The sequence below is a fragment of the Streptomyces sp. NBC_00019 genome (assembly GCF_045041015.1).
Lineage (GTDB): Bacteria > Actinomycetota > Actinomycetes > Streptomycetales > Streptomycetaceae > Streptomyces.
This window is the reverse complement of record NZ_CP108302.1, coordinates 1-56,998: the sequence shown is the minus strand read 5'-3', so window position 1 is coordinate 56,998 and position 56,998 is coordinate 1. Positions and strand designations below refer to the sequence as shown.

Sequence of the window (56,998 nt, the reverse complement as noted above, 5' to 3'; positions counted from 1 at the left end):
GCCGACGTCTGATCCGCCCCCCATTTCCCTTGTCTCCACCTGGGTGCCCCGCACCCATCGACCTACCGAACGTTCGGCCAGGAGCCCCCGTGTCCACTGACCCACACCCCGACTTCTTCGCACGCCATACGGATCTGCTGCACCAGGCGGTGGAGCGTGCCGCCGCCCGCGACTACTGGTCGCCATACCCGGAAACGCCCAGCACCTCCGCGTACGGAGCCGGGGCACCCGAGGTGGGCGAGGCGGCCTTCCGTGGCCTCCTCGGCCGGCCCTTCCCCCTCGAAGGGCACCCCACGACCGGCACCGTCCCCGCCGCCGAGATCTCCCCCTACGGCTTCCCCCTCGGCATCAGCTACCCCTGCCTGGTGCCCGAGGCCGCCGTCGCAACGGCCAGGTCCGCCGCCGTGGCGTGGCGCGCCGCGAGCCCGGACACCCGCGCCGGCGTCGCGGCGGAGATCCTGGCCCGGCTGAACGCGGCGAGCTTCGAGATCGCGCACGCCGTGCAGCACACCACCGGCCAGCCCTTCGGCATGGCCTTTCAGGCAGGCGGTCCGCACGCCCAGGACCGCGGCCTCGAAGCGGTCGCGTACGCCTGGCAGGAGCAGCGGCGCCATCCGGCCACCGCCCGCTGGAGCAAGCCGCAGCGCAGAGGCGGCCCACTCGTCATGGACAAGACCTTCACCCCCGTCGGACGCGGGGTGGCAGTGCTGATCGCCTGCAACACCTTCCCCACCTGGAACGGCTATCCAGGGCTCTTCGCAAGCCTGGTCACCGGCAACCCCGTGATCGTCAAACCGCACCGGCGGGCCGTACTGCCGCTGGCGATCACCGTGCGCGTCGCCCGCGAGGTCCTGGCGGAGGCCGGCTTCGACCCGGACGTGGTGCTGCTCGCCGCCGAGCGTCCCGAGGAGCGAACCGCGCCCGTCCTGGCCACCCACCCCGACGTGCGCATCGTGGACTTCACCGGCTCCAGCGAGTTCGGCGACTGGCTGGAGGCCAACGCCCGCCAAGCCGTCGTACACACGGAGAAGTCCGGGCTCAACACCGTCGTCGTCGACTCCACGGACGACTACGCGGGGCTCCTGCGCAACCTGGCGTTCTCGCTCTCCCTCTACAGCGGCCAGATGTGCACCACCCCGCAGAACATCCTCGTACCCCGCGACGGCATCCCCACCGACCAAGGGCCGCGCACTGCCGACGAGTTCACCGCCGACCTGGGCGCCGCCCTGGACAAGCTGCTCGGCGACCCCGGCCGCGCCGCGGCCACCCTCGGCACGATCGTGAACACCGGGGTACTGGGGCGCCTGGCGGAGGCCGCGGACCTGGACCGTACCGCCCACACCTCCCGCGAACTGGCCCACCCCGACCACCCGGACGCGGTCGTCCGCACCCCGCTGGTGGCCCGGCTCGACGCCGAGACGGACGAGAAGACGTACACCAGTGAGTGGTTCGGGCCGGTCTCCTTCGTCATCGGCACCGACTCCACCGCACACAGCCTGAGGCTGCTGCACGACACCGTGCGGCGGCACGGCGCCCTGACCGCCTCCGTGTACACGACTGACGACACCGTGCTGGAGGTGGCGCAGGCCACGGCCCTGGAAGCGGGCGTCCACCTGTCCGAGAACCTGACCGGCGGTGTCTTCGTCAACCAGTCCGCCGCCTTCAGCGACTTCCACGGCACCGCGGCCAACCCCGCCGCCAATGCCGCCCTCACCGACCCGGCCTTCGTCACCGGCCGCTTCTCAGTCGTCCAGTCCCGCCGCCACGCGCCCGCAGAGGAGCACGTCCATGCCTGATGAGGTCTATCTGATCGACGGAGCCCGCACCCCGCTGGGCCGCCACCGCGGTGCTTTGGCCTCCGTACGCCCCGACGACCTGGCCGCTCTCGTAGTCGGTGAGGCGGTACGGCGCTCGGGGGTCCCGGCCGAGGCCGTCGACGAGGTGATCCTCGGTGCCGCCAACCAGGCCGGCGAGGACAACCGCAACGTGGCCCGGATGGCGGCGCTGCTGGCCGGGCTGCCGCACTCCGTGCCCGGATACACCGTGAACCGGCTGTGCGCGTCCGGGCTGACGGCCGTGGCGTCCGCCGCCCAGACGATACGGGCGGGCGAGGCCGATCTCGTCGTGGCGGGCGGAGTGGAGTCGATGACACGCGCTCCCTGGGTGATGTCCAAGCCCGGCACTCCCTGGGCCCGACCGGGCGAGGTGCACGACACCCCCCTCGGCTGGCGCTTCACCAACCCGCGCTTCCCCGCCGAGACCACCCTGTCGATGGGCGAGACCGCCGAGGAACTCGCCGCCCTGGACGGCATCACACGCCCGGAGGCGGACGCCTACGCGCTCCGCAGCCACCGCCGGGCCGTGGCCGCCCAGCAGGCCGGCCGGCTCGACCGGGAGATCGTCCCGGTGCCGGTGAAGGACGGCGAGGTGACCCAGGACGAGGGACCCCGGCCCTCCACCTCGTTGGACAGGCTGAGCGGGCTGCGCACCTCCTTCCGCCGGGACGGGATCGTCACCGCGGGCAACTCCTCGCCACTGTCCGACGGGGCGGCCGCTCTGATGGTGGCGAGCGGGGCGGCGGTCGAACGGTACGGGCTGACCCCCCGCGCCCGTGTCGTCACCACCGCCTCGGCCGGGGTCGAGCCCCGCCTCATGGGGCTCGGCCCGGTACCGGCCACCGCCAAAGCACTGGACCGGGCGGGCTGGAGCGCCGACGACCTGGACGCGGTCGAGCTGAACGAGGCGTTCGCCTCCCAGGTGCTGGCGGTGGTCCGGAGGCTGAAGGTCGACGAGGACCGCGTCAACGCCGACGGCGGTGCCATCGCCCTCGGCCACCCACTGGGCTGCTCCGGCGCCCGCATCGTGCTCACCCTGCTCGGCCGGATGGAACGCGAGGACGGCCACCGGGGCCTGGCGACCATGTGCGTGGGCGTCGGGATGGGCGTGTCGATGCTGGTGGAGCGCGTATGAGCACGCCCACCAGCACCCCGTACGACACCCTGCTGGTCGAGACCCGGGCGGACCGCGTCGTCGTCACCCCGCACCGCCCCGAGACCCGCAACGCCATCAGCGGCAGCATGATCGCCGAACTTCACCGGGTCTGCGAGGACTTGGAGCGCGATCCCAGGCTGTTGTTGCTCACCGGGCACGACGGAGTCTTCGCCGGCGGCGCCGACATCGCCGAACTTCTCGGGCGCGGTCGGGACGAGGCCCTCCAGGGCATCAACAGCCGCCTGTTCGATCGGGTGCGCAGGCTGCCCATGCCCACCGTGGCCGCCGTGGACGGCTGGGCGCTCGGCGGCGGCGCCGAGCTGGCGTACGCATGCGACATCCGGATCGCCGGACCGGACGCCGTCTTCGGCAACCCCGAACCGGGCCTGGGCATCCTTGCCGCCGCCGGGGCCTGCTGGCGGCTGGGGGAGCTGCTCGGCGAGTCGGTGGCCAAGCAGGTCCTGCTCGCCGGACGGAAGCTCGACGCGCCTGCCGCGCTCGCCTGCGGGCTGGTCATGGACGTCGTACCGGCCGACCGGTTGACCGCCGAAGCGCACGCCCTGCTCGACCGCATGACCCGATCCTCCGCACTCGCCCTGCGCCTGACCAAGCTCGTCACGGACGCTCCCGGTGCCCATCCGGTGGCCGACGACCTCGCCCAGGCCGTGCTGTTCGAGGGCCGCGACAAGGAGGAACGCATGACGCGCTTCCTGGCGAAGAACGAGAAGAACGAGAAGAACGGAGGCCGGGCATGACCTCGGCATCAGCACCACCCGCCGTCGTGGGGGTGATCGGCGGCGGCCGGATGGGCGCCGGTATCGCCCAGTCCTTCGCGGCCGCCGGGTCGTCCGTGGTCGTCGTGGAGCACGACGGCGCGGCCGCGGCCGTCGCCCTGGACCGGATCACCACGGGGCTGCGGCGGGCCGCCGAGCGCGGGGGGCTCGGCGGACCCGTGGCCGATGACGTACCGGACCGGATCACCATCGTGACCTCGATCGCCGGACTGCCCCACGACGCCGATCTGGTCGTCGAGGCGGCACCGGAGGACGCCGCGCTCAAGGCCCGCCTGCTCGCCGCCGCCGAACAGGCCGTGGGGGAGCGGTGCGTGCTCGCCACCAACACCAGCTCCCTACCGGTCACCGAACTCGCAGCGGCCCTGAAAAGGCCCGGACGCTTCCTGGGCATGCACTTCTTCAACCCCGTGCCCGTCTCCGCGCTGATCGAACTGATCCTCGCTCCCGACACCACCGGGCAGACCCTCACAGCGGCGGCCGGCTGGACGCACGCCCTCGGCAAACAGGAGGTCGTGGTCCAGGACTCCCCGGGATTCGCCAGCAGCCGCCTCGGCCTCACCCTCGGTCTGGAGGCGATCCGCATGGTCGAGGAAGGGGTCGCCGACCCGGAGGCCATCGACACCGCCATGCGCCTGGGCTACCGGCACCCGATGGGGCCGCTGCGCCTCACCGACGTCGTGGGTCTCGACGTACGGCTGGCCATCGCCGAACACCTGCACGCGACGCTCGGGGAGCGGTTCGCGCCGCCCGGGCTGCTGCGGGCGAAGGTCGCCCGAGGCGAGCTGGGCCGCAAGGCCGGTCAGGGGTTCTACTCGTGGCACTGACCGACGGGACGGCCACCGAAACCCAGGCGGGCGGATACTCCGCCCCGTACGGGGTGGCGTACGACGTCACCGACGCCGTGGCCGTCATCGAACTGCGCGGACCCGCGAGCGGCAACACCCTCGACGCGCACATGCGCAGCGCACTCCTCATGGCGGCACGGCGCCTGACCACGGACACCGCACGCGGCGTGCGAGCGGCCCTGATCACCGCCCGCGGCAAGCACTTCTGCGTCGGCCAGGACCTCAGGGAACACGCCCGGCTGCTGCGGACCGAACCCGCCGCGGCCTTCGCGAACATTCCCAACGAGTACAACCCGCTGGTCAAGGAGTTGCACGCGCTGCCGGTCCCGCTCGTCGTGGCCGTCGAGGGAGCCTGCGTAGGGGCCGGACTCGGCATCGCCCTCTGCGCCGACGTGCGGGTTGCCGGTGAAAGTGCTCGCTTCGGGACCGCCTTCACCGGCATCGGGCTGGCCTCCGACTCCGGGGTCGCCCGCGCCCTCGCCCGCCAGCTGGGCCCCTCGCGGACCGCAGGACTCATGCTGCTCAGCGACCAGTTCTCCGCACGGGACGCCTCGCACTGGGGCCTGGTCCACCGTGTCGTACCGGACGGCTCGGCCACAGCCCAAGGGCTGGCCCTCGCCCGCTCCCTGGCCGACGGACCCACCGCCGCCCACCGGGAGACCAAGGCACTGCTGCGGGCCGCTGCAACCACGCCCCTGCCGGCGGCGCTGGAGCGCGAGGCCGTGATCCAGCGGCGGCTCGGCGCCACCGACGACCACCACGAGGCCGTCGCGGCCTTCCTCGAACGCCGCAGCCCCGCCTTCCGAGGCCACTGACCCACCCACACACCGAATACGAAAGGACACGGACACCATGAACACACCCGCCGCCACCGGCGCACCCCCGCAGCCCCGGAGCCTCGAGTCGGCCTTCGAGGACACCATTGCCCGCGACCAGCGCGTCGAGCCCCGGGACTGGATGCCGGACGGCTACCGCAAGACGCTCATCCGGCAGATCGCCCAGCACGCGCACTCGGAGATCATCGGTATGCAGCCGGAGGGCGAGTGGATCACGCGTGCGCCGTCGCTGCGCCGCAAGGCGATCCTCTTCGCGAAGGTGCAGGACGAGGCCGGGCATGGCCTGTATCTGTACTCGGCCGCCGAGACGCTCGGCGCCGACCGCGCGGACCTCACCGAGCGGCTCATCGAGGGGCGCCAGAAGTACTCGTCGATCTTCAACTACCCGACCCGCACCTTCGCCGACGTCGGGGTGATCGGCTGGTTCGTCGACGGCGCCGCGATCTGCAACCAGGTGCCCCTGTGCCGGAGTTCGTACGGGCCGTACGGACGCGCCATGGTCCGCGTCTGCAAGGAGGAGTCCTTCCACCAGCGGCAGGGATACGAACTGCTGCTGACGATGATGCGCGGTACGGAGGAACAGCGAGCCATGGTCCAGGACGCCGTCGACCGCTGGTGGTGGCCATCGCTGATGATGTTCGGTCCTCCCGACGACAACTCGCCCAACTCGGCCCGGTCCATGGCCTGGAGGATCAAGCGGCACACCAACGACGAACTGCGGCAGCGGTTCGTCGACATGACGGTCCCGCAGGCCGAGAAGCTCGGCGTGACCCTGCCCGACCCCGAGTTGCGCTGGAACGAGGAGCGAGGGCACCACGAATTCGGCACCCCCGACTGGGACGAGTTGAAGCGGGTGATCTCCGGTGACGGACCGTGCAACGCCGAACGGATCGCGCGACGCCGGGCCGCGCACGAGGAGGGCGCCTGGGTGCGCGAGGCGGCCACCGCCCACGCGGCCAAGCAGGCAGCCAACGCGAGTGAAGGGGCGGCGGCATGAGCGGGACGACCAGGCGCGACTGGCCCCTGTACGAGGTGTTCGTCCGCGGCAAGCGCGGCCTCAACCACGTCCACGTCGGCTCCCTGCGCGCGGCCGACGACCGGATGGCCCTCACCCATGCCCGGGACCTGTACACCCGGCGCAACGAGGGCGTCAGTATCTGGGCCGTGCGCTCGGACACCATCGCCGCCTCCACCCCCAGCGAGAAGGACCCCTTCTTCGCGCCCAGCGCCGACAAGGTCTACCGCCACCCCACCTTCTACGACATCCCCGACGACGTCCCCCACATCTAGGACCCAGGAGCAGGCTTTGACTTCCTCCCCCGCCTAGAGGCGGGGGATTCCAGCGGTCGCCCGCTGGGGTTCCTGCTTCACCGACGACCGCCCCGTCCGGGAGGACTCCCGTTGAGGTCTTACACCGTCTCCACAGGCAGACGCCGCCAGCCCGGCGGCCAGGATGTTGCGTGCCGCGTTCACGTCGCGGTCATGCACCGCGCCGCAGACGCACGTCCATTCGCGGACGTTCAGCGGCAGTTTCCCGCGGACCGTCCCGCAGTTCCCGCACAGCTTGCTGCTGGGGAAGAAGCGGTCGATCACGACGAGCTCGCGCCCGTACCAGGCGCACTTGTACTCCAGCATGGAGCGCAGGTCCGTCCAGGCCGCGTCCGAGACGGCGCGCGCGAGCGTGCCGTTCTGCAGCAGGTTGCGGACGGTGAGGTCCTCGATCACGACCGTTTGGTTCTCACGGACGAGACGAGTCGACAGCTTGTGGAGGAAGTCCCGGCGCCGGTCGGCCATCCGCGCATGCACGCGGGCGACACGGCACCGGGCCTTCTCCCGGTTCGCCGAACCCTTCGCCTTCCGCGACAGCTCCCGCTGCGCCTTCGCCAGGCGGGCACGGTCACGCCGCTCGTGCCGGGGGTTGGCGATCTTCTCGCCGGTGGACAGGGTCACCAGGGAGGTGATCCCGGCGTCCAGGCCCACCGCGTTCGTGGTGGCCGGGGCCGGGGCGATGGTGTCCTGGCACAGCAGGGACACGAACCAGCGGCCCGCGCTGTCACGAGACACTGTCACTGTCGTGGGCTGTGCTCCGTCGGGCAGCGGACGCGACCAGCAAACGTCCAGGGGCTGCGTCATCTTCGCCAGCGTCAGCTTCCCCTCGCGCCACTTGAAGGCGCTGCGGGTGTACTCGGCCGACGCACCCGACTTCTTCCGGCTCTTGTACCGGGGGTACTTCGCGCGCTGGGCGAAGAAGCTCCCGAACGCCGTCTGCAAATGGCGCAGCGCCTGCTGCAGCGGAACCGAGGACACCTCGGCCAAAAAAGCCAGTTCCCCGGTCTTCTTCCACTGCGTCAACGCGGCGGACGACTGCACGTAGGAGACACGACGCTGCTCGCCGTACCAGGCCCGTGTTCGCTCCTCCAGCGCCTTGTTGTAGACGAGGCGGACACAGCCGAACGTGCGGGACAGCTCAGCCGCCTGCTCGTTCGTGGGGTAGAAGCGGTACTTGAATGCCCGCTTGACCTGCCGCGTCACGTCTCACACTTTATCAACTTCCGTGTGGGCAGCGGGTGTCGTCCGGGGGACGGTGGACCCCGGTCCGCCCAGGCGGCGAACCGGCTTTCCCTGCCCTGCTCCGCAGGAGCTTCGTTTCCTCCCCGGCCTGAAGGCCGGGGTATCCACGAAGGAGAACACCGATGAGCGAGGACGACCTGTTCGTCGACCACGACAACGCGCGGTGGGCGTTCGGCACCGGCTTCACCGACCCACTGCACGGCGCGGACCAGGCGGTACCGGACGGCGTCGACGCCGGGGACGTGGCGGCCTGCTGCCTGGCGCTGGGCGACGACGCCCTGGTGTCCGCCCAGCGGCTGGCCGAGTGGTGCACCCGCGCCCCGGAGCTGGAGGAGGAACTGGCGCTCGCCAACATCGGTCTGGACCTGCTCGGCCAGGCCCGTCTGCTGTACGCCAGGACCGGCCGGGCCGACGGCACGGGCCGCGGCGAGGACGCGTACGCCTACTTCCGCGACCCGGCCGACTTCCGCAACATACGGCTCGCCGAACTGCCGGGCGGCGACTTCGCGTTCACCATCGCCCGGCTGCTGGTCACGTCCTCGTGGCGACTCGCCCAGTTCGAGGCGCTGACCGGGGCGCCGGACCCGGTGCTGGCCGCCATCGCCGCGAAGAGCGTGAAGGAACTGGCCTATCACCGCCACTACGCCGCCGAATGGACCGTACGGCTCGGTGACGGGACCGCCGAGTCCCGGTGCCGCATGGAAACGGCCCTGCACGGGATCGCACCCTGGCTGGGCGAACTGCTGGCCGACCGCACCGCGGTACGCTTCGGCGCCGACCCCGCCACCGTCACCGACCGGACCCTGCTCCTGCTCGCCGATGTGCTCGTGAAGGCCGGGCTGAACCCGTCCGAGGCTCTGCCGCTCGGGCCCGTGTCCGTCTCCTCCGTCCCCGGCGCCGGACGGGGCGGGGACCACACGAGGCATCTGGCGCCGCTCCTCGTCGAACTACAGAGCGTCGCCCGCGCACACCCGGAAGCGGCATGGTGACGATTCCGGTTCCCGGCGAGCGCCGCAGGGAAGCGGAGGAACAGGCCCGGCACATTGCCGCCCAGGTCCCCGACCCCGAACTGCCCATGCTGACCGTCGCGGATCTCGGCGTGCTCCGCGCCATCGAGGTGGAGCAGGACGGAACGGTCGTCGCGCGACTCACCCCCACCTACGCGGGCTGCCCCGCGATGGCGGAGATGCGCGCCGAGGTCGCCACCCGGCTGCGCGCGGCCGGCTTTCGCGCCGTCCGCGTGGTCACGGTGCTCGACCCGCCGTGGACCACCGAATGGATCACCGCCGAAGGCCGCCGCAAGCTGACGGAACACGGCGTCGCGCCACCCGGTGCACGCCGGAACCCGAACTCCGCGCCGGGGCCGACCTGGCTGACCCTGACCCCCGCCCCGGCCGTCGTGCCCTGTCCCCGCTGCGCCTCGACCGACACCGAGGAGATGTCGCGATTCGCCGCCACCGCCTGCACGGCACTCAGACGCTGCCGCGCCTGCCTGGACCCCTTCCCACACGTCAAGGACATCTGATGCCCCATCCCCGTACGCCGGTCGCGGCACGGGCCCGCCGCCGTCCGGCCTTCCACGCCCTGCGCGTCGCCGCCGTCGAGCCGCTGTGCCCCGACGCCGCCGCCCTCACCTTCGACATCCCCAACCGTCTGGCCGCGGAGTTCGCCTTCCTCCCCGGCCAGTGCCTCACCCTGCGCCGAGAGATAGACGGACGCGACGAGCGCCGCTCGTACTCCATCTGCGCACCGGCCGGGACACCGCCCCGCATCGGCGTCCGCGTCGTACCGGGCGGGCTGTTCTCTTCGTGGCTCGTCCATGGCGTACGCCCCGGAGACACCCTGGAAGTCATGGGCCCGGCCGGCGCCTTCACCCCTGACCTCGCCGATGCCGGACACTCTGATCGACCCGGCCACCATGTGCTCGTCGCCGCCGGATCCGGCATCACGCCGATGTTGTCCATCGCCGCGTCGGTCCTCGGCGCGGACGGCGCCTCCCGCGTCACCCTCCTGTACGGCAACCGGCGCACCGGCACCGTGATGTTCGCGGACGAACTCGCCGACCTGAAGGACGAGTACCCGGCCCGCTTCCAGCTCGCCCACGTCCTGTCCCGGGAGCCGCGCGAAGCGGAACTGCTCTCCGGCCGCCTCGACTCCGGACGGCTCGCCGCGCTGCTCGACGCCCTCGTCGACATCCAGGACGTTGGACACTGGTGGCTGTGCGGCCCGCACGGCATGGTCCGCGACGCCCGCGCGATCCTCTTCGGCCTCGGTGTCCCGGCCGACCGCGTCCACCAGGAACTGTTCCACGCAGACGATGAGCCACCCTCGCCGCCCGCCCGGACAACGACCGATTGGGACGACGCCGTGGCCGACGTCCCGACGAGCGAGGTCACCGTGGTCCTCGACGGCCGGGCCACCACGTACTCCGCCCCGCATCACCGCAGCGTCCTCGACGGCGCCCAACAGGCCCGTCCCGACCTGCCGTTCGCATGCAAGGGCGGCGTCTGCGGCACCTGCCGTGCCCTCGTCACCCACGGCCGGGCCGACATGCGCCGCAACTACGCCCTGGAACCCGCCGAGGTCTCCGCAGGCTACGTCCTCACCTGCCAGACCTTCGCTGCCTCCGACACGCTCACCGTCGACTTCGACAGCTGAGGAGGGACGACGCCGAACGGGCCGCCGACTGTGGTCCCCCGTCATGGAGAGACAAAGCTGGGGGAGAAGTTGGTCGGCACGCTGGTCGCCGCCCCGGGACCGGGGGTGGAGCATCGTCGCGTTGGTAGGAGAATCCGCTGTGCGAAGGGCTTCGATGATGCCGTGCTGTCGTGCGGCGGTCAGGTGGTGAGTCGAGCCGGGCAGTACCGGTGAGGCCCAGAGCAGCAGTCCGAACGGATCGGTGAGGACTTGGACGTTCATGCGGTGGCGTTTGTGTTTCCCGGAGTAGTACGGGGTGTCGGCGGCGATGCGGTCGATCGTCAGCAGGGTGCCGTGGAGGATGACGAACGCTTTCGCCCGGATCGTCCTCATCGCCTGGGCCAGGGACGGGGCGAGGGCGGACAGGGCTCGACGGCTTCACGTATGTAGCGGTAGACGATCCCGATGCCGAACCCGGCGGCGAGCTGGGCGTAGGTGTCACCGCATCGCAGGTGGGTCAGGGCGAGCAGGGCCTGACGTGCCGCAGGAAGGCGCCGCCAGCGTGTCCCGATGGTCGCCGGCGTGGGGGCCGGGGTAGGCGGAGGCGGGGGCGGCTACCGCGAGTACGGCCAGCGTGCCTGCGGCAGCGGCGCCTATGAGCTTGGGGTGCTTCTTCATCGTGGTGATCCTCGGATTGACGGTGTCACGCCTGCGGTCGGCGAGTGCAACGGGCGGCGGCCGCAGGTGAATTGAAGGCGAACGGACGCTTAGCGAACAGGTTGATCTTGGGCCAGGGGCAGGAGCGGTTTCCTGATCATTCCGCATCGCTGACGCCTCACCCTTCGCGTCCGGAACTCGAGGCCGGCTACGGAAGGCCGTCAGCACGTCCAGGCCGTCCCGGTCCAAACAATGCTCAGCGGTAGATGTACCTGGGACGCGCTCCGTGACCTTTTCAGGGAGCGCGGCGCGAGCAGCCTTTGGGCCGTTGCCGTGGTCTTCTCCTCGGCTGCCGCGTTCCTGCGCGCCGATGTCCACGGACTCGTGCGTGCGGTCTCGGTCCTTGAGAACCTGTCGCTGGAGCTGTCGGACATTGACGAGCTCTACGGTCAGTTGGAGCTCTTCCATGTGGGGGAGTGGCCCTCGGCTCGGTGAGGCCGGCGTGTCCGCGGCAGTCAGCAGATTCAGGCGCGGACCTGCCGCTCAGAAGGGCCGAAGACTGTGCCGCTACGCGGCACAGTCTTCGGACGGGAAGGCCAAGACCCTCGGGCTTCGGCCCGAGGAGCAAGTCAGCGCGGTGCGGTTACGCGGCGCGGGTGAACTGCCACCAGTTCATGTTGAACAGGTAGCCGTTGCCGCCGGTGAACCGCAGGTAGAGGTCCTGGGGCCCCGTCACGCCGCTCACTGGGCAGGTCACCGTGGTCCAGGCCTGCCAGCCGCCGGTGTTCGGCACACTGCACCGGCCCACGACCGTCCCGCTCGGACTGCCCAGGCGCAGTTCGATGGTGCCGCCGTCGGTGGCGGAGGCCACGCGCGCGGTGTAGGAGGACGGGCCCGGCCCGAAGGCCACTCCCTTGACCTTGATGGAGTCGCCGTTTTCGATCCAGCCGACGTTCATTCCGCCGTCACTGGTCCATTCGGTCTTGATCCCGGAACCCCAGGCGATCGTCTCGGCCTCCTGGCGTACGTACGGGTCAAGCGCACCGACCTGGGGTGCACCGGTGTTCGTCATGTTGATCGTCGGGATCGTTCCGTCAGTGTTGTAGGAGAACTTCTCCACTGCGACCGAGCGGGTGAAGCCGCTGCCGCCCGGGAGGGCGCCGTTGTGATAGAAGAAATATGAGTTGCCCTGGAAGTCCACGATGCCCGCGTGGTTGGTGAAGCTGTTGCCCTGGGCGGGCATGACTGTTCCACGGTAGGTCCACGGCCCGGTCGGGCTGGGCGCCGTGGAGTAGGCGATGAACTCCGAGCAGCACCTGGCCGCATACACCATGTAGTACAGGCCGTTCCGCTTGTAGACCCAGGGTGCTTCTTCGTACAGCGTGGGACGGTCGGGGTTGTCGGTGCGGGTTCCGAAGCCGGCGGTGGTGAGCGGAATTTGGACGGGGCTGCCTGCGTAGGACGTCATGTCCGCGTTCAGCTTGACGTACCACAGGTTCGGATTGCCCCAGTACAGGTAGGCCTGGCCGTCGTCGTCGATGAAGACGGTCGGGTCGATCTCACTGTTCTCCATCAGCGGGTGGCCGAGGGCGTCCCGGAACGGGCCGGTGGGGCTGTCCGACACCGCCACGCCGATGGCCATCCGGCCGGTCGCCCGGGCTGTCACCGGCACATACCAGTAGAACTTGCCGCCCCGTTCGACGGCCTGGCCCGCCCACGCGTCGGCGGACGCCCAGCTGAAGGTGGCCAGGCTGAGCGGTGAGCCGTGGTCGGTCCAGTTGACCATGTCGGCGGAGGACCACACACGCCAGTCCTTCATCACGAAGGAGGAGGTGGAGCCGTCCTCGTCGTGCCCGGTGTAGAGGTAGTGAAGTTCCCCCGAGATGCGGAGGAAGCTGACAGCCGGTCAGATGGGACTCATGAGAGGACCTATGACCATGGCTGCCCCCAGGAAATACTCGCTGGAGTTGCGTGAGCGTGCGGTGCAGATGTATCGCACCACCGAGCCGAAGCCACAGATCAAGAAGCTGGCCGTCGACCTCGGTGTGCATCCTGAGGCCCTGCGCGGCTGGATCCGGCAGGCCGAGGCCGATGCCGGCGAGCGCGACGACCGTCTCACCACCGACGAGCGGGCCGAGCTCGCCGCGCTGCGCAAGGAGAACGCCCAGCTCAAGCGGGCCAACGACGTCCTGCGGACGGCCTCAGCTTTTTTCGCGGCGCAGCTCGACCCGACCCGGCCCAGGTGACGGCGCTCGTTGACGAGCATCCCCGCCTGGGAGTCGAGTGCGTCCTGCGGGAACTGCATATCGCCTCTTCCACCTACTACCGGTGGCGCCGTGCGGAGAAGGAGCCGTGCGAACGGCGGCGCCGCGACGTCGAACTGACCGAGCGGATCAAGGAGATCCACACCGAGTCCGGCGGCAATTACGGCTCACCGCGCGTGCACGCCGTCCTCAAACGCGAGGGCGTCCACGTGGGCCGCAAGCGGGTCGAGCGCCTGATGCGCGAGGCCGACATCGCAGGGATCAGCCCCCGGCGGAAGGGCTTCACGCGCCGCGATCCCACGGCCAGCCTCGCCCCGGACCTGGTCAACCGGGACTTCACCGCACCGGCGCCGAACCGGTTGTGGGTCACCGACCTGACGATGATCTCCACCGGCGAGGGACCGTTGTGGCTCTCTGCGATCCGGGACGCCTTCTCCCGCCGGGTGGTCGCGTGGGAGACCTCCGCCCGCGCGGACGCCGACCTGGTCCTGACCACCCTGGAGTACGCACTCGCGTCCCGCGAGGTCGAGCCCGGGCAGCTCATCCACCACGCCGACCACGGCTGTCAGTACACATCCATCAAGCTCACAACCCGTCTGATGCGAGCGGGAGTTGAGGCATCCATGGGCTCCGTCGGGGACTCGTACGATAACGCCCTCGCGGAGAACCTCTGGATGCTCATCAAAACCGAGGGCCTCCGTGGCCGCACCTTCACCACGAGGGCCGAGGCGAACCTCGCGCTCTTCGAATACATCGACGGCTTCTATAACTCCCGCCGCATCCAGAAACGGCTCGGCTTCCTCAGCCCGATCGAGTTCGAGGAGAAGTACTACGCCGAGCAGGCGACGGCCGAACTAACGAACCTCAACACCCGTCAACCCCTGCTGACCAGCTGATCAGCGGCTCCCGTATGACGGGGGAACCTCAGTAGACCCGTCCGTTGTGCACCAGCGGGGCCGGGTCGGCGGTGAAGACGTGCTGCACGATCGGGTTGTCGGCCCTGGCCGCGGTGGGCTGCACCGCGGCGGGCACGACGGCGAACACCAGCAGGAGGCCCACCACCCAGGCGGCTGCCCGGGTGAGTCTCGTACCGGTGGCGGGTGATCTCCCTGCGGTCGGGTGAGCCGTTGGCCTGTGGACGGCGGTACTGGCCATGGTGTGGTCCTACCTGGTGCTGCGGGTCGGGGACTGAGGAGCTGGTCAGATACGGGGGAGGAACGTCGCTGCGCTCGGGGTGTGGTCAGCGCGAACCGTGCGATACGCACCAAGCCGCCGAGTGCCTGCGCGGCGTAGTTGGAAAGGGCGAAGCGGTAGCCCATGAAGGGCTGCCAGGTGTTTCCCGTGGTCAACGCGGTCCTCAGGCGGGTGACGTTGGTGCCGTCGGTGCTGTGGGAGAAGGTTCCCGGACGGGAGGCGCCGGGGCGGATGTCTGCGGCCGCGCGCAGCCAGATGCGACCGCCCGTGACGCCGGCGCTCGCGACTTCGGCGCCGGTGGTGCTCCAGTTGCTGTCCGTCGCGCATCATCGCGTAGTCCAGCCGGATGGTCGCGGTGGAGGCGGGTTCCTGAATCCGGTGGGTGAGGGTATTGCGGGCCCAGTACAGGTCGTTGGTGACCGTCGCGGTGCGCAGGGTCAGGCCGCTGATAACGGACCACTTGTCGTGGTCCGGATTATGGTCCCGTTCCCCCTTCGGTTTCACGGTCGTTCCGTCGAAGGTGTCGCCGCCGGTCGGTGGGGTGACCTGGCGGGGTGGGGGAAGCAGCACGGGGCTGGGATACGACGTGCCCCAGGCACGGCCTACGAGTTGGACGACGGCCCGGCCGCGCGGGCATGGTGCGGGAGGCGTCACACGATGCTCCAGGAGGCGATCGGGGCTCGCCGCACGCATGCCGGGTGCACCCTTCCAGGTCCGGCACTTGGCGTGTGGGGGAGAGCCTTACTGGTACGGATGATGCGGGTGCTGCCATGCCCGGCATGTGCACCATGCGAAAGGCGCTCCGGCCGGGCGTGTTCGACTCATCGAACGTGAACCGATCCTTCGGACGGCATGGATCCTAGGAGTTGAGAAGCGGACAGCACAAGATTCGTGATCGGCCCATTCATGCCAAAGATCGAGGAGTGGGTCGACCGGGCGCAGCGCACGGTGCGAGCCGACAAGCTCCACGAACGCCTCCAGCTACTGGGTTGACCGGGGACGAGCGGACGACGCGGCGGGCGGTCGCGCGGGCGAAGGAAGGCTGGCGGGCCGGCCACCGTCGTACTTACCGGCCGTGGATCGCCGAGCCCGGTCTCTGGTTGCAGTGCGACTGGGAATGGGGTCCGAAAGTGCCTGGTCCGGGCGGTAGAAGCGAGCGCGAGACGCTGTTGTTCTGCGCGTGGCTGGTGTGGTCCCGCTTGCGGGTGGCGCTCCCGGTCTGGGACCGGACCCCGCCCACGGTGGTCTCGTGCATCGACTCCACTTTGCGGGCGATCGGCGGGGCATCGACCTGTCTACTCACCGACAACGAGAAGGCGATGAGCATCGACCGGGTCGCGATCGCGGTCCGTCATCCTCACGTCGTGGCCGCTGGACGCCCCTAAGGCCTGCAGGTGCACACCTGCGTCCCGTTCGATCCCGAGTCCAAAGGGGGCAGCGAGGCCACCGTCCGTATCGCGAAGACGGCCCCGATGCCGACCTCCGTGAACCTGCGGGAGAAGTACGGCGGCTTCGCCGAACTCCGCGGGGCCTGCGCGATCTTCTGCCGGCAGGTCACACCGAAACGCCCCCTTCCCCAGCGGGCAGGGGCGTTTCGGTGGGCGCGCCCGAGGTCGCACGGCCAGCAGTGAGTCCGAAAAGACTTGGACCGGGCGGCAACCTTTTCGCGAGCGGCGGCAATCAGTACTGCAACGGTGCCTGTCCAAGCCCGCGCCCGCACTGCTACCTGATCCTCAGCCAAAGACCCGTACAGGCACGGAACTTGAAGCCGCCTGGTTTGAGCCTGCGAACGTTTTTGGCCGCGGATTTCGTGAGAAGTATTGACGTCATTCATGGGATGTCTAGCATTCTCTCGATCGGTACTTCGACCCTTGTTCGGTATATCGACCATCAGGGTTGCATCACACCGCCTCCGGACAGCCCCTGACGGGTCAGCCCGGAGTCGCTTGCTCAAGGATGACGAGGTCCTTATGCGCAGACGTAGTTTCAGCCGCAGACGCCCGTCCGCGGTGCTGGCCGCCGTGGTCGCGGCCCTGGCCGCGTTGGCGGCGCTGCTTGTCGCCGGCCCGGCTCAGGCGGCCACCACCAGCGACGTGCGCGGTGTTGATTCCGGCCGCTGTCTCGATGTGGCGGGCGTCAGCCAGACCGACGGCGCGAACGTGCATATCTGGGACTGCCACGGCGGAACCAACCAGCAGTGGACGTTGACGGACAGCGCCCAGCTGACCGTGTACGGCAACAAGTGCCTGGATGCCCGGGGCGGCGCCACCACGCCCGGGACCCCGGTGCAGATCTGGACGTGCACCGGCACTGAGAACCAGCAGTGGCGGGTGAACCCCGACGGCACGATCATCGGCGTGCGGTCCGGGCTGTGCCTGGAGGCCTCGGGCTGGGGTAAGGCCAACGGCACGGAGGTGCGGCTCTGGTCGTGCCAAGGCGGCACCAACCAGAAGTGGACCGGCCTGTCCGGGGCGAGCAACGCGTGTGCTCTTCCGTCGACCTACCGGTGGACCTCGACCGACCCGCTGGCGCAGCCGGCGAACGGGCAGCTCGCGCTGAAGGACTTCGCCACCGTGAAGTACAACGGCCAGAACCTGGTCTACGCGACCACCGCCAACCAAAGTGGGTGGGGCTCGACGGGGTTCAGTCCCTTCACGAACTGGTCGGACATGGGGGCGGCCACCCAGACCAAGACGAACCGAGACGCGGTGGCGCCCGAACTGTTCTACCTCTCAACCAAGAACATCTGGGTGGTGGTGTACCAGTGGCCGTCGTTCGTCTACAGCACGTCCAGCGACCCCACCAACCCCAACGGCTGGTCCGCCCCGCAGCCGCTGTTCACCGGCAGCCTCCCCGCCGGCGAAGACGGCGCCCCGCTCGACGCGACCATGATCGCCGACAACCAGAACATGTACCTGTTCTTCGCCGGTGACAACGGCAAGATCTACCGGACGAGCATGCCGCTCGAGAACTTCCCCAGCAGCTTCGGCTCCTCGTACACGACGGTCATGAGCGACACAAACAAGGACCTTCTGTTCGAGGCGCCGGAGGTCTACAAGGTCCAGGGCCGGGACCAGTACCTCATGATCGTTGAGGCACAGGGTTCGAACCGCTACTTCCGCTCGTTCACCGCCACCAGCCTCAACGGTCCGTGGACCGTCCAGGCCGGCAGCGAGAGCAGCCCCTTCGCAGGCGAGGCCAACAGCGGTTCCACCTGGGCCCAGGGCGTCAGCCACGGTGACCTGATCCGCAACAACCCCGACCAGACCATGACCATCGACCCCTGCAACCTGCAGTTCCTCTACCAGGGCCTCCTCAAAGACATCCCGCCGAACACCGACTACATGAGCCTGCCGTACCGGCCGGGCCTGCTCACCCTGCAGCGCTGACCCGCCTGATCCACGGTGACCGCGACGGGGTGCGGTCCGCCGCCGCGTGGACGAGCTGTCTACACCGTGGGTAACTCCACCTGCTGACCGATACTCACCGCCTTGAGGAACCCCAGCCGCGCGTCGGCCGGGGTTCCTCTCTTTCGTGGAGCCGGAAGCATGTGATGGTTCGCGCCGTCGAGGTGGAAAGGGAGCCCGGGCGTGTCACCGAGGCACCGGGTCACGGTCTCACCGGGTCCGGTGAGACCGTGCGACCGCGTCTCGGCGAAAAAATAATTGAGACGGCAACCTTTCCGCTCTGAGCGGCCACTTAGGGGTGTACCGACGAGGGCGAGCCGTGGTCAGCGGCGCTACGCCCTCTGTGTCACCACCCGATCGGAGCATTACGTGTCATCAGAAGACCCGAGATCCGCCGAGCAGCCGATACCTCGGGGTCGCACGCCCCGCCGTAGCCGGATGCGCCTCCGCTTTGTCGCGGGGGCGGTGGCGGTGCTCGCCGCCTCGGCCGGTGTCGGCGCCTTGGCGCCCAGCGCGGACGCCGCGGCGACCGTCGGCATCAGTGTGGATGCCGGTACCTCCTTGGGCACGGTGCCCAGCAGTGGTGTCGGCCTCAACACGGGCGTCGGCGACGACCGCATGGGGGACGCCAAGGTGACATCGCTGATGAAGGGTGCGGGAGTTCGGCAGCTTCGCTATCCCGGCGGCTCCGGCGCGGACGACTTCCACTGGAAGACCCACACCATGGGCAACGGCGGCTGGATCGTACCCAACACCGACTTCGACAGCTTCATGGCCACCGCGAAGAAGGTCGGCGCCCAGCCGATCCTGACCGCGAACTACGGTTCCGGCACCCCCCAGGAGGCCGCCGACTGGGTCAAGTACGCCAACGTCGACAAAGGTTACGGCGTGAAGTACTGGGAGATCGGCAACGAGGTCTACGGCAACGGGCACTACGGCAACGGCAAGGGCTGGGAAACCGACAACCACGCCGACAAGAGCCCGAAGGAGTACGGGAAGAACCTGGTCGCCTACGCGAAGGCGATGAAGGCCGTGGACCCGAAGGTGAAGATCGGAGCGGTGCTCACTACCCCCGGCTACTGGCCGGATGCGGAGAAGGCTCCCGGTGACACCGCCGACTGGAACAACACGGTGCTCTCCATCGCGGGACGCTCGATCGACTTCGTCATCGTCCACTGGTATCCGGGCGGCAAAACCACGGCCGACCTGCTGAAGACCCCCTCCCGGATCACCGGTGTCAGGTCCTCGCTGCGCTCGCTGATCGCCAAGTACGCGGGCTCGCGCGCTGCTTCGGTGGAGATCGCGGTCACCGAGACCGACACCGTCTTCTCGCCCGCCTTGACCAGCCAGGCCGCAGCCCTCTTTGCGCCGGACACCTACATGACCTGGTTCGAGCAGGGTGCCACCCACGTGGACTGGTGGAACCTGCACAACGGCTCGGGCGACGCACCCACCACCGTCAACGGCCAGACCGACTACCAGGACGGGGGCATTCTTTCCGCCGGAACCTGCGCCGGGGGGAAGTGCCAACCGCGGCGCGACACGCCCTTCCCCACCTACTGGGGCATCCGCTCGCTGACCGCACTGGCGAAGCCTGGCGACACCATGGTCAAGTCGTCCTCGCGCAACTCGTCGGTCGCCGTGCACGCGGTGCGGAGCAGCAAGGGCGGGCTCAACGTCATGCTGATCAACAAGAGCCCGAAGGACGCGGCGCAGGTGTCGCTCTCGTACGCCGGATTCACCCCGGCCGCAGGGGCGGTCACGACCGTTTCGTATGCCAAGGGAGACACCGCCCTGACGACGGCGAAGCGGGGCACGGCGGGCGCACAGACGCTGCCGCCGTACTCGATCACGACTCTTCAACTGAAGCCCGCGTCGGGGACGGCCAGTGCTGACAATCCGACGCCCGCCCCCACGCCGACCGCCGTCACGCCGGTTGTCTCGGCCCCCGGCACGACCGGCACCCGTGCGCAGGGGGGGATCGGCGCGCCCGTCGGCCAGGCGACCCCGAGCAGCACGTCCGGCGACCTGGCTTCCACCGGGGCGAGCAGCGCTGTTGTCACATACAGCGCCCTCGGTGGCCTGCTGGTCATCGCCGCCGGCGGCGTGATGGTGCTTCGCGGACGTCGCCGCAGGGGTCTGCACGGGAGGTGAGACCGCGTGAGTGACTGACGGCCCGGCAGCAACGCCACCCACCCGTGGCGTACGCGCCGGGCCGTCGGCCTCCGCGCCGGCGTCGGCGGTCAGAAAACAAACAAGCGGCAGATCGGCTCCGGGCGCGCCGATCCTCGACGTCACCTCGGCCTCGATCAGCTCCTGGAGCATCCGCTCGGCCACGGACCGGACGAGTTCGAGTCCGCCCGCCGAACGCAGTGACTCAAGCAGCCGAAGTAAGTCGTGCTGGGACAGGCCATCATGCACCTCCTGGTTGAACTGCCCGTTCACCAGGGAGAGCTGGATGGTGGCCCGCCTGCCGGGCAAGGAGCGGAATCCCCAACGACACAGCCCGCGGGGGGTACGCCCCCAGGTCGATCGGCAACACCACGAAGCGGGACGCCATCCCCTATCGACGGGCCGGACCTCTTTCAGCCGTGACCTGAGCAGAAAGTGAGCGTGAGCGTCGTAGGCACTCAAGTTCGGAGAGATCTGGCCCGCTGGCACACATCTAGTTACTGGTGCCCGGTCCAAGTCTTTTCGGACCTCGCTGTCGGCCGTGCGACCTCGGGCGCGCAGACCGATACTCCCCTTGCCCAGCGGGTAAGGGGAGTTGCGGTGGGCTTGAGCCGGATAGCGGTGTCAGCAGGAGGGCAAGCCCGTGAAGCCGGCGCGGACGAGCTTCCACTGCTGGTTCACGCCGCCCCAGTCCGAGTACTGGACGATGCCGGTCCCGTCGGCGGAGGAGAAGCCCGGTACCTCGACGGCCTTCCCGCTGTTGCGGTTGATCAACCGGACGTATCCGTCCGGTGAGTCCGCCAACCGGAACTGCTGGTTCGCGCCACCGTGGTCGCTCCACTGGTGGATGGCGGCGTTGTCGGCCGTCGACCAGCTGGAGACGTCCAGCAGCTTGCCGGAGTGCCTCGCCTTCAACCGGTAGTAGCCGTCACCGGAGTCCACGAACTGGAACTGCTGGTTGGTCCCGTCGTGCCGGGCCCACTGCGTGACCGCGGCGCCGTCCGCGGAGCTCGCGCCCGCCACGTCCAGTGCCTTGCCGCTGTTGCGGTTGACCGCGACGTACCAGGCGTTCGTGTCGACAGTGCCTGCCTGCGCCGTCGGGGCGCACGCGCTCAACTCGAAGCGTTCCACCCGCACTTTGCCGCCGAGGGCCTTGGTGGCGTGGTTGAAGATGGCGAAGCGGTAGCCCAGGAAGAACTCCCACGCATGTGTCATGGTGAAGGCCGGGCCGAGCCGGGTGAAGGTGGCGCCGTCGGTGCTGTAGGAGAACGTCGCCTGGCGGCCCGGTCCCGGGCTGATGTCGGCGGTGGCGCGCAGCCAGATGCGGCTGCCGGACGTGGGGAGGTCGGCGTGGGCCTGCTCGGTGCCGGTGCCGGTGGTGTTCCAGCGGGCGTCCATGGTCAGGCCGTCGAACATCACCAGCCGGCTGACGCCGTTCTGCCGTGTGACGCCGATCCAGGCGGAGGAGTCGCGCAGCATCGCCAGCCCGGCCCGGTCGCCGTCCGCGATCCCGGAGTAGTCGAGCACGACGGTCGCGGTGGAGGCGGGGCCCTGGATGCGGCGGGTGAGGGTGTTACGGGCGTTGTAGAGGTCGTCGGTGACGGTGGCGGTCCTGAGGGTGAGCCCGTTGTCGACGGTGAACGCGGCGGTGTCGGGGTTGTGGTTCCACTCCCAGTACGGCGCCAGCGCCGTCCCCTGGAAGGTGTCGGCGCCGGTCATCGGCGGGAGCGGGTGCGGGGTGACCGGGTAGGGGTATGTCTCGCCCCACTCGCCGTCGACGAGTTGGAGCTCGGGCCAGCCGGCGGCGTTCCAGGTGATCGGGGCCAGGGCGGGGACGCGGCCGCCGGGATAGGCGTCGATGAAGCCCATGTAGTACCAGTCGCCGTTCGGGGTGTCGACCAGCGCGCCCTGGTGCGGCACGCCGCCACCGGGGATCGGGCGGGACAGGTCCCACAGCACCTCCCGCATCTCGTACGGGCCGAAGGGGCCTGAGGTGGACTTCCAGATGTACTGCCCGGCGGTGCCGTCGGCCGGGCGGGTGACGAAGATGTAGTAGTTCCCGTTGATCTTGTAGAAGCGGGAGCCCTCCATCAGGCCGAACTCGGCGGGCTTGGTGAGCACATGCTCCGACCTGACCTCGGAGCGCATGTCCGGGGAGAGCTGCGCGACGCGGATCTCGTTGGCGCCGTACGCCACGTACGGGGTGCCGTCGTCGTCGAAGAGCAGCCCCGCGTCGTAGTAGATGCTGCCGATCTCGGCGTGCCGGGTCCAGGAGCCCGCAGCGTCGGTGGCCCTGTATACGTACGACCGCTGGAAGCCGATCTGGCCCAGCCAGTAGAAGGTCTCGTCGCTGGGGCGGTAGCGCATCGAGGACGCCCAGATGCCCCCGACGTACGCCCGTCCGCCCTTGAGGTCGTACGCGTCGCCGAAGTCCAGGACCGGCACCGAGTGGCCGATGAACTCCCAGTTGACCAGGTCGTAGGAGCGCAGGACGGGCGCGCCCGGCGAGTAGTGCATGGTCGAGCCGGTGTAGTAGTACGTGTCGCCGACGCGGATGACCTCGAGGTCGGCGAAGTCCTGCCAGATCACCGGGTTGGTGAACTGCTCCTGTTGGGCCGTTGTGGCCGCCGCCGCGCGCATCGCCGGCAGCGTGGCGCCCGCGATCAGGCCGGCGGTGACCGCCATGACTCTCCGGCGGCTGTGGGGGTGTTGGAGCCAGGACATGCGAGATCAACTTCCTCACGGGTAAGGGGGAGCCGAGGTGCGAAATGTCGGACATCATTCTCGGATGGCGTCGAGGATCTGGTAGAGGGTGAGCCCGCTGTATCGGCTTTTGGGGCCAGGCGCTGCTCGGTCAGGAACGCGTGGGCGGCGGTGACCAGGGTGACGTGGTGATGCCAGCCGGTCCAGGAGCGGCCCTCGAATCCCGGGACCGGGAGCGGGGGTCATCCTGCGGTCAGAGTGGTCCACTTCTGGTTGGAGCCGCCGTGGCAGTCCCACAGGTGGAGCTGTGTGCCGTCGGTCGTGGAGTAGCCCGGAATGTCGAGGCAGCGGCCGGAGGCGGGGTTGCGGTAGCCGCCGTTGTAGGGCTCCCAGATCTGGTTGGAGCCGCCGTGGCAGGCCCAGAGCTGCACCTTGGTGCCGTTGGCCGTGCCGAAGCCGGCGGCTTCGAGGCACTTGCCCATGGAGCGCAGCGTGCCATCGGTGTAGGCGGACCAGTGCTGGTTGATGCTGTTGCCGCAGCTCCAGATCTGGACGGCGGTCCCGTCGGCGGTGCCGAAGCCGCTGACATCCAGGCACTTACCGCCCATGTCGGACTGCACGCGTGCGGGGGCGGGGTTCCTCAGCCACCCGGCGCTGTCCGCGGACTGGATGCCGCTGTGGAAGGCGTCGGCCATCTTCTGGTAGCCCGCGTCGTTGGGATGCAGGGCGTCGTCCAGGTCGGCCGTGGTCAGGCTGCTCATGTCCACGTATGCGACGTGCTTGCCCGCGGACTGTGCCTCGCTCACGATCTGGGGGATGGCCTGGTTGTACGCGGCACGGTACTGCTCCTCCGAGCCGCTGGTGGACACGACCAGGGAGGCCACGAGGACGGTCGCGTCGGGGACGGCGGCGGTGATCTGGTTGACCAGCGACTTCAGCCGGTCGGCGGCGGTGGAGACCTGATAGCTCCCGGCCAGGTCGTTGGTGCCGATCATCAGCGTCACGACGTTGGGCCGGTAGCGGGTCAGCGAGGCGTCGGCGAGTTCGGAGATCTGGTGGATCCTGTATCCCTGGTGACCTTGGTTGTCGGGGTCGGACATCGAACCGCCCCGCAACGTGCCGACGAAGTCCAGCGGATGGCCGTCCGCCGCGAGCATGTCCCACAACGGACCCCGGTAGCCGTTGCCCGTACTGCTTCCCACACCCCAGGTTATGGAGTCACCTAACGGCATGACCCGCAAGGGCGTGTTCGAGGCGGCGGAGGCAGGTGCCACACCTGCTGCCGTCATCCCGAGCGCGGCCATGACCAGCGTGATGAGGGACAGTATCCAAGGCCTTCTCATGCAGTCGTCCTCTTCTGCGAGTGGGTGCTGAATCTGGCGGGGGCTGTTCGCCGTTCGTGTCGGCAACTCGGCTGCTGTGTCGTCCCGTTGGCATCGGCGGGCACATGACGTACTGGCGGAACGGTGTGGTGAGGAACCTGTGCGTAGCCGGTTGTCCGCGACCGCTCCCACAGCGGGCGGGCATGCCCGGCCCCCTCGCAGTGAAGGCACTGGCCGGCCACGGGGAGGCGTTGTCACGTTGTCGGGTGGGTAGGGCCTGACGGTGTGTCGAGGCATGGTTCAGTCGGTTCGGCGTGCGTCGTTGCCCGCGAACGTCAGGAACACCGGGACCTGCGTCATGCCACCGGCTAGCGCTGCAGTGTCAGTACCCCTGGCCGGTACGGCAGGAGGCCGTAGTCCCCGCCGTCGGTGCTGGGGTCGCGCCCCTGGTAGAGGAACTGCAGATTGCAAGGGTCGATGGTCTTGGTCTGGTCGGGGTTGGTGCGAACCAGATCGCCGTGGCTGATGTCCCTGGTCCAGGCCGTCGCGCCGCTGTTGGCACTGCCGGCGAAGGGGCTGGTCACGGTGTCGGCCTGCGGCTGCGGTGTCCACGTGCCGCCCAGGCTGGTGGCCGTGAACGAGCGGAAGTAGCGACCATACCCTGTGTAATTCTGGGCCTCGACGATCATGAGGTACTGGTTCTGACCCTGGACCTTGTAGACCTCTGGCGCCTCGAACAGGTTGAGCGCCGTGTCGCTCATGATCTTCGTGACCGAACCGAAGGTGCCCGGGAAGTTGCCGATGGGCATGCTGGACCGGTAGATGTCGCCCTCGTCGTTGGCGAAGAACATGTACATGTTCGTGTCGTCGCCGATGAGGGTCACGTCGAGCGGGCCCCCCTTCGGGAGGGTGCCCGTGAACAGCTCCTGCTGCGCGGACCAGCCGTTGGGGTTGGTGGGGTCGCTCGAGGTGCGGTAGGAGAAGCTGTACGGCCACCCCCCGTTGTAGGCGAGCACCCAGATGTTCTTCGGGGCGAAGTAGAACAGCGTCGGCGCGATGCCATCGAAGGGAATCGTGTTCTGGGTGGCGGTGGCCATGTCGGACCAGTTCGTGAAGGGGCTGAAGGTCGTCAGCCCCCAGCGCCCATCGTTACCGGCGAGGGTGTTGTGCGTCGTGGCATAGACGAGGTGCTGGCCGTTGTACTTCACGGTGGTGAAGTCCTTGAGCGAGGCCCACCCCGCCTTCGGCTCCGCCAGCGGGCCGGTCGAGGTCCACCGGTAGGTCGACGGAAGAGCGCATGCGTTGCTCGCTCCGGACAGGCCGGTCCATTTCTGGTTGGTGCCGCCTTGGCACGACCAGAGCTGTACCCCTGTGCCGTTGGCCTTGCCCCAGCCCGCGACTTCCAGGCACAGCCCGGACCGCACGCCGATGATCGTGCCGTCGGGGTTCACCCGCCACTGCTGGTTGTCACTGCCGGTGCACGTCCAGATCTGCACCGGGGTCCCGGGCGTGGTGGCGCCGCCCCGGGCATCCAGGCACTTGTTGCCGTACACGGTCAGCTGGGCGCTGTCCGTCAACGTCCACTGCTGGTTGGTTCCGCCGTGGCAGTCCCAGATATGCACGTTCGCGCCGTCGGTCTGGCTGACGCCCGCCACATCGAGACAGCGGCCGGAATCAACACCGCGCACGTCGCTGGTGGTGGCCGCCTGAGCCGGGCCGGCGACAAGCAGCGCCGCCAACGCGGCCAGGGCCGCGACCACGGCGGCCAGCACCGCGGACGGGCGTCTGCGGCTGAAACTACGTCTGCGCATAAGGACCTCGTCATCCTTGAGCAAGCGACTCCGGGCTGACCCGTCAGGGGCTGTCCGGAGGCGGTGTGATGCAACCCTGATGGTCGATATGCCGAACAAGGGTCGAAGTACCGATCGAGAGAATGCTAGACATCCCATGAATGGCGTCAATACTTCTCGCAGAATCCGCGGGCAGAAACGTCCGCAGGCTGAAACCAGGCGTCTTCAAGTCCCCTGGTTGTACGGGTCTTTGGCGTGAGGGGCAGGTGGCGATGCGGGCGCGGGCTTGGTGATCATTACGGACCCCGACCAGGTCGCTCACCTGGGCCGCTGGTTCGGCTCGGTGCCCGGGTGGCGTCGTGCTCGACAACGATTGCTGAATCCCTGCCGGCCACGGGCCTGATGCGGGAGGCCGAGGTGTTTCAGTCCCTCCAGTTCGCGTAGTCGCCAATCCCTACGTCGTCGCACAGGGTCTCCCAGAACCCGTTGTGGGCGAGGGCGGTGTCATCAAGGGTGGCTATGAGATCGCGCAGCTCGTCCGCCGCCGCCTGGAAGCTTTCCTCCTCGCCTTCCTCGTAGAACGGGAAGCGGGCGATCGTGGCCGCGACGCACTCGTGGAAGAGGCCAAGGTTCCTGTTCACGTGGTTGGCGGTTGCGGACGCGGGCGTGGGGATGTGCACCACGCGACGCGACGCCACGTCGATGCCGATCCGTCCGAACAGGCCGCTGGTCCCGAAGGCGACCAAGCCGTTCAAACCGATCCCGTCCAAGAGCGCTGCCTTGCCCAGCGGTTGGTACTCGTAACCGATCAGCCCGGCCGGGATGCCTATCTGCCACAGATCGCTGGCAATCTCGTCGGGTACGTCTGCTGAGCAGCCGATTCGCACGACGGTGTAGTGGGGCAACGGCAATGGAGGCAGATCCCGAATGGGTGCAGATCTAATGAGGGCGCTGTCGATCAGGTAGGTATGACCTGGTCGCGGTAGCGCGTCTGGTGGTTGCGGGTGAATTCCTGCTGCTGGTGCCAGGTCCAGTAGGCGTCGAAGTCGCCGTTGGCGCGGACGGCGCGCAGCTTGAGTACGGCTTCAGCTCCGGACAGGCCCCAGCGGGCGCCGGTGATGTCCAGGCGGTCTTTGACCAGGTGCCGGCATGCTCCCTCGATGATTCCGGTGGCGATCGGCCAGCCGCGTTCAAGGGCGGTGTCGTAGTGCAGGTGTTCGGCCTTGCCGGTCAGGTAGTTCACGGCCTCGTCGATGCCTTTGCGCTGGGCGCCACGCAGTCCGGCGGTGCGGGCGGCTTCCTCGATGGCGGCGGCGGTCTGCTGCACGCCGCCGGCCAGGAGGGTGCGGGCGTGGCGGGCGACCCAGGTCTCGGCGGAGGCGTCGCCGTTGTCGTGCAGGCACCAGGCTGCTCGCCACAGATATTCGAGCACGTGGATCAGGTCGACGATGATGTGGACGTCCACGCCGCGCTGTAGTGCTTCGGCCTTGATGAGGTCGATCTGATGGCGGGCCCCGTCGACCAGGACGACCCAGCAACGGCGGTGGCCGGGGTCGCGGTGCTCTGCCTGGTCGAACACGGCGGACACCACCTGCGCGGCGGTGTCGGTCACCGAGCCGCACAACCACTTCGACCGGGCCTTCGGCCCCTGGCGGCGCTCGGGCGTCGCGCCGTGGGCGGCGTCGTCCTGCCGGTCGGGGTCGGCGAAGATGTCGTCCACCGTGCGCGGCGCGGGCTCGGCATCGTAGACGGCTCCCAGGGTGGCCATCCGTTTCCTGCCGTGCTTCTCCCCGGACGCCAGCCGGGTCTTCATCGCGTTGCCGCCCTTGGCGGCCGCAGCCTTCGCGGTGTCCTCACGCAGTGCTTCGGGTCTTATCACCACGCCCTTGCCGTCGACCGACAAGATCAGCGGCGTGGTGCCGGTGCAGGGAGCCGGCACGAGGGCGTCGTAGAACGCGTCGATGTCGACTGCGGCGCCGACGGCGAGTTCCTGGACCTGCCGGTGCCCGATTCCGGAGCCGGTGACGGCGTTGATCCGCTCGCAGGCATCGGCGAAGCTGCCGCGGGCGGACTCGATCGCGGCGAGCCTGGCCAGCCCGTGCGAGTGCAGTGCGTCCGGAAGGTTCAGCACCGCGTCAGCCGGGTGCAGGTCCGCCACCCTGGTGCCGCGGTAGGCGATCCGGACCACGGTGACCTTGCCGAACACCGTGGCCAGCATCCGGCGCCGGCCCCGCTCGATCCGGGAGCGCCCGGCACCGGCAGCGTCCACGACGTCCTCACGGCGCACCTCGTCCCTGGCCCGCAGGGTCAGGTGGTCCTGGAACAACTGCCGGGTGACCTCGCGCATCCGCGCACCCAGCAGGTCCTCCAACCGCGCGTGCGTCATCACCGCAGCTTCCGGAGCCGCCAGCTCCGCACACGCCGCGGCGAACAGACCCGCCGAGGCGGCGAAAGCGTCCTCACACTCCGCGAGCGCACCATCGGACGGCCTCACCACGCTCACCACCCCTGCTTTCGGCCGTCGACCTTGAACAGCCCGGACGAAGGCTCGGCCAGGATTCCGCGCTCCACCAGCCGCTTCAGCTTCGAGCGCATCCCCTCGACGTGCCGCGGCTCGGTCCCCAGACCCAGTTGCCGACAGACCTCTTTGCAGCGCATCGCCGCTCCCGAGGTCGCGAACAAGGCGATGATCTCCCGGTACTCCGGCGACATCACCGTCACATCCAGCTCCGACTCGGCCTTCAACAGCGCCACGGCGACCCCGCCGTCACGCCCACCCGCGCCGTCCGAGCCCGGCACCGGCGAAGACGGCGCGGCCAACACCTCCTCCACCGTCTCCCGCGCGATCTGCAACCGCGCCAGCCGTTCCTCGGCCCCAGACAACTCCTCGGACAGACCAGCGATCTGCTCACGCAGCCGCTCGGCATGGCCCAGTACCTCAGCTCGCCTGGCCTCCAACGCCTCCATCAACGACGGCACACCACACCCACCCTCGCTCAGCACCCGCACGCCTCACGGCGGGCTCGACCCCGGCGACGGTAGAAGTCAGCACGACCGACCGCATCCCGAACCTCTGCGAATCACCCCAACGAGGCACCCTCAGAAGATCTACACCCAAGCCGGATTGCCCGTCGAACATCATTGGTGACTGGGTGTGGCGTAGATGCTGACGGATGAGTGGACGCGAAGGGGAGGCGGCGAGACGCTCGGGTGAGAACGTGCCGGAATCTCAGCCGCGCTCACGGCTAGTACTACAGCCGGTGGTTTCACGGTGAGTGAGCAGCAAGTAGGCGGCCTCTCGGACGAGTCGACGGGTACGCCCTTGACCTCAAGTCCAGTTGAGTTTCTACGGTCGATCTCGTCCAGGCGGCTCAGACAACGACAGGGGTTTCGGCCATGGAGTACTCGCACAGCGACACCGACCTGATCAAACAGCCCATCGGCTACTGGAGTTGGGCGGTCTACAAGGCCGTCATCGCCCGCACCCGGGCTGCCCTCGCCGGGATCGGCACCACCCAACCGCAGTGGTGGGCCCTGGCGCAGGTCGCAGGCGCCGACACCGTCAAGACCCGTGACGAAGTGTCCCGCCTCCTTCGGAACTATTTCGACACCGGCCCGGAAACCATGGAGTCAGAGATCGACACGATCATCGCCCAGGGCTGGATCACCGAGGATGCCGAGGGACGCCTGGGGATCACGGCCGAGGGCAGGGCGTTCTACGACAAGGCCGCAGCCCTTCAAGACGAGCTCTGGGCGGAACGGCACGCGGGCATCTCCGACGAGGAGTACCTGACCACCCTCAAGGTGTTGCAGCGGTTCATCCACAACACGGGTGGGCGAGCTTGGCACCACTAGTGTGACGGCCGGTGGTTTCACGGTGAGTGAGCGCGGGCCGTTCGCGTGCTGTAGTGGCTGGCGCGGGCTCGGGTTTGATGGCGGGTGCGCCAGCGGTGCCAGTGCATGACGAGCCAGGTCCGGGTGGTGCGGGCGGGGGCGAGGACGATCCGGTCGTACAGGCGGCGGATCTCGTTCACGCTCGGGGAGCGAGTGGCGTCGGCTGGGCGGGTATATGCCGGCTCCGGACGGCGGTGAGGAAGGCCATGGCGAGCATGCACACGGTGGTGTGCCGGTACCACGAGCACCACTTGCGCACTTCGTGTTCGTCCAGGCCGGCCTGGCCCTTGGCGGCCTGGAACGCCTCCTCGACCATCCACCGCTGCCCGGCCGCCGTGATCAGTTCGGCCAGGGTTGCGCCGGGGTGGGTGTGGCACAGGAAGTAGGCGATCTCGCGTACCAGAGCGCCGGTCTTCTTGTCCTTCCTGTTGGGCACGGTGGAGCGGCGGATCAGCAGATGCCGCTCGAAGTCCCCGGCGGTGGGGCCGAGTTGGACACTGGCCCAGTCGTATTCGCGTGGCCCCTTGGCGCCGCCGGCGCACGAGCGACGCTCGAACGTCTCCTCGGGCACGAGAGCGTACAGCTCGCGGGCCTGCCGGGTACGGCCGTCCGGCAGCGGCACGGCCTCGTTCTTGGAGATCGCCAGCACGTAGCGGACCCGGCGTTCTTCCAGCCAGGCGCGCAGCGCGCGGCACTGCCCGTACGCCTCGTCGGCAAGGAAGTAGGTGAAGGGCACGTCGGCCTCCAGGGCGCGCTCCAGTATGCGCCGGGCCAGCTCCGGCTTGGTCGCCACCTCGGTGGCCCGCTCGGGCGGGATGTCCTGCTCGGCGCAGCGATGCTCGTGCTCGGCGGTGGTACCGGCCCAGGCGCGGCCGAGGTAGAGCTCGCGGTCGATGAGTGTGCGGCCCCGGTTGGAGCCGTAGGACAGATGCACGCTGACCTGGGCGTTCTCGATCCGGCCCGCCGTGCCGGTGTACTGCCGCTGCACCCCGGCGGTCTTGGTGCCCTTCTTGATGTCGCCGGTCTCGTCCGCGATCAGCACCGCATCGTCGGCGGCCAGGGCGGCGACCGCGTAGGCGCGGACCCGATCGCGCAGCTCGTCGGCGTCCCAGGCCGCCTTGGCGAGAAAGCCCTGCAGCCGGTCGGGATTGGGGTGCCCGGCGAACTCGGCGAGCTGCCACAGGTTCTTGCGCGGCACCTCGCTGAGCAGCCCGCGCACCATCGCCCGCAGGTTCTCCCGCGAGGCCGGACGCGCGAACACATCGTCCACCGAGGCACACAGCGCCTCCAACTCCCCATCCAGCGACCGGATCTCGAACTCGTTCAGGTCGCCCGTCTGCACCACGCCCAGCGGCAGCATCAGTCCCACGAACGGAGCAACGAGGCACCTGCCGTCACGTCACGTGAACAACCGGCTGTAGTACTAGGCGCCACGTACATGTGCTTTGGTGCCGCCGGTGCCGCCGGCGCTGCCACATCGGACGCTCTGGACGGGGATGAAGAGTCCACAAGCGAAGCTCTCGCCAATCAAGGTACAGGCGCCGTTTTGGGCGTCCTGTCTGGGGCCCTCAACCAGGCGGCGAAAGCGCTCAACAAGCAGGTGGCGAGCATATGCTCCTTCAACAGCTTCCTGCCTACAACGCGTATCCTCATGGCCGATGGGACTGTGAAGGCAATTCAGGATGTCGAGGTAGGCGACAATGTAATCGCCACCGACCCTGAAACCGGAAAGACAGAAGCGCGCACTGTCCTCGCTACTATCATCACTGAGCCTCTTTCATCCTGTGCTGGCGGGTGAAATGGGCTGGTCAGCGGGTCTGGTGACGAGACAGGGCCCCTCGTCGTTGGCGTGGTGATTCCACTCAGCACACCGGCGACCAGAGGAGATGCTCCTATCGTGTGTCAAGCGGCCTGTGCGAGGCCTCTCTCATTGCTATCGGTGCAGGTGAGGGCCTTGAAGACCTCGCGAGCTATGTAGCGTTTGAGGCATCGGATGATGTCCTTCTTCTGCAGTCCCTGGGTGGTGCGCCGCGCGACGTACTCGCGTGTCCGGCGGTCACGTTGCATGCGGACGACGGCGATGCGGTAGAGGGCAGCGTTGGCGGAGCGATTCCCTCCGCGGTTGAGCCGATGGCGGTCCCTGCGTCCGGAGGAGGCGGGGATGGGAGCGACACCGCACAGATGGGCAAATGCTGCCTCGGAACGCAGGCGTTCGGGATTGTCGCCGACAGCGGCCAGGAGCCGGGCGGCCGTCTCGGGACCGACTCCGTGAATGGCCAGCAGACCCGGTGCTGCCAGCGCGGCAAGCGCGCTCAACTCCGAGTCGTACTCGCTGATTTCGTTGTCCAGTTCCTGGTAACGGCGAGCGAGTCGTCGCAAGGTGAACTTGGCGGCTGTGGTGGGGCTGGCCAGGTCTGAGCTGGGACGCAGTCGCGCGCAGGTGACGATGAGGTCCGCGGCCGCCAGGTTGCGGAGCTGGGCGCGCACGGCGTCGGGTGCGGTGGCCATTACGCTGCGGATCTGGTTGATTGCCTGGGTGCGGGCCTTGACCGCAGAGGCTCGGGCGTTGTGCAGGATGCGGAGGGACTCGGCGGCGCCGTCGTGGGTCTTGGGAGTGATGGTCGCACGTCCGGAGGCGGCTGCCTGGGCAGCGGCATAGGCATCGATCGGGTCGGACTTGCCGTATTGGCGGCGCAGGCGCCGGTCGGGCCGGTTGACATCGAAGACGGTCAGGCCGGCGCCGGTGAGAACCCGGGAGAGCTGGGTGCCGTAGGAACCGGTGCCTTCCACGCCGACTGCGATCACCCGGCCATGCGAACGCAGCCACTCCAGCAGGGCCCGGTAGCCATCGCTTGTGGTGGGAAAGGTCTGGTCGGCCAGGTGCCGCCCGAGAGGATCGATAACTGCGGCATGGTGGGTGTCGGAGTGGGTGTCCACTCCGCCGAAGACGTCCGGGCGCTGATCAGCCATGATGGTGGTGCTGTCCTCTCACAGGTTTTCCGGGGACAGCACACGTCGGTCGGGCGTGCGGACAAAGCAGTGACGGGGGCTTCTTGCCCAAGCTCCTATCAGGTCACAAACGTCCGGCCGGCCGTGTGCGTGGTGGCCCTCCGCACCGAACCGACAGATCTCCTGAACGACAACCCCATTGGGTGTCCGCCCTGTTGAGGGTCAGACCCGGCCGGAGGACCACTACGCCATCATCACTGCCCTGTTGGTTCCGTATCCTGCCACGCTCGACGTCCCGCACGAGCTCGTCGAGCATGTTGCCTGGCTGCTGTACGAACACCGACGCGCACGCAACACCCGTTGGCGCACTCGGTTGCTTCCAACAGGCTCTGCTCGCTCTGGTCCACCTGCGTAAGAACGAGACGTTCGCGCAGCTCGGCGCCGGTTTCGGCATATCCGAGAGCACCGCCTGGCGCTACGTCGACGAGACACTGGACATCCTGTCCTCCTGGGCGCCCGGCCTCCAGGAAGCTCTCACCGGTCTCGGCGAGGGCGACCACGTCATCGTTGACGGCACCCTCATCCCTACCGACCGCATCAAGGCGGACGAGCCGTACTACTCGATGAAGCATCGCAAGCACGGCATGAACGTCCAGGTCGTCGCAGCCCCGGACGGCACACCGCTGTGGTTCTCCCGCGCGACGCCCGGCCGCACCCACGACCTGACCTCCGCCCGCGCCCACGGCATCGTCCAGGCCTGCCTGACCCGGCAGATCCTCATCCTGGCCGACCGCGCCTACCAGGGTGCCGGCGCCACCGTCCGCACCCCCTACTACCACCACAGCGAACAGCCCGCGCACTACCAGCAGTTCAACCGCGACCACGCCCGCCTGCGAGCCGCCGGCGAACGAGCCTTCGCCCGACTCAAGTCCTGGCGCATCATGCGACGAGCACGCTGCTCCACCCGCCGCATCAGCCGCACCGTCCAAGCCATCCACGTACTACTGACCTGCGACTATTCAGGATGAAAGAGGTTCACTGAGGACGATAAGGATTTCACAGAAGTAGCAGTCAGGACGAGTGACGGTACTGCTGCTGAGATCATCGCAACGAACCACCACCCGTTCTGGTCGCCTTCAGAACGCGCATGGGTCAACGCGGTCGACCTGAAGAAGGGGGCGACCCTACGTACGAACACCGGCGCGGTGGTCGAGGTTGTCGCAACCCACTCGTTCGACCGAAGGCAGGAAACGCGCAACCTCACCGTCGACGGCCTCCACACGTACTATGTACTCGCGGGCGAGACGCCGGTATTGGTGCACAATGCGGGCGGTAGCGATCCAGGTCCCGGAATGGCCAACGTGGGACGCTGGATGTCGCCAGACGAATATCAAAAGATGTTGACGACGGGAATGGTTCAGGAGGGGGCGGGCGGTTTGACCTATGTGGTTAGCCCGGGGAATCCGGATGCGTACAAGCCTACGTACCGAGGTTCCATTTATGTGGAATTTGAAGTTCCTGAATCATCCCTACTTCCTGGCGGTCGTCCTGGCGACTACAAGATGGCAAATGCCGACACGCTGATGGGGCGCTACTTGGCTAAGAAGGGCGGCACTCCCGGTATGCCGGCAGCGAAGAACATTCGTTTGGGCGGTGGCGGATGCTAAGGGGCTCCCTGCTTCTGGCCGCTACGCTTGAGGCCGTAACGCAAATTCAGTCTGAAGAGTCCCTGGTTGGAGCGGAGTCAACGACCAAGCGGTCTCCTGATAATTGGCCAAACAGATCCGTCTCTTGGACCGTAGAGGTGGGCGCTTTGGGTGGTCAGGTTACTGTTTGGGAGGACGGGAGTTCAGAGCTTGACTTGATCGACATGGTGGCCGGTGATGCGCATTCCGAGCACCGACAGCTAGACGACTTGGACGGTATTCAAGTCGTGGTAGAGGTCGTTCGTGACTGGGTAGTTGGACGTCGACTTCCTGCAGCTGAGTAACGAAGTCGATCTGAAGGTTCACAGTCGATCATTGGGCGGCGCAACGGGCTTGCGCATCGAGTACGTCGCGTCGGCACCACTCGCTGGCCTGTTCACGTGGGACATCTGGCTGGGCCGACTGGTATGGGCGGTTCGGGAACGTGTGGTCGCGACCGCTGAAGCGTGGATCTCTCAGGCGGCGTGTCCGCTCGCCAGCACCGCTACCAGATTGCGGACTTGGAGACCGACAGTGGGGAACTGTCGACCAAGACGGGGTGGCTCAGCTCCCGTCCGCCTCCTGGCAGCGGCCGATACTCAGGCCCAGGCACGCGCGCGTCAGCTTCGACCCGCGCCGCCCTCAACAGATGGAGGCAGTCCTGGAACTCCCGGTCCACGGCCGCGTTGCCCCGCTCGCCCGCGTAGACGAGGTAGACGGCGACCTGGGCGTATTCGATCCTGCCGGTGTACAGGCGCTGGACGGCGACAGTGCGGGTGCCCTTCTTCAGGTCGCCGGTCTCGTCGACGACCAACACTGCTGCTTCGTCATGAAGGTGTCGAGAACGTACTCACGTACGTCGTCGCGGACGGCGTTGGCGTCCCAGACAGCCCGGGACAGCAGATGCTGTATGCCATAAGGGCTGGTCTCCCCCGCCCACTCGGCGATGCTCCAGCAGTTCTTGCGCAGCAGGTCCGACAGCAGCCCGAGCACCAGCCGCCCGGTCCGGCGCCGGGGCTCGACCCAAGTGAACGAACGCCTCCTGCCAGCGAGCGGGGTCTACTCTGTGACCTGCGGCCACTGCATGATCGTTTGTCTTCACACGCCGATGATCAACGGTGGCCGCACCTATTGCGAGCATGAGGAGCACCATGCAGGTCGCCGGCGTCGACATCTACGTGAATCACCCCGTGCTGCACCTGGGAGCGACCGACTGGGTTCCAGTCTCCCTCGCTCTGGAGTCTGCGCCCGCGGCCAGCTGCGACACCCATGTGGCTGTTCGGGTTCGAGCTCAGAGGGGACTGATCAAAGTGCGTCTCTTCACACAGCCCCAAGCGCCGGAGGCCGAAGGGCCCGACCCGGATTTCACCACAGTCTTCGACGGCTCGCTCCTGCTGCCTGATGGCCGCATCGCAGTCGGCGATGTCGAGCAGCTGACCCGCTTCGTGCATCGAGTGGGCGACCGCGGCGAGTGCAACGTGCGTGTCGCAGTGGACTCGCCGGGGCCAGACGCCGGCGCCATCGACATCACCATCGCCCGCCCCAGCAAGTGATCTGCCGGGACGGCCACCTCAGCGCATGCAGGCCGCTCAGCGGCGGTCCCATTCACGACCAAGATCACGATCTAACAGCTGGAGTATTAATCGGAGTTGAAATGGAGACTGAGGAACTAAGCCGAAAACTCTCCTCGGCAGGTTTGGAATTTCTGGGTATTCAGGCTCCCACTATGACACTTCCCCCGGATCCGCTGTGGATGATTAGCGCATGTGGCGAGCATGACGGAGCTTTGGACGAGTTCTTCGATTTCGGTCAAGATGACCTAATTGATGCCGCGAATGCTGCGTGGTTCAAGATGGCGAACGGAATAGGGGTAGTCGGGAGTGGACGAGAATTCCTACTCTCGATAAACATCGCGAGCGGCCACGAATGGCCCGTGCTGCGATGGGCGCGGGTTCGGCTGGGCAGGGTGTGGGACGTCATGGGGGCAGGCACTGAAAGTGGCATTCTCGGAGGCCCTCGCGGGCGCCCTGGATTCGTGATGCTCTCCTTGCGCGGAAATTCTGCACTTGCGGGAATGACCTGGGAAGAGGAGGGGCAGATCGCAATTCGCGGAATCTCTGATCTGCGCCGCGCGAAGCCCATCGTTCGGTCTGTGCCCCGGATGGCGGAGCGTGGCACACTTCCGCCTGAGGAGGTCGAATTCCTTTCCCTGTGGATGAATGCCGGCCAGGCAGAGATTCCGGATTGAGCTGACGCTACGGGCCCGCAGAGAATCAACGAACCGTTTCCACCCTCAGTTTGGAGGTGTGCCCGCACCGCAGGTGGGCGAGGGTGAGCAGAGCCCGGCGGCCCGTGCTCAGCCGGCGCCAGCGGGTGACGCGCTGCCGGCGATGGTCGTGCAACCGAGCGGACAGGAAGCGCATAGCGGAGCTGGACACGTCGATCCTGGACGGGTAGACAAGCATGCGAAGCAGCTGGTAGAGAGGGAATTCTTGGTCGACAACCCATCTACCAGGGGCTTCTGCTGACCGTCAGCTCAACTGCGCAACCGGCTGGCGGGGTGGACAACGCTCATGCGGTGGCACACTGGTCGTCGTGTCCAACTCCTACGCGCAGCCCATCTTGAGAACCGCGGACCTCTCGGAGGGGTTGCGCATCGTTGAGAGGCTGTTGGGGATCGCCGACCTGAGGTATTTGGAAGTCGATTTCGATGCGCGGATCTCCTCGACTCGCGCTCTCTCCCAGGTGCTGGCCCTGCTGCCGGACGCCGATTGGTGGGCTGTAGGGGAGAGGGACGGCGCCTCGGACACGGGGGATGATCCGTCGGCCTACTTGCCCATCTGGCTACGAAGCTGGGCTGGGGCACCCGAGACCGTGGGGCCGTTTCTCAAGGCCGTTGGCGACAGCCCGGCGACGGTGCGGTGGGACTTCAACGCCTGGCCCGAGGCTCCAGAGGTAGGTCTGGGAGTGGGAGGCACCCGCGGCGCGTTCGTCACCCTGTGCGCGCATGCCCGCGACCTCGATCTGGAAGAGCCGGCGGCCGACTACACGGTGTTCGTCCACGCCAAGCAAGTTGAGGCCGAACGCATACCGTGGCTTGCGGCCCAAGTAGGGCTGCGGGTGATCGGCGACTTGGTGATGGCACCGTACTGAGCATCCGTGAAGGCAGCTGCAGCACTGTCAGCATAGGTTCGACGTACACCAACGCCCTCGGCCGAGCGTAGATAGCTGATCACGGTTTCCCGGGCGCTATCGAAGGCTCCTGGGCAGCGCAATCGCCAGGTTCGAAGGGGTTCACTGCTGCGCGAGTGCTACCCGGCGGCCCTCGCGGCCGTCGAGCCCTGGGCAAGGGTCGGCGAAACCGTACAAGCTGCTCAGGGAGGCCCTGGGCAGGTCGTCGAGGGTGGCGATCGCCAAGTACGCCTGGTCGGGCAGGGAGCGCGGGGCCTTTTGTGTACTGGCAAGTTCGGCGAGTAGCAGGAGGTGTTTGTGCGAAACGCCTCCTGGGGGAGCTGGTCGACAACGCCGGCCCCCTCCACCCGCGCCCCTGACGGACCGCTGCCGCTGCCGCTGCCCCTGCCCTTCCGTGTGTTTCCGGCTGTCAGTTGAAGATGTCCAGGAGGTCCGGCCAGGAGCCTCTGTCGTCGGTGGGGCGGGGCCGCATCGGGCGCGGCTCCGGGTAGGTTGCCGCTGCGGCCCTCGCACAGACGATGTCGGGCCCGCCGCACGCCGTGACCGCGAAGGCGCCGAAAACCTTGGCGAACGCGGCCGGGTCGCGAAACTCCACGCCGAACGCCCGGCCGTCCTGCAGCGGCACCCACACCACTCGGTCGAACCGTGTCCATTCCAGCACTGGCTGGGCGTCCGCGGTCGACTGCCCCTCCAGCCACAGCCGGGCCACGTGCAGCAGGTTCACCTTCTCCATCGGCAGCCGCTTGCGCCGTACACGCAGTTCACGCGCCGTCAGCGCGACCAGCTGGTCCTTCCTCGGGTACCAGGCGACGCCGATTCTGAACGGCACCCAGAGCAGGATCCCGATCATCGGCCAGACCGCAGCGTCGCCCCACGACCGGAGCAGCCCGCCATCCAGCAGGTACAGGGCCCCGAAGACCAGAACCCACTTCGCCGTCATCCGCCAGAATCCGCTGCCCTGCCGGTACAGGACCCGTCGCTTCCCCGTCATCGCCATGCCCGTACGCTATCCGCCGCCCCGCAGCTCGCCGTAGGCACCCTTCGCCACCTGCCGATACGCCTCGCCCTGGTCGCGGGCCTGCTGACGTCACCTGCTAAGGCGGTGGCCAGTAGGCGGCACACGGCATCTGGGCCTCGGAGTCCACGCGCTGCGCCGATCATTGAACCGGGCTGCGGGTAGCTGGAGGGCTTTGGGGCTGCCAGGCCGCAGGATCAGGTGCTGCTTGCCGAGTGGTGTGGTGATGAGTTCGTGCATAGCGGTCCCCTTGGCCACCGGAGTGTGGGCCGCGATGCCGGGCCGCTCGGGGGAGAGACGGCCCGGCACCGGGCTGACTCCCGCCGCTGGAAGGAATACGTGTCATCCAGCGCCGGGCGTTAGCCCTTGTCCCCCGGTCACCGTCCTACCGGGGGACAAGGGTGCGGGCCCCCTGGCGCCGGCCGTGGGGGAACGGGATCGACGCCAGGGGTGCAGGGTCCGTGCGCGGCAGGGGAGTGGTAACAGGAGTGCCGTGCACGGGAGTTCATGCGGCGGCGGGCTGGCCTCTCGTCGTCGCGCTGGGGGTGGCCATCTGCTGGGACCAGTTGGTGGTGGGGGTGCCGAGGGCGGTGTTGGCGAGGTGGATGCGCTGGAATTCGCCGGTTCCGGCGGGGGCGTAGGTGTGCTGGACGTCGCGGAAGAGGCGTTGCAGGGGGTAGTCGCCGTCGAGTGCGTGGGCTCCGTGCAGTTCCATGGCGTCGCGTCCGGTGGCGGCGGCGAGCTGTAGGCGGTGCAGGTGGCTTCCTGGAGCCGTGCCTGCATGGCACCGAGGCGGTCGCGGACGACGGGGACGTCGGCGAGGCGGGCGCCGTAGCGAGGCCGGGCGCTGAGCCAGGTGGCGGTGGTGGAGATGAAGGCTTCGTGCAGGCCGAGGCTGAGGGCGGTGAGGTTGGGGCGCCCGTAGACGATGCTGCTGCTCTGGGCGACGTGCAGGCCCTGACCGAGGTCGCCGAGCATCGCCGTAGCGGGCACGCGTACCCGGTCCAGGATGAGGCGGCCGGCGCTGAAGCCGTGCAAAGCCCAGGCGAGCCCGGTGCGGGGCCAGGCTCACCCCCTTGCGGTCGTGCTCGACGAGGAATGCGGTCAGTGCCCTCGAGGCGGTGGTGTCGGCCGGAGCGGTGCGGGCGACGACGACGTGCAGGCCGGCGAGATGGCTGTTGCCGATGTGCAGTTTCTCGCCGCTGATCACCCACTGGTCGTTCCCCGTGGGGACGGCGATCGTCTCGATGCCGCCGATGTGCCCGCCGGTGTGCGGCTCGGTGACCGCGATCGACAGCAGCACCGTCCCGTCGGCAGCGCGGGGGAGCCACTGGGCCTGCTGCTCGGGGGTGCCCCAGTGGGACAGGGCGCCGATGGGGATGAGGCCGGCTTGCAGGATGGCCGCGGCGGCCGCGGAGACCACGGCCAGGCGGTGGATCAGGATCGCCCGTGCGATATGCCCGGCACCCCTACCGCCGGCGTTGTCACGTTGTTGGCTGTGTGACTGCTGACGGCGCGTCGGGGCAGGGTGGGCTTGGGAGCCGGGTCTGCGCTCAGGCCGCGGTGGCAAGGCCGGCGACGCCGGTGATCTGCTCCCAGATGGTGAAGCGGACGGTCATCTCGGCTCGGTAGTCGTGGGCGGGCATCAGATGGCGGCGGGGCCGGAAGTGGGGCGAGATACCGCTGAACGCGGACAGGAACCGCTGGGCCCCGCCCACGGAGCGGAAGCCCTTCATCGCCCGTTCACGCTGCCGGGTCGGCTGGTGGCTGTTCTCGGCCCGGTTGTTCAGGTACTTCGACTGGCGGTGCTCTACGCAGGGCATGACCTCGTGGTGGGCAGCGCCGTAGGAGCGGAGCTTGTTGGTGACGACCGCCCGCGGCACCGCACCCGTCCTCTTCATCAGCCTGCGGAAGAAGCGCCTGGCCGCGGCCTTGTCCCGCCGGTTCTGCATCAGGATGTCCAGGACGTTGCCGTTCTGGTCGATGGCCCGCCACAGGTACTGCAACCGCCCGTTGATCTTGATGAAGACCTCGTCCAGGTGCCACTTGTCACCGGGCCGGGGCTGCCGGCGGCGCAGCGCGTTGGCGTAGGCCTGCCCGAACTTGGCGCACCAGCGGCGGATCGTCTCGTAGGAGACGGTCACGCCGCGCTCGAGCATGAGCTCCTCGACCTCGCGGAAGCTGAGCGGGAAGCGGTGGTACAGCCACACACAGTGGGAGATGACCTCGACCGGGTACCGGTGCCCCTTGTACGACAGCGACGCGCTCCCCACGGCCGACCCTTCCCAGGCTGATCAACCAGAAGATCATCCCACCGGTCAGTCAACGTGACAGTGCCCCGCTGCCTACCCTCAAGCACAGGGCAGCCGGGCAACCGCCGCCCCGCCACAGGCTCCCAGCCCCTGAGCCGGACCGGGCCGGGCGACGCTCCAGCCGGGCGCCGGGGGGCGAGCGCCCACTGCTCGGCGCTCAACTCGGCCACCAGCCGGTCGAGTTCCTCGCTCTCCTCGCGCAGGTTGTCGAACACGGGCGTCGGATCGGACACGGGACGCTCCCCTCGGGCATGGCAGCGCCGAAGAAGACAAGCAAGCATGCTTGCGTAATTGTGGCCGTTCGGTGCACGGCCCGGGGCGAGAGCTGCGCGGACCCTGCGTGCTCAATACACTCGGCGATCGCGCCCATCGTGGCGCACACTCGCATATCGGGGGACGAACGATGAGCAACTGGAACCCGGGCGGACAGCCGCCCCAGCCCTACCAGCCGCAGCCACCTCAGCCCTATCCGCCCCAGCCCTACGTGCCGCCACAGCCCCAGCCGCCCTACCCGGGGCCGCCGGTGCCGCCGCCGGGCGGGCCGATCACCCGGCTGCGGCGGCGGATCGGCCCCATCCACACCGCGCGCAGGGTCTTCACCCCGTCACGGCCGGGCATCGTCTCGGATCCTGAGGTGGCGCGGATGCGGAAGATCAGGACCCTGGTCGGCGTGGGCGCGTTCCTGTGGATGTCCTACGCCTACAAGCTCGCCCCCAAACTCAGCGATGCGGCGGACGAGCAGGTCGACAAGTCGTGGACCAGCGCCCTCGTGCTGGCGGCGACCCTCCCGGTCGTCGTGGGCGTCCTGTACGGCCTGGCCGCTCCGGCGGCGCGACGGGACCTGCTGCGCCGGGCGGGGCGGTGCTTCGGCGCGATCGTGGCCATGATGGCGGCGGCCTCCGTCTTCCCGATCATCGTGCTCTCAGGGTTCTTCGAGGGCCAGGAACCCCTCGTGGAGGGCCACTTCACCGTGACGAAGGGCCTCATCCTCGCGTTCACCCTCTTCGTCCTCTTCTGGGTGACGCCGTTCGTCGTCTGGGGCGTGGGACTCGCCGTCCAGCACGTGTTCCGCACCGCGGACATCCACGAGACGGTGCCGCCGCTGCTGATCATGGCGTTGGCGTGGGAGATGGCACTGATCGACATGTTCACCGGCGCCCACGAGGGCGTGCCGACGGTGATCCGGTACGTGTTCATCCTGGGCGCCCCGCTCTCCGTCACGGCGGTGGGCCTGTGGGAGCTGCACCGGCTGCGCGTGCACTACGGGCTGGGGATGCGGGGACTGCTGATGCGCTAGGAACGGCGCCTCGCAGGACGTCTCCATCAGACCCGGAGTGGTTCAGATCGATGCCAACGGCGAACCGGCCCAATGACCTGTCAGAAGCTGTTCCGTCACAGCCGGGCCCCTGTCAGCGGTTGCGGCTGCTTCTGGGGCCACGCCGCCGGATCGTCACTCCGTTCTCTTCCAGAAGCCGCTTTATCGTGAGTCGAGACGGCCCGTGGCGGGCAGAGAGACTGTCGAGTGTCGCCCCGTTTTCGTACTCCTGGACCAGGGCGCGGTTACCTTCAGGGGTGCTGATCCGGGCGAGGGGGCTCATGGCGCCCGCGTCCTGCAACCTTGTCTTCAAAGTGGTCGCGCTGACCCCGTACTCGTCGGCCAGGGCGGCTGCACTCTCGCCGCTTTGGTACCGGGGCACGATCTCGTGCATCGGCAGGTCCTGCCGCAGGGGGATTCCGCCCGGCACCCGGCGCTCGCTCTGCGGGATGGCTTTGAGGATTGTCTTGTGCGTGACGCTGTACCGCTGGGCTAACTCGGTTGAGCTGAGGCCGTGGGCGTAGAGGGTGCGGACCTCTCTCTCCTGTTTGGCGTTCAGGGCGCGGTGGGCTGGCATGGCATCCTCCTGTGTGGTGTCTGTCTCCCGGAGGACGCCGAAGGCTCCACCGTGAGGCGAATTCCAGGGTCGCTGCGACACGTGGCGAGTGCCGTTCACGCAGTCGATGTGCTGGCCGCTGCTGTTGTGAGACATGGCCCACAGCCCGGAGCCGGCCTGTACGGCGCGGGCGCCGTTGTCGTAGTGGTGCCAGGCGGGGGGATCGGTCGTCAGTACGTCGGCCATCGCAAACTCCTCGTGTCGTTCGGGGTGTTCGCCGTTGCCTGTCGTGTCGCAGGCGGGCGGCTACGGCGTAGGGGCTGGGGAATCCGGCGGGGGTCAGTTGATGATTCGGCGGTCTCGCAGGTAGCGGCGCATCGTCAGGGATTCGTCGACGGTGGCGGAGTGTGACTGTTCGGGCTGGTTGCCGGGTACGGCGGACTCGGGCCAGGACTGCTCGGAGGGCATGAGCTCCTCGGCGGCGTGGGAGGCCGTCTTTCGGCGGGGGCCGCGGATGAAGAGGGTGACGGTGTCGGGCGTCATCGCGGCCTGGTGCACCATCAAGTGATCGAGCGCGTACGAGCTACCGGGGCGTTCGATCGTCACGATGGCCGGCTGGAGGTCGGCGCCGGTGAACGGGCCCTGCCAGCCGTCGGTGCGGCGCCGGACTACGTGGACGTAGCCGCCCGTCAGGATGTGTGTGGCGAACGCGTAGCAGTGGTTGTGCGGTACGAGTTGGTTCTCGGGCCGCGGGTTCATATGGAGGCGGATTTCGAAGCTGTGGTCGGGGGCCTCCCACAGCGACAGCCGGTTCAGCAGGAGCGTGACACGGCTCGCTGCCAGGCGGGCGGGATGATGCACGACCTCGTCGACGAGCGTGGTGAGCAGGTTCCGGTCTGCGGCCAGCCGGTCAAGAATGCTGCGCATGACGTGCTGCACGTAGTCCAGGTCGGTCGTGTCCATACACGGGACCTGCGGCAGCCAGGAGTCTGCGGTCTTCAGGGACGCCTCCCTGCCGCACTGGCCAGTGAGACGCCTTCGAGGACCTCGCGTGCCCGGTGCGCGGCGCGGGAGTATTCGTCGGGGGTGAGTGGCGAACCACCAGGCTTCGCAGGCCGCTCGATGGCCAGCAGGTGCAGGGCGTCGGAGCTGCTTCGGGTGGCGCAGAGTGTTTCCGCGTGCACGGCGAACACCTCTTCTGGTCCGAAGAGGCTTGCGTAGCGCGGCCATTGGGCGAGGGAGTCGTCCATCTCCTGGTACATCTCCAGCTCGAGTGAGCCGGAGAGCGTCAGGACCACGGAGGTGGCGCGTACCGGCCAGGGCGCCAGGCCGGACTGTGTCGTCACCCGAAGGTAGGTCAGGGGGCCGTCCGGCAGCCCGACGGGAAGATGCGCGTAGCCGTGGGCGAGGAACGAGCCGTCTGCCCGGTAGGTGCCCGTGTCGAGGACGCTGAGGATCCTCGACGCGAGCATGCTGAGCCAGCCTTCAGCGTGCGAAGGGTCGATCTGAGGAATCTCCGTGGGGTCTTTGCTCTGGTTGAGTAACTGAGGGACGAAGGCGGGCAGGACGGCTGTCACGGGGCATTCCCTGTGCGGTCGGCGGGATGGTGGTGGCGCCCGGCGCGGGGGCGGAGGCGGCGTCTTCATAGGGGAGGAGAAGCCGCACCGTCTTCCCCGCGCCGGGCCGGTGTCTCACGCTCGGCCACGGGGGGTGCCGAGCGTGAGACGTTGGACCCGCGCACGGTCCTGCGGACACACGGGGGTGAGCGTGCGCGGGAGTTCCTAGACGCCGACTGGCTGGTCGACGATGGGGGGCTGGAAGCGCCCGGCATGCAACACGGACCACGGGGTGCGCGCACCGGTCTCGTCCTCCTGCTGGAGGAGGTTCTCGGCGAGGCGCCGGCGCTGGACCTCACCGGTCCCGGCGGGTGCGTAGGTGCTCTGCATGTCCCGCCAGACGCGCTCGATGGGGAAGTCCGCGTCCAAGACGGCCAGCGAGCGGGGCCTTCCAACGGTTCAGCCTACTGAGCGACTTTATGGCGCGCTCCTGGAGCTCGGACTCGCACGAGGTGCGAAGGAGAAGGCCATCGACGCAGGGGAGACTCGTGCCCTGGTCGAGTGGATGCCTGCGGCGCACCGGGCGAAGGTGGTCGGCCTCCTGACCGCCAGTCAGTGCCTGGCGCAGGAGTGGGTCGGCTACCGGTACTTGACCCGCAACACGGCTTGGACGCCGACCTCGTTTGATCAGGTCCGGGTCTGCCTCTGGGCTGAGGGTCGCCTGGTGCGCGGTGGTGGCTATCAGCCTCCTTCGAGTGTCGGGAATTCCTCCATTGCCGCTTCGCGCCGAGCGAGCACATGACGCAGTCGTAGTCACAGCCGAGGTTGATCTCCAACGTGGCGCGGCTGAACTCGTACGGGCCAGCCTCACGCATGATGAGCACGTCGCAGGCCCTTAAGCCGGCCAGATCCACGCCCCACTGCGCGCGGACGGGGCGGATGAGCCACTCGGGGACAAAGGCAGAAGCAAGCGACAGGGCGCGCAGCTCCTCGAACCGGGCGTGGGGGAGTTGCACGGCCTTGGTGCTGCCGGGCCGCAGGATGAGGCGGTGCTTTCCCAACGGGGTCGCAACAAGCTGCACGGTGTCTGTCCTTTTCGGCTGGGAGGGAGCTGGCGTGTTGAAAGCCCGGTGCGGGGGCCGTGGGGGAACGAATCCCCGCACCGGGGGTGTGCCCTGTCCGGCGACCCGGCCCGGTCGTCATCCGGGCCGCCGGACAGGAGTGAGGGATTGCCGCGGGCTGTGGAGTTGGGGCCCGGTGCGGCGCGTGTCTGCCCAGGACGTACGCCGCACCGGGTTCCGGCCGGGGATCGGATCACCGGGTCGTTTCCCTGGCCGGAGGGTCCGGTGCGGCACCTGCGGCCACTGCGGATGCCGCACCGGGTGTCCCACAGGCGGCGCCGGAGCGGGGCCGGCTGTGGGACGGGTCCGCGCACGATCGTGGGGAGTCACGGGGAGTGACCGTGCGCGGGAGCGTGGAGTGTCAGACGGGCAGGGGTGGTTCGGGGACAGATGGCTGGCCGCGGGCGGCATGCAGCACTGACCACGGGAGGTGTGGTTGCTCGTCGGCCGGACCGGTCGTGTCGGTGTGGTGGTGGAGGAGGGTGTCGGCGAGGCGTTTGCGTTGGATTTCGCCGGTGCCGGCTGGGGCGTAGGTGGTTTGCATGTCGCGCCAGATGCGCCCGATCTGTAGTTCTGTGCCCAGGCCGTTGGCGGCGTGGAGTTGCATGGCGTCGTTGCCGGTTTCGGCGGCGAGTTCGTGGCCGAGGGCTTTGGCGGTGATGAGTTCGTCGTCGCAGGCGAGGTGGTGGTCGAGCATGTCGACAGCGTGGTAGGCGAGGATCCGCGCCATGATCAGCCTCGATGACATCCGCCCGAGCCGGTCGCGTACGACGGAGAGATCGGCGAGCGTGCCGGTGTAACGGGGGCGCTGGCTGAGGTAGCGGGCGGTGAGGGCCACGGCCTGCTCGTGCAGGCCCAGGGATAGGGCGGTGAGGTTGGGGCGGCCGTAGAGGACGCTGCTGGACTGGGCGACGGCGAGCCCTTGGCCTACCTCGCCGAGCACGTTGCGTGGCGGGATGCGGACGCGGTCGAGGGTGATCTGTCCGAAGCTGAAGCCGTGCAGGCCGAGTTTGGCGGTTGACGTTGGCGGGGTGGTGGTTGGGGTGCGGGGTGTGGGGTGGGCTGGGGTGTTGCAGGTTGGGTGAGAACGGGTTGTTGGTAAGGCGCTGCGGGCTTGTAATGCTCTGAACAGGGGCTATCTCAACTTTGTTGAGAATTCTGGGGTTTGTTGCAGATGGCTTCTGCGTCTAAGGGCACCGGCTGCATTGGTGCTGGCCAGGGGGTTGGTCCTGCTCAGCACCTGGTGGGTGGTTACTTCCTGCCGGTGGGGCGGTGGTGGGTTTCGGCGAGGTGGTCGAGGCGGATCGTCTCGAGGCTGGTTTTGGTGATGCGTTCGGTGCCGTCGAGGATCGCGGTGATCGCGGCTTGGCGGATGAGGCGGGTCAGGCTCCCGATCCTTCCTGCGGTCCGCTGATGGAGGTACGAGGCGTGGCGGGCCAGGGTGCCTGCCCGGTGTGCGCGGAGGTCGAGGGCGGCTTCCACGCCCGTGATCAGTTCTTTGAACGGCTGGTGTTTTCCGAGGCGTGCGGGGAACGCTCCGCATTCCACGAGGCTGGCGCGGGCGGCGAGTTGGGCTCCGCGGACTCCGGAGAACAGAGCGGTGCCGGTGACGTCGATGCCCGCGTACACGAAGGTCGCCCGGATGCGTTCGGTGAGGTCTTTGAGGAGGTCTGCGGTTTCGGCGCCGGTGGTGGTGCGGGGGTTGAGGCGGTGGATCTCGTCGATCATGACCAGGCGGACGCCCACGCGGTTGTAGGTGTGGCAGACGGCGTCGGTGATCTGGGCCTGGGTCATGCGGGTGGTGACGGGGATGCCGAGGTAGCGGGCGAACTCGGTGGCGAGTGCTTTCGCGCTCGCGGCAGGTGGGACCAGTACATACGCCACCGGCACCTGGGGGTGCGCGGAGCCCGCCGGCGGCGGGTGATTGTGGCTGTGCGCGAGGTGGCAGGCCCGGCCGACGTGGAGCAGGGCGGTGGTTTTCCCGGCGGCCGCCGGGCCGGTGACGATCAGTGAGGGGCGGGCGGTGGTCTGCTGGTGCCGTCCCAGGATCATCAGGGTCCGTACGTTCGTGGTGAGCGTGTCGATGGCCGGGGTGCGTACGGTGACGAACGCGGAGTGGTAGGCCAGGCGTTCCTCCTCGCTGCGCGCCGGGTCGCCGGGGGCGGGCGGTGCGAGGGGCGGGGTGGTGGCGAAGTGCTGCCAGCCCTGCCAGGTGGTCACCGGCCACGCCCCGCCGGCCGCCGCATCCTCGTCGGCGGGCACACTCTCTTCGCCCCTGCCCACGCCCGCCATCGTGTCGGTGCCGGCGGTGCCGGGGCGGTGGTGGTTCACCACTTGAGGGCCTCCTCCAGGGCGTCGTAGAGCCCGTATCCGGCCACCGCCGGACCGTCCAAGGTCTCGTCCTCGTTCCCGGCGGCGCCCTGCGTGTCCTGGTCGAGGTCGTCGAGGCTGTCGCCTCCCGCCTCCGCGGTGGCTGGTGCGCCCTCCTCCTGTTCCTGAACGCCGGGCCCGGGAACGGCTCGTGGTGGGGGAGTGCGGACGGGGGCGTGACGGGCCAGGAGGTGTTGCTCGTCGCGGGTGGCCGTTCCGGCGCGGGCGCGGCGCATGAGCTGGTCGAGGGCCTCGGCGAGATCTGCCTCGTAGCGGTCATGGCCGTCGCGGCGGGTGGTGATCGTCTGCAGGTACTGCCAGGTGCGGTCGTTGAACGGCCGGTGGGCGTGCTCACGGTGGATCCAGGGAATCTCCGTCAGCCCGAGGCCGGGCAGGCGGACCCAGATCTGGCGTACGTCGTGCGGGTTGGTGTGGACTTCCCATTTCCCGCCGCGGGCGGCCACGTCCGATGTCTGGCCTCGGTAGGGGCCGAGCAGGTCGTGGTCGTAGGTGCGGTGGTGCAGGCGGATGCCGCGGTCGGTGATGGCCTGCCACCGCACCGGCAGCAGCTCCAGGTAGTCACTGCCGCTCAACGGCACGGGCACGTATCCGGCGATGGCGACCAGGGCCGCCCACATCTGGTTCGGGGACAGCGCGATCTTCGGCAGGAGCGGATGCCGCAGCCCTTCGTGGGGGCGATGGTGGAAGTGCACGAGCCACTCGTCGAGGAGGTCCTGCAGCTGCGCGACGCTGTAGCAGGCTTCACGTGCGACATCCTTGCCGCGGCGGGTGACATTGGAGCCGGTGTAGCCGGGCAGGTGCTGGCAGAACAGGGTGTTGATCGACCCGAAGGTGCGTTCCACGATGCCCTTGGCTGTCGGCGCGAACGGCGGGGCGGCCTGCACGCTGATCCCGAGTGCTTGGCAGGCACCCGTGAACGCCTTCGACAGGAACACCTTTCCCCGGTCCACCACGACCGTTTCCGGTACCACCACCGGCCGTGCGGCCGCACCTTCAAAACGCTCGTCCAGCGACAGCAGCCGCTGTCCGGGAAGCAGGGCACTGTGGGCCAAGCGCAGGGCATCGGGCCAGGTCGGCCGCGCCGGGTGCGGCACAGCCATCTCGGCCAGCAGCACGGCGGCGTCCACGGCCTGCGTGCCACCCGGGCGCAACACGGCCGCCAGGACCGCCCGGGTGGCCACGTCGACAGCGATCGTCAGCTCGGGGCGCCCCACACTGCCGTCCTCGAACAGCGCCAGGACATCGAGGCAGGTGGTGTCGATCTGGACCTGCTCCCCGGGCCGCAGCGCCACGGTCGGGGTGAGGGCGCGCCCGTCGTCCGTGATCGGCGCCGTGCGCACCGCAGTGCCCGGGTGGTCGGCTGGGTGGGCGAGCTGGTTGACGAGCCGGTAGAAGGTGGCCTGCGCCGGCATCGCCACCGTGTCCCCGTGCCGGTCCTTGAGAAGCTGCGCGACCAGCGGCATCAGCGCCTTCACGGTGCCCTTGGAACGTCCCCGCTGGCCGCGCAGCACGTCCTTGACCGCAGCAACGACCCGCTCGTCCTGCCGCCCGTCACCGCCGCCAGGACTGCGGGCGGTGCGGTGGTCGACCAGCCCCCACAGCCCCTGCTTGCGGTAGGCCAGCCGCATGCGCTGCACTGTCGACCTCGATACCCGACCAAAGCCCAGCGCCGTCAGCTCCCGTGCCTTGGCCTGCTCCCGCTCGGCCAGCGTCCACCGCTCCGGGTTGTACTCCGGCCGCACCTGACCGCCGCTGTCCTCCCCATCGGGGCGCCCGTACTCCACCTCCCGGATGTGCCGCTGCCAGGCCAGCGCCTTCTCCCGCGCAGCGGCCGGGGCGGTCTCGAACAGCCCCCACTGCGGCACCGCCTGAGCCCGCTCCGCCCCCAGCACCGCGAAGGCAGGATCGGCGAACAGATGCCCGGCCAGCACCACCTCATCCGCTCCCTGTTCACCGGTCAGATGAAACTGCTGCCCGGCCAGCGCGACGACCTGCCACCGCAGACCGCGAAACCGTACATACGCCCCCACCGCGACCACCGGCCGCCCGCCTGGCCTCACCCCGCTCACCTGGCCTCCCCGCGGACCCTCGCGCCCTCAGCGTCTTCCCGCACGGCATGGACCAGAACACGTTCATGCAGCGCCACATCCAGCGGCGCCACCAACAAGTGGGCCCACAGGGCGTGGAACGCGGCGGGAAGCACCTCAAGCGGATCACCAACCGCCGCTACCCCCTCGACAAGCGGCCGCGGCTGCGAGAACACCTCAACCACGTCCTCCAGCAGTCCCGCCCGTCCCCGATTTCGTGGGTGCCGGTAGCCGGCCAGCCACTTCACATTGGCCTCGACCAACTCATCGAGCCGCTCCAAGCGCCGGTAGACGAACCCCACCTGCGCACACGCCTCCGCTAACACGGCCGCGGCCCGCAGCGCCCGTTCCCCGCCGGCCTCGGCGTGGCTGGGGCAGTCGGCCAGCATGCCGGTGCCGTCCGCGTACCGGGCGAAGAGCTGCGGCACCCACGACCGCTCCCGCCCCCGCCCATCCCGCCACAGCACCCGCACCGGCCGGCCCGCCATCCCGACCACACGCGGATCACGGTCGAGGACCATCAACTGCACCCGCATCGCATGCGATCCCGCCAACACGTGCCGCCCGGTGGTCGCCGACCACCACAGCCCCGGCCCCCACCGCCGTCCCGGCACCACCGGGAACGACGACACCGGATCCAACTCCTCAAACGGCACCGTCACCGCGGCGCCAGCCCACTGCTGCCGCACCGCCCGCCCCGCCGGACCAACGAAAACGGCCTCGAACTCTGTCCCAGCTTCGACATCCATCAGCCCCGGCCCGTCACCAGGCCGGCCCATCGCATTCCTGCCGATCACCCACCCCACCCAACCGGCGCTCCCGCTCCGCCGGACCTGCTTTATGCGTTCTGATCACACGACACCGCGCCATGCGCTACACCCAGCGCCCGGCCCCCGTCCCCGGCAGCGGCAGCACTCCGGCCTACTGGCCGTCCACACCCCGGTACGCCCCAAGAATCACCGCCGCCTCCTCCGGCGACAGCCGAGCCCAGCCGGCCACCTCCTCCAGTCCCACTCCGGCGTTCACAGCGGCGGTGAGGGGCCACGAAGTTTCCGGACAGGCACCCAATAGGGTTGTCCTGAACAAGGAAACGAGGAAGAAGTGGCGCCACCCAGTAAGTACTCGCCGGAGTTCCGCGAGGAAGCCGTCCAGATCGCGTTGAGGTCAAGCAAGACGATCTCCGAAGTCGCCCGGGAGCTTGAGCTGAACTCGGAGACGCTACGCGGCTGGGTGAAGAAGTACCAGAAGCAGCAGGAACCGGCCCCCGATGCGGAACTGACGGTGAACGAGCGGGCGCGCCTGAAGGAACTCGAACGACGCAACCGCGAGCTGGAGATGGAAGTTACCTTCCTGAAAAAAGCCGCAGCGTACTTCGCGAAGGATCCCCGGTAGCAAGCAAGTACGAGTTCATCGACGAGATGCGGCTCGACACCGAGAAGTGCGCATACAGCGTCGAGTTCATGTGCGGCCGACTTGGCGTCTCCAGATCCGGCTACTACGACTGGCGATCCCGCCCGGAATCCGCGACAGCTCAGCGGCGCGAAGAACTGAAATTGCTCATCGAGGAAGCCTTCGACATGTCCGACAGCACCTATGGGCACCGGCGCATCCAGGCCCAGCTGCACCGCTGGGGCGTCGCCGCGGGCGTGGAGTTGGTCCGCCGCCTCATGCGCGAACTGGGCCTGGTGCCCTGCCTGCCACAGCCGAAGAGGTTCAACCTCACTCAGGCTGCGGCCGGCCAGGTGCCGGACCTCGTCGGCCGCGACTTCACCGCGGATGCGCCCGGCGAGAAGCTCGTCGGTGACATTACCTATATCGCGACCGGGGAAGGCTGGCTGTACCTCGCAACGGTCATCGACTGCTGCACGAAGGAAGTCATCGGTTACGCGATGGACGACCACTACCAAACCCCCCTGATATCCAGGGCGATCCGTAACGCGGCACGGAACAGGAACCTCGCGGCCGACGCGATATTTCACTCGGATCGCGGAAGTAACTACATGTCAGCCGAGTTCGGGAGGATGCTGGACCACTTCGGGCTCCGCAGATCTGCCGGCCGCACCGGGATCTGTTTCGACAACGCCATGGCCGAATCATTCTTCGGCGCCCTGAAGAACGAGCGCGTATCAAGGGTGACTTACCTGACCCGCGAGGACGCCCGGCAGGACATCACTCGCTACATCGAATTCTGGTACAATCGCAAACGCCTCCATTCGGCGGTGGGTTACCGCCCTCCGCGCGAAGTCCACGCCGAGTACGAGACGTTGCGAATCGCCGCGTGAAACAAACGGTCAGAAGCCTGTCCGGAAAACGCGAGGCCCCTCACGGCCATGATCTGCATCAGCGCCCGGTCGAGGAGCTCGGTGCCACGGCTCAGCGTCTCCAGCAGATACCGGGCCGCATCAGCGGTCGGCCCGACCTGCGCGCCGCGCAGGAGCAACACCTGCTCCTCGGCTTCACCGAGGAGGTTGGTGATCAGGAAACGCTGTTCGGCAGGCACCACAGCACGCCAGTTCGTGCCCGAACCGGGCGCCCTCTTCTCCTTGGCCCGCACCCGCAACTGCCCAGCCATAGTGGCGGGTTGAAGCTCCTGGCGCACCCACCACCGATCCTTCGCATACGGATCAGGCCTGTTATGGCCGCGGCGCGCCCGTACAACGGCTCCCATCCAAGCGATCAAAGGTCCGCCATAGTCGGTCGCCGCCAGCGGGCCCAGCCACGGCCGGCCCACACGCTCGCCCAGAGCCCGGCAGAACGCCCCGTCGACGGGCAGCGGCCGCGGCCGCTCCGCCCCACTGTCCACCCACACCAGCTGCTCCATGACCGGATCCAGCAACGCGTCCGCGACAGCGACCACTTCGGGGAAGATGACCGCATCGCGTCCCACGATCCGCCACCGCTCCAGCTCCCCGCCCGCATTACCGCCGGCGACCTGGTGCAGCCGCCGCGGCCACACCTTCTCCTCCTCCCAGTGCAGCGCCTGCTCCCACCACCGGGCCACCACCGCATACGCCAGCGCGAACACCCGCTCAGGCTCCACCCCGCTGCGCACCGCCCGCCGCGCCACACCCGCCCACCGCCGCCGCGCCGCGACCACCTCCGGAAGGCTCCGCAGATCCAGATACTCCAACTCCTGGTCGGCGTCCGCATCCAGCTGCCACCGCCCGTGCCGCACACACACCCGCTCCCACCGCGCCGCGTACCGCACCCACCCCACAGGCGCACCCGACCGCCGTGCAGCACACAAGCGGCAGCCGAAGGCCACGGGCCCCGCCACCGCACCACCCACACGCCAGACAGCCGCCGGCTCCCCGGCGCCCTTGTCCTCCAACGCGGCATCCTCGTGCGCCCAAGAGGGCAATGCTCGCGTCATCACCGCGCCGTCGACACCGCACAAGCCCGCCAGCACCTGCCGCCCCGCCGTATTCAGTACCACCTCGGCATCCGCCCTCACGCCCCCGCCCGGATGCCGGGGCCGCGAGCCGTGCCACCGCCATTCCGAGCGCAACGCCGCCTCTGGCATCCCGTACCGGCCCGCGAGGCGACAGATCAATGAGAATGTCGTCTCCCCACCTAACGGCACCACACGGAAGACCCCGCGACCCCGAGCACCGCCACGCTTGCAAGACCCATTCACCGCGCTCGCCACCTTCTGGCCCTTCACCAGCGCATGCCGAGTACGTCGAGGTCGCCTCGTCGTTGGTCGGTGAGTTTGTCGGCGCGGCGGCGTACGTTGGCGAGCCACATGCCCAGGTCGACCAGGACGGTGTCCTCGGGGGTGATCTCGCGCCCGGTGGCGGCGGGTCCGGCGAGGGCGACCGGCAGCTCCTCGACGTGCTTCCTCGGCACGTTCAGGTGTCCTTCGCGGGCGTGGAACTGGCGTGCCGCGGCGAGGTTGAGCATCCACTTGTCGTCCTGCGTCCGGCGCACGGGGCGCTCATCCTCACCCGCAGGTTCGAGGCCGAGGACGTTCTCGAGCAGCCACACCTGCGCAATCGGCAGCCGATCCCAGGCAAGCCGCTGTGTCTTAACCCAGCGCCCCAGATCCTCGCCCTGGACGACGACGTCACCCGGCTCGCCCGGCACCGAGCCGCCCGCCGTGACATGGATGCGTACGAGGCGGAAGGCGCGCTGCCAGCCGATGTCCCAGGCCGGGCACCACTCGGGATCGATCTCCTCCAACGCCTCGCGTCGCGAGGCGGGCAAGGCACCGGCCTGAGAGCCGACCGGCTCGCCAACCGCGCCCCGCGCCTCGATCTCGTCGGCCAGCATCGCTGCGGCGCGCTGCGCCTTGGCCCAGTTCCCGACCGGGTAGCCGTTCCACACCGCACCCACCGGGGGCAGGAAGTGCCCGTGCTCACCAGCCCATTCCCGCGCCGCGGCGAGGCCTTCTTCGAAGGCGAGGTCCTGGTGGGACCACACCATCCCCAGCGCATCGAGCTCGGCGACCCGCTCGCCGTCCAGACGCCCCGCCTTGTTGGCCTGGCGCTGCGTCTTCAGCCACACCCCGAGCGGGAAGCCGGCCGGGGACCAGTCCTCGGGCGTGACGAAGTCGTACGGCACGCGCAGATGCCTCGCGCTGGTCTCCTTCACGTACCGGGCCGCGGCCTCGATCCCGCGCCGCCAGTACTCGCCCTCGGGTTCCAGCACCCGCAGCCTCACGAACCGGGCCAGCTGCGCCGGATCGCGCGGGCTGGAGAACTTCAGCAGCTCCCGCGCCCCCGCGCTCACCGGATTCGCCGGCTCACCGCCGTTCAGGTCCTCGACGGCACCCAGGAATTCGCGCTCGCCATCACCAGCCTCGTCCGCATCAGCGTCCTCTTGTGCCCAACTACCGCTGCGGGGACGGGAGTCGGCGAGTGCCTCGATGGTGTCCGCGTCGTGAGCACGCAACGCTTCCAAGACCTTCGCCAAGGCCCCGTACGCCGGAGAAGTGAGCATGTCGTCGGGGTTCTCGTCCTCGGCGAGGAATACCGGAACGATCAGGGAAGCGATTTTCCCCTGCCCTGGCCGCATTCGAAGTGCGCGGCCGACCATTTGCACGATATCGACCATCGAGCCGCGCACATCGCCGAATGCAATCGAGTCTGCGACCGTATCGACGCCTTCGCCCAGCACCTTGACCGAAGCCAGGACGCGCAGCGCGGCGGGCAGTAGCTCGGGCCCGGCGTCTTCGTGTGCCGGGTGCTCGATGACATCGGAGTCGAACTCCTCCAACACCGCACGCCGATGCGCCGGCGCATGCTCGCCGTGCAGCCAGTTCGCCCACACCCGCTTCGGGTCCGGATACGTGCGCGGATCGTCCTCCCACAACCTGGTCGCGACGTCCACGATGCCTTCGGCCATGGCCTCGGCCTCGGCGACGCGGGAGTGGAACGTGAGGAGCTTGCGCAGGTTCTCCCCGGCGGCCGCGGTGAGCACGCCGGCCTGCAGCGCGGCCAGCCGCGCCCCCCGCACCCGCTCCGTGCCCGAACCGAGCTGCTCCCGGCGCCCGTACTCCGGGTCACGGATGTCGACGCACACGACCTGGTAGGGCGCGATCAGGCCGCGTCCGATGGCCTCGGACAGGGTGAGCTTGTAGGCGACGGGCCCGAAGACGGGGGAGTTCTCACTCATGCTCGCCACCAGCCGCGGCACCAACCGCGCCTCGCCGGCCTCCCACACCCGCGGCGTTGCCGTCATGTACAGCCGTCGCGCGGCGGGGATCTTCTGCTGGTCGTGCACCGCAGCCCACGGTTTCAGCCCGTCCCCGCTGGTGCGGTGCGCCTCGTCGACCACCACCAGGTCCCACGCCGCAAGACCGGCCGCGTGCGCCCGCTGGAGAACACCGACGGACGCGTACGTGCCGAACACCGTCACCGTGTCCAAGTCCCGTGTCCACGCGAGGAGTTCATCCACATCCGTGGTGCAAGGGACCCCCTGAGAGTCCGAGGCGGGCAGCGAGCACGCCCCGATCATCGCCCCGGACCGGCCACCCCCCTGCCGCCAGGCGGCCGCGGTCTGCACGAGCAGGTTCAACGTCGGCATCAGCACCAACACCCGCCGCGCGCCCAGCTTCTGGGCCGTGGCGGCGGCGATGAGGGTCTTGCCGGAGCCGGTGGCTGCGATGCACTGGCACCGCAGCCCCTTGTCCGGCAGGTGCCCGTCTGCAGGCGTCTGAAGGACCCTCAGGATCCCGTCGACCGCCTCGACCTGATGCGGCCTCAGTACCTGTCCTGTCGACATTCTTCTCTCCCGCTACGGGGTTTCTCTGCTAAATTCTTTGGCGTTGGTCAGCCGAATAATCGGGAAATGATGGAAATAATTGTCCGCTGAATCCCTGACTCTTTCTCTTGCTCCTCCCGAACAAAAGGGTATGCGCTCTGAGGTTCCAAGCTACCTCGACTCACCTTTTGACACACCAGCTTGGCTGGGGTTGGTTCGAAGTGGTCGGACTGGCATGGTCGGAGTCTCAACCCGATCGGACCCGGTTCTCTTTTCTCCGAGCGGTACGGTGTTCCGCACCGTCAACCGTCAGCCTGTTTCAGGTGACGGATCGCCAGCAACTCCTGACAGCCCGTCAAGCAGCCCATGAGTAACCCTCCTTGTTGCTGGCGCCTTCAAGGAGGCCGCGGAGCGGACTCCGTCACCCGGATCGCGGAGCGATCCGGTCTCCAGGCCACGGAGTGGCCCGCGCCGGCGGCGGAGCCGCCGGAAAGGCGAGCGCGGAGCGCTCGCAGAGGGCCGCCGCGTAGCGGCGGCG

At 68.6% G+C, this 56,998-nt stretch carries 49 protein-coding genes and 12 pseudogenes (1 of these 61 cut by a window edge); 27 read left to right on the top strand and 34 right to left on the bottom strand.

Going from position 1 to position 56,998, the window contains the following annotated elements; translation table 11 throughout:
* The 8 genes from OHU89_RS00305 to paaB all read left to right on the top strand — a co-directional run.
* Positions 1-12, top strand: the end of a protein-coding gene (locus OHU89_RS00305) for a dihydrolipoamide acetyltransferase family protein (protein ID WP_405638683.1). It extends 1,521 nt beyond the left edge of the window; 12 of the gene's 1,533 nt are visible here — the last part of the coding sequence; the start codon falls outside the window, past its left edge; its stop codon occupies positions 10-12.
* A gap of 77 nt (positions 13-89) precedes the next feature.
* Positions 90-1,796: a phenylacetic acid degradation protein PaaN gene (gene paaN, locus OHU89_RS00300; RefSeq protein ID WP_405638681.1), complete on the top strand. Its 1,707-nt coding sequence runs from the start codon at positions 90-92 to the stop codon at positions 1,794-1,796.
* Positions 1,789-2,970 carry a thiolase family protein gene (locus OHU89_RS00295; protein ID WP_405638678.1) on the top strand — a complete coding sequence of 394 codons (1,182 nt, stop codon included), beginning with the start codon at positions 1,789-1,791 and terminating at the stop codon, positions 2,968-2,970. The genes paaN and OHU89_RS00295 overlap by 8 nt, the downstream gene beginning before the upstream one ends.
* Positions 2,967-3,746 (top strand): enoyl-CoA hydratase/isomerase family protein, encoded by a 780-nt coding sequence (locus tag OHU89_RS00290; protein ID WP_405638676.1) that lies wholly within the window; start codon positions 2,967-2,969, stop codon positions 3,744-3,746. Before OHU89_RS00295 ends, OHU89_RS00290 begins: the two co-directional genes overlap by 4 nt.
* Positions 3,743-4,609: a 3-hydroxyacyl-CoA dehydrogenase family protein gene (locus OHU89_RS00285; protein ID WP_405638674.1), complete on the top strand. Its 867-nt coding sequence runs from the start codon at positions 3,743-3,745 to the stop codon at positions 4,607-4,609. The genes OHU89_RS00290 and OHU89_RS00285 overlap by 4 nt, the downstream gene beginning before the upstream one ends.
* Positions 4,600-5,445 (top strand): enoyl-CoA hydratase/isomerase family protein, encoded by an 846-nt coding sequence (locus OHU89_RS00280; protein WP_405638672.1) that lies wholly within the window; start codon positions 4,600-4,602, stop codon positions 5,443-5,445. Before OHU89_RS00285 ends, OHU89_RS00280 begins: the two co-directional genes overlap by 10 nt.
* A gap of 37 nt (positions 5,446-5,482) precedes the next feature.
* Positions 5,483-6,463: a 1,2-phenylacetyl-CoA epoxidase subunit PaaA gene (gene paaA / locus OHU89_RS00275; protein ID WP_405638670.1), complete on the top strand. Its 981-nt coding sequence runs from the start codon at positions 5,483-5,485 to the stop codon at positions 6,461-6,463.
* On the top strand, positions 6,460-6,756 hold the full coding sequence (paaB, locus tag OHU89_RS00270; protein WP_266396692.1) for a 1,2-phenylacetyl-CoA epoxidase subunit PaaB: 297 nt from the start codon (positions 6,460-6,462) through the stop codon (positions 6,754-6,756). Before paaA ends, paaB begins: the two co-directional genes overlap by 4 nt.
* A gap of 33 nt (positions 6,757-6,789) precedes the next feature.
* Here the strand turns inward: paaB and OHU89_RS00265 are convergent, their stop codons facing one another.
* Positions 6,790-7,998 (bottom strand): RNA-guided endonuclease InsQ/TnpB family protein, encoded by a 1,209-nt coding sequence (locus OHU89_RS00265; protein WP_405638668.1) that lies wholly within the window; start codon positions 7,996-7,998, stop codon positions 6,790-6,792.
* Between the two features lie 161 nt (positions 7,999-8,159).
* On the opposite strand from OHU89_RS00265, the gene paaC reads away from it, so the two are divergent.
* Genes paaC through paaE form a run of 3 tightly spaced genes read left to right on the top strand, consistent with a single transcriptional unit; the run spans position 8,160 to position 10,695 of the window.
* The gene (gene paaC, locus OHU89_RS00260) at positions 8,160-9,026 is read left to right on the top strand and encodes a 1,2-phenylacetyl-CoA epoxidase subunit PaaC (RefSeq protein WP_405638666.1); all 867 of its coding nucleotides are present in this window, start codon (positions 8,160-8,162) and stop codon (positions 9,024-9,026) included.
* Positions 9,020-9,562 carry a 1,2-phenylacetyl-CoA epoxidase subunit PaaD gene (paaD, locus tag OHU89_RS00255; RefSeq protein ID WP_405638664.1) on the top strand — a complete coding sequence of 181 codons (543 nt, stop codon included), beginning with the start codon at positions 9,020-9,022 and terminating at the stop codon, positions 9,560-9,562. Before paaC ends, paaD begins: the two co-directional genes overlap by 7 nt.
* Positions 9,562-10,695, top strand: a complete 1,134-nt coding sequence (paaE, locus tag OHU89_RS00250) for a 1,2-phenylacetyl-CoA epoxidase subunit PaaE (RefSeq protein WP_405638662.1) — start codon at positions 9,562-9,564, stop codon at positions 10,693-10,695. The genes paaD and paaE overlap by 1 nt, the downstream gene beginning before the upstream one ends.
* A 132-nt stretch (positions 10,696-10,827) precedes the next feature.
* Here the strand turns inward: paaE and OHU89_RS00245 are convergent.
* A pseudogene (locus OHU89_RS00245) lies at positions 10,828-11,243 on the bottom strand (transposase family protein); the annotation flags it as partial.
* Positions 11,244-11,664: 421 nt separating this feature from the next.
* Between OHU89_RS00245 and OHU89_RS00240 the strand changes: the two are divergent.
* Positions 11,665-11,826 (top strand): hypothetical protein, encoded by a 162-nt coding sequence (locus OHU89_RS00240; protein ID WP_405638660.1) that lies wholly within the window; start codon positions 11,665-11,667, stop codon positions 11,824-11,826.
* Positions 11,827-11,974: 148 nt separating this feature from the next.
* Here OHU89_RS00240 and OHU89_RS00235 read toward each other — a convergent pair whose 3' ends face one another.
* Entirely contained in the window at positions 11,975-13,216 is a 1,242-nt protein-coding gene (locus OHU89_RS00235) for a glycoside hydrolase family 43 protein (RefSeq protein WP_405654222.1), read from the bottom strand.
* A 52-nt stretch (positions 13,217-13,268) separates the two neighbouring features.
* On the opposite strand from OHU89_RS00235, the gene OHU89_RS00230 reads away from it, so the two are divergent.
* Both OHU89_RS00230 and OHU89_RS00225 read left to right on the top strand, forming a co-directional pair.
* Complete coding sequence (locus OHU89_RS00230; RefSeq protein ID WP_405638658.1) at positions 13,269-13,577, top strand: transposase; 309 nt, start codon at positions 13,269-13,271, stop codon at positions 13,575-13,577.
* Positions 13,574-14,491 (top strand): IS3 family transposase, encoded by a 918-nt coding sequence (locus OHU89_RS00225; protein WP_405638656.1) that lies wholly within the window; start codon positions 13,574-13,576, stop codon positions 14,489-14,491. The genes OHU89_RS00230 and OHU89_RS00225 overlap by 4 nt, the downstream gene beginning before the upstream one ends.
* Before the next feature lie 28 nt (positions 14,492-14,519).
* On the opposite strand, the gene OHU89_RS00220 is transcribed toward OHU89_RS00225, so the two are convergent.
* Together OHU89_RS00220 and OHU89_RS00215 are read right to left on the bottom strand one after the other, a co-directional pair.
* Entirely contained in the window at positions 14,520-14,750 is a 231-nt protein-coding gene (locus OHU89_RS00220; RefSeq protein WP_405655087.1) for a hypothetical protein, read from the bottom strand.
* Between the two features lie 77 nt (positions 14,751-14,827).
* Positions 14,828-15,416: pseudogene (locus OHU89_RS00215) on the bottom strand (xylosidase); the annotation flags it as partial.
* Positions 15,417-15,778: 362 nt separating this feature from the next.
* Between OHU89_RS00215 and OHU89_RS00210 the strand changes: the two are divergent.
* The 4 genes from OHU89_RS00210 (at position 15,779) to OHU89_RS00195 (ending at position 20,350) form a co-directional block, all read left to right on the top strand.
* The gene (locus OHU89_RS00210; RefSeq protein ID WP_405638654.1) at positions 15,779-16,174 is read left to right on the top strand and encodes a hypothetical protein; all 396 of its coding nucleotides are present in this window, start codon (positions 15,779-15,781) and stop codon (positions 16,172-16,174) included.
* A 9-nt stretch (positions 16,175-16,183) separates the two neighbouring features.
* Positions 16,184-16,420 (top strand): hypothetical protein, encoded by a 237-nt coding sequence (locus tag OHU89_RS00205; protein ID WP_405638652.1) that lies wholly within the window; start codon positions 16,184-16,186, stop codon positions 16,418-16,420.
* A gap of 339 nt (positions 16,421-16,759) precedes the next feature.
* Positions 16,760-18,178, top strand: coding sequence for a non-reducing end alpha-L-arabinofuranosidase family hydrolase (locus OHU89_RS00200; protein ID WP_405638650.1), 1,419 nt, complete (start codon positions 16,760-16,762; stop codon positions 18,176-18,178).
* 456 nt (positions 18,179-18,634) lie between these two features.
* The gene (locus tag OHU89_RS00195; RefSeq protein WP_405638648.1) at positions 18,635-20,350 is read left to right on the top strand and encodes a cellulose-binding protein; all 1,716 of its coding nucleotides are present in this window, start codon (positions 18,635-18,637) and stop codon (positions 20,348-20,350) included.
* 642 nt (positions 20,351-20,992) lie between these two features.
* Here OHU89_RS00195 and OHU89_RS00190 read toward each other — a convergent pair.
* From OHU89_RS00190 to OHU89_RS00155, 8 genes and pseudogenes are all read right to left on the bottom strand, one after another.
* Complete coding sequence (locus tag OHU89_RS00190; RefSeq protein ID WP_405654219.1) at positions 20,993-21,499, bottom strand: RICIN domain-containing protein; 507 nt, start codon at positions 21,497-21,499, stop codon at positions 20,993-20,995.
* Positions 21,479-23,092 (bottom strand): annotated as a pseudogene (locus OHU89_RS00185) (glycoside hydrolase 43 family protein); the annotation flags it as partial. The gene OHU89_RS00190 and the pseudogene OHU89_RS00185, both read right to left, overlap by 21 nt.
* 62 nt (positions 23,093-23,154) lie before the next feature.
* Positions 23,155-23,292, bottom strand: a pseudogene (locus OHU89_RS00180) (IS701 family transposase); the annotation flags it as partial.
* A gap of 21 nt (positions 23,293-23,313) precedes the next feature.
* A complete protein-coding gene (locus tag OHU89_RS00175) occupies positions 23,314-24,414 on the bottom strand; it encodes a ricin-type beta-trefoil lectin domain protein (protein ID WP_405638646.1) in 1,101 nt (366 codons plus the stop codon).
* Between the two features lie 347 nt (positions 24,415-24,761).
* A complete protein-coding gene (locus OHU89_RS00170) occupies positions 24,762-26,204 on the bottom strand; it encodes a non-reducing end alpha-L-arabinofuranosidase family hydrolase (protein ID WP_405638644.1) in 1,443 nt (480 codons plus the stop codon).
* Positions 26,205-26,605: 401 nt separating this feature from the next.
* A complete protein-coding gene (locus OHU89_RS00165) occupies positions 26,606-27,088 on the bottom strand; it encodes an SUKH-4 family immunity protein (RefSeq protein ID WP_405638642.1) in 483 nt (160 codons plus the stop codon).
* A 53-nt stretch (positions 27,089-27,141) separates the two neighbouring features.
* Positions 27,142-28,677: an ISKra4 family transposase gene (locus OHU89_RS00160; RefSeq protein ID WP_405654216.1), complete on the bottom strand. Its 1,536-nt coding sequence runs from the start codon at positions 28,675-28,677 to the stop codon at positions 27,142-27,144.
* Between the two features lie 5 nt (positions 28,678-28,682).
* On the bottom strand, positions 28,683-29,162 hold the full coding sequence (locus tag OHU89_RS00155; protein ID WP_405638640.1) for a hypothetical protein: 480 nt from the start codon (positions 29,160-29,162) through the stop codon (positions 28,683-28,685).
* Between the two features lie 417 nt (positions 29,163-29,579).
* Here OHU89_RS00155 and OHU89_RS00150 point away from each other — a divergent pair, with 417 nt between their 5' ends.
* Positions 29,580-30,038, top strand: coding sequence for a MarR family winged helix-turn-helix transcriptional regulator (locus OHU89_RS00150; protein ID WP_405638639.1), 459 nt, complete (start codon positions 29,580-29,582; stop codon positions 30,036-30,038).
* A gap of 17 nt (positions 30,039-30,055) precedes the next feature.
* On the opposite strand, the gene OHU89_RS00145 is transcribed toward OHU89_RS00150, so the two are convergent.
* From OHU89_RS00145 to OHU89_RS00135, 3 genes are all read right to left on the bottom strand, one after another.
* On the bottom strand, positions 30,056-30,217 hold the full coding sequence (locus tag OHU89_RS00145) for a hypothetical protein (protein ID WP_405638637.1): 162 nt from the start codon (positions 30,215-30,217) through the stop codon (positions 30,056-30,058).
* Positions 30,214-31,437 (bottom strand): IS701 family transposase, encoded by a 1,224-nt coding sequence (locus tag OHU89_RS00140; protein ID WP_405654214.1) that lies wholly within the window; start codon positions 31,435-31,437, stop codon positions 30,214-30,216. Before OHU89_RS00140 ends, OHU89_RS00145 begins: the two co-directional genes overlap by 4 nt.
* A 542-nt stretch (positions 31,438-31,979) precedes the next feature.
* Positions 31,980-33,047 carry an IS110 family transposase gene (locus OHU89_RS00135; RefSeq protein ID WP_405638635.1) on the bottom strand — a complete coding sequence of 356 codons (1,068 nt, stop codon included), beginning with the start codon at positions 33,045-33,047 and terminating at the stop codon, positions 31,980-31,982.
* A gap of 229 nt (positions 33,048-33,276) precedes the next feature.
* Here OHU89_RS00135 and OHU89_RS00130 point away from each other — a divergent pair.
* Together OHU89_RS00130 and OHU89_RS00125 are read left to right on the top strand one after the other, a co-directional pair.
* Positions 33,277-34,054: pseudogene (locus tag OHU89_RS00130) on the top strand (transposase family protein).
* A gap of 48 nt (positions 34,055-34,102) precedes the next feature.
* Positions 34,103-34,693, top strand: a pseudogene (locus tag OHU89_RS00125) (polymorphic toxin-type HINT domain-containing protein); the annotation flags it as partial.
* Positions 34,694-35,378: 685 nt separating this feature from the next.
* Here the strand turns inward: OHU89_RS00125 and OHU89_RS00120 are convergent.
* Positions 35,379-35,764: pseudogene (locus tag OHU89_RS00120) on the bottom strand (transposase); the annotation flags it as partial.
* Between the two features lie 98 nt (positions 35,765-35,862).
* Between OHU89_RS00120 and OHU89_RS00115 the strand changes: the two are divergent.
* Both OHU89_RS00115 and OHU89_RS00110 read left to right on the top strand, forming a co-directional pair.
* Positions 35,863-36,264, top strand: coding sequence for a hypothetical protein (locus OHU89_RS00115; protein WP_266882001.1), 402 nt, complete (start codon positions 35,863-35,865; stop codon positions 36,262-36,264).
* 101 nt (positions 36,265-36,365) lie between these two features.
* A complete protein-coding gene (locus OHU89_RS00110; protein ID WP_266881999.1) occupies positions 36,366-36,959 on the top strand; it encodes a hypothetical protein in 594 nt (197 codons plus the stop codon).
* Between the two features lie 55 nt (positions 36,960-37,014).
* Here the strand turns inward: OHU89_RS00110 and OHU89_RS00105 are convergent.
* A pseudogene (locus OHU89_RS00105) lies at positions 37,015-37,176 on the bottom strand (IS5/IS1182 family transposase); the annotation flags it as partial.
* 130 nt (positions 37,177-37,306) lie between these two features.
* Between OHU89_RS00105 and OHU89_RS00100 the strand changes: the two are divergent.
* Positions 37,307-37,864: a hypothetical protein gene (locus tag OHU89_RS00100; protein WP_405638632.1), complete on the top strand. Its 558-nt coding sequence runs from the start codon at positions 37,307-37,309 to the stop codon at positions 37,862-37,864.
* 190 nt (positions 37,865-38,054) lie between these two features.
* Positions 38,055-38,153 (top strand): annotated as a pseudogene (locus OHU89_RS00095) (Ku protein); the annotation flags it as partial.
* 159 nt (positions 38,154-38,312) lie between these two features.
* Here the strand turns inward: OHU89_RS00095 and OHU89_RS00090 are convergent.
* The 6 genes and pseudogenes from OHU89_RS00090 to OHU89_RS00065 form a co-directional block, all read right to left on the bottom strand.
* Positions 38,313-38,900, bottom strand: coding sequence for a hypothetical protein (locus tag OHU89_RS00090; RefSeq protein WP_405638630.1), 588 nt, complete (start codon positions 38,898-38,900; stop codon positions 38,313-38,315).
* A gap of 523 nt (positions 38,901-39,423) precedes the next feature.
* Positions 39,424-39,633 (bottom strand): acyl-CoA dehydrogenase family protein, encoded by a 210-nt coding sequence (locus OHU89_RS00085; protein WP_405654211.1) that lies wholly within the window; start codon positions 39,631-39,633, stop codon positions 39,424-39,426.
* Between the two features lie 89 nt (positions 39,634-39,722).
* Positions 39,723-39,896: pseudogene (locus OHU89_RS00080) on the bottom strand (acyl-CoA dehydrogenase family protein); the annotation flags it as partial.
* 115 nt (positions 39,897-40,011) lie between these two features.
* Positions 40,012-40,341, bottom strand: a pseudogene (locus OHU89_RS00075) (acyl-CoA dehydrogenase family protein); the annotation flags it as partial.
* 130 nt (positions 40,342-40,471) lie between these two features.
* Positions 40,472-41,191 carry an IS6 family transposase gene (locus tag OHU89_RS00070; protein WP_405638629.1) on the bottom strand — a complete coding sequence of 240 codons (720 nt, stop codon included), beginning with the start codon at positions 41,189-41,191 and terminating at the stop codon, positions 40,472-40,474.
* Between the two features lie 147 nt (positions 41,192-41,338).
* Positions 41,339-41,463, bottom strand: a pseudogene (locus OHU89_RS00065) (maleylpyruvate isomerase N-terminal domain-containing protein); the annotation flags it as partial.
* Between the two features lie 170 nt (positions 41,464-41,633).
* Here OHU89_RS00065 and OHU89_RS00060 point away from each other — a divergent pair.
* Positions 41,634-42,527 carry a hypothetical protein gene (locus OHU89_RS00060; RefSeq protein ID WP_405638628.1) on the top strand — a complete coding sequence of 298 codons (894 nt, stop codon included), beginning with the start codon at positions 41,634-41,636 and terminating at the stop codon, positions 42,525-42,527.
* 112 nt (positions 42,528-42,639) lie between these two features.
* Here OHU89_RS00060 and OHU89_RS00055 read toward each other — a convergent pair whose 3' ends face one another.
* The 8 genes from OHU89_RS00055 to OHU89_RS00020 all read right to left on the bottom strand — a co-directional run bounded on the left by OHU89_RS00055 (position 42,640) and on the right by OHU89_RS00020 (position 51,062).
* Entirely contained in the window at positions 42,640-43,347 is a 708-nt protein-coding gene (locus OHU89_RS00055; protein ID WP_331737771.1) for a helix-turn-helix domain-containing protein, read from the bottom strand.
* 93 nt (positions 43,348-43,440) lie between these two features.
* A complete protein-coding gene (locus OHU89_RS00050; protein WP_331737772.1) occupies positions 43,441-44,064 on the bottom strand; it encodes a hypothetical protein in 624 nt (207 codons plus the stop codon).
* A gap of 35 nt (positions 44,065-44,099) precedes the next feature.
* Positions 44,100-44,573 (bottom strand): hypothetical protein, encoded by a 474-nt coding sequence (locus OHU89_RS00045; RefSeq protein WP_405638627.1) that lies wholly within the window; start codon positions 44,571-44,573, stop codon positions 44,100-44,102.
* A gap of 309 nt (positions 44,574-44,882) precedes the next feature.
* Positions 44,883-45,086: an acyl-CoA dehydrogenase family protein gene (locus OHU89_RS00040; RefSeq protein ID WP_405638626.1), complete on the bottom strand. Its 204-nt coding sequence runs from the start codon at positions 45,084-45,086 to the stop codon at positions 44,883-44,885.
* 1,053 nt (positions 45,087-46,139) lie between these two features.
* A complete protein-coding gene (locus OHU89_RS00035) occupies positions 46,140-46,721 on the bottom strand; it encodes an acyl-CoA dehydrogenase family protein (protein ID WP_331737779.1) in 582 nt (193 codons plus the stop codon).
* Positions 46,722-47,029: 308 nt separating this feature from the next.
* Positions 47,030-47,998, bottom strand: a complete 969-nt coding sequence (locus tag OHU89_RS00030) for a TniB family NTP-binding protein (RefSeq protein ID WP_331737819.1) — start codon at positions 47,996-47,998, stop codon at positions 47,030-47,032.
* Positions 47,999-48,105: 107 nt separating this feature from the next.
* Positions 48,106-50,238, bottom strand: a complete 2,133-nt coding sequence (locus OHU89_RS00025; RefSeq protein WP_331737782.1) for a transposase — start codon at positions 50,236-50,238, stop codon at positions 48,106-48,108.
* Positions 50,235-51,062: a TnsA-like heteromeric transposase endonuclease subunit gene (locus OHU89_RS00020; RefSeq protein ID WP_405638625.1), complete on the bottom strand. Its 828-nt coding sequence runs from the start codon at positions 51,060-51,062 to the stop codon at positions 50,235-50,237. Before OHU89_RS00020 ends, OHU89_RS00025 begins: the two co-directional genes overlap by 4 nt.
* Positions 51,063-51,357: 295 nt before the next feature.
* Here OHU89_RS00020 and OHU89_RS00015 point away from each other — a divergent pair.
* Positions 51,358-52,538 (top strand): IS3 family transposase gene (locus tag OHU89_RS00015; protein ID WP_331737784.1). Its coding sequence is split into 2 segments (ribosomal slippage): positions 51,358-51,622 and positions 51,622-52,538, totalling 1,182 coding nucleotides; the frame shifts between segments, so codons are not numbered across the junction.
* Here OHU89_RS00015 and OHU89_RS00010 read toward each other — a convergent pair.
* Together OHU89_RS00010 and OHU89_RS00005 are read right to left on the bottom strand one after the other, a co-directional pair.
* Positions 52,481-53,473 (bottom strand): DNA-binding protein, encoded by a 993-nt coding sequence (locus tag OHU89_RS00010; protein ID WP_405638624.1) that lies wholly within the window; start codon positions 53,471-53,473, stop codon positions 52,481-52,483. The genes OHU89_RS00015 and OHU89_RS00010 overlap by 58 nt on opposite strands.
* 443 nt (positions 53,474-53,916) lie before the next feature.
* Positions 53,917-56,481: a Helicase associated domain protein gene (locus OHU89_RS00005; RefSeq protein ID WP_331737248.1), complete on the bottom strand. Its 2,565-nt coding sequence runs from the start codon at positions 56,479-56,481 to the stop codon at positions 53,917-53,919.
* Positions 56,482-56,998: the final 517 nt, after the last annotated feature.

Bases quoted from the DNA above. Each gene is read 5' to 3' on its own strand.
- OHU89_RS00295 (WP_405638678.1), top strand. From the start codon at position 1,789: ATGCCTGATGAGGTCTATCTGATCGACGGAGCCCGCACCCCGCTGGGC.
- OHU89_RS00290 (WP_405638676.1), top strand. From the start codon at position 2,967: ATGAGCACGCCCACCAGCACCCCGTACGACACCCTGCTGGTCGAGACC.
- OHU89_RS00285 (WP_405638674.1), top strand. From the start codon at position 3,743: ATGACCTCGGCATCAGCACCACCCGCCGTCGTGGGGGTGATCGGCGGC.
- paaA (WP_405638670.1), top strand. From the start codon at position 5,483: ATGAACACACCCGCCGCCACCGGCGCACCCCCGCAGCCCCGGAGCCTC.
- paaB (WP_266396692.1), top strand. From the start codon at position 6,460: ATGAGCGGGACGACCAGGCGCGACTGGCCCCTGTACGAGGTGTTCGTC.
- paaC (WP_405638666.1), top strand. From the start codon at position 8,160: ATGAGCGAGGACGACCTGTTCGTCGACCACGACAACGCGCGGTGGGCG.
- paaD (WP_405638664.1), top strand. From the start codon at position 9,020: ATGGTGACGATTCCGGTTCCCGGCGAGCGCCGCAGGGAAGCGGAGGAA.
- paaE (WP_405638662.1), top strand. From the start codon at position 9,562: ATGCCCCATCCCCGTACGCCGGTCGCGGCACGGGCCCGCCGCCGTCCG.
- OHU89_RS00230 (WP_405638658.1), top strand. From the start codon at position 13,269: ATGGCTGCCCCCAGGAAATACTCGCTGGAGTTGCGTGAGCGTGCGGTG.
- OHU89_RS00220 (WP_405655087.1), bottom strand. From the start codon at position 14,750: ATGGCCAGTACCGCCGTCCACAGGCCAACGGCTCACCCGACCGCAGGG.
- OHU89_RS00200 (WP_405638650.1), top strand. From the start codon at position 16,760: ATGCGCAGACGTAGTTTCAGCCGCAGACGCCCGTCCGCGGTGCTGGCC.
- OHU89_RS00195 (WP_405638648.1), top strand. From the start codon at position 18,635: ATGCGCCTCCGCTTTGTCGCGGGGGCGGTGGCGGTGCTCGCCGCCTCG.
- OHU89_RS00175 (WP_405638646.1), bottom strand. From the start codon at position 24,414: ATGAGAAGGCCTTGGATACTGTCCCTCATCACGCTGGTCATGGCCGCG.
- OHU89_RS00170 (WP_405638644.1), bottom strand. From the start codon at position 26,204: ATGCGCAGACGTAGTTTCAGCCGCAGACGCCCGTCCGCGGTGCTGGCC.
- OHU89_RS00150 (WP_405638639.1), top strand. From the start codon at position 29,580: ATGGAGTACTCGCACAGCGACACCGACCTGATCAAACAGCCCATCGGC.
- OHU89_RS00140 (WP_405654214.1), bottom strand. From the start codon at position 31,437: ATGCTGCCGCTGGGCGTGGTGCAGACGGGCGACCTGAACGAGTTCGAG.
- OHU89_RS00135 (WP_405638635.1), bottom strand. From the start codon at position 33,047: ATGGCTGATCAGCGCCCGGACGTCTTCGGCGGAGTGGACACCCACTCC.
- OHU89_RS00115 (WP_266882001.1), top strand. From the start codon at position 35,863: ATGCAGGTCGCCGGCGTCGACATCTACGTGAATCACCCCGTGCTGCAC.
- OHU89_RS00110 (WP_266881999.1), top strand. From the start codon at position 36,366: ATGGAGACTGAGGAACTAAGCCGAAAACTCTCCTCGGCAGGTTTGGAA.
- OHU89_RS00090 (WP_405638630.1), bottom strand. From the start codon at position 38,900: ATGGCGATGACGGGGAAGCGACGGGTCCTGTACCGGCAGGGCAGCGGA.
- OHU89_RS00085 (WP_405654211.1), bottom strand. From the start codon at position 39,633: ATGGAACTGCACGGAGCCCACGCACTCGACGGCGACTACCCCCTGCAA.
- OHU89_RS00060 (WP_405638628.1), top strand. From the start codon at position 41,634: ATGAGCAACTGGAACCCGGGCGGACAGCCGCCCCAGCCCTACCAGCCG.
- OHU89_RS00055 (WP_331737771.1), bottom strand. From the start codon at position 43,347: ATGGCCGACGTACTGACGACCGATCCCCCCGCCTGGCACCACTACGAC.
- OHU89_RS00050 (WP_331737772.1), bottom strand. From the start codon at position 44,064: ATGGACACGACCGACCTGGACTACGTGCAGCACGTCATGCGCAGCATT.
- OHU89_RS00045 (WP_405638627.1), bottom strand. From the start codon at position 44,573: ATGCTCGCGTCGAGGATCCTCAGCGTCCTCGACACGGGCACCTACCGG.
- OHU89_RS00005 (WP_331737248.1), bottom strand. From the start codon at position 56,481: ATGTCGACAGGACAGGTACTGAGGCCGCATCAGGTCGAGGCGGTCGAC.